This window comes from Nitratireductor sp. ZSWI3 (assembly GCF_024655565.1).
Taxonomy (GTDB): Bacteria; Pseudomonadota; Alphaproteobacteria; order Rhizobiales; family Rhizobiaceae; genus Nitratireductor.
This window is the reverse complement of record NZ_JANKOF010000032.1, coordinates 1-45,782: the sequence shown is the minus strand read 5'-3', so window position 1 is coordinate 45,782 and position 45,782 is coordinate 1. Positions and strand designations below refer to the sequence as shown.

The 45,782-nt window shown below is 66.8% G+C and carries 42 protein-coding genes and 1 pseudogene; 29 read left to right on the top strand and 14 right to left on the bottom strand.

Annotation, left to right across the window (positions count from 1 at the left end):
- Positions 1–180: 180 nt before the first annotated feature.
- Positions 181–2,187, bottom strand: coding sequence for a DUF4139 domain-containing protein (locus NUU27_RS12145; protein ID WP_257762367.1), 2,007 nt, complete (start codon positions 2,185–2,187; stop codon positions 181–183).
- A 745-nt stretch (positions 2,188–2,932) separates the two neighbouring features.
- On the opposite strand from NUU27_RS12145, the gene repA reads away from it, so the two are divergent.
- The 5 genes from repA to NUU27_RS12120 all read left to right on the top strand — a co-directional run bounded on the left by repA (position 2,933) and on the right by NUU27_RS12120 (position 7,799).
- The gene (repA, locus tag NUU27_RS12140; protein ID WP_257762373.1) at positions 2,933–4,183 is read left to right on the top strand and encodes a plasmid partitioning protein RepA; all 1,251 of its coding nucleotides are present in this window, start codon (positions 2,933–2,935) and stop codon (positions 4,181–4,183) included.
- Positions 4,180–5,259, top strand: a complete 1,080-nt coding sequence (repB, locus tag NUU27_RS12135; RefSeq protein ID WP_257762366.1) for a plasmid partitioning protein RepB — start codon at positions 4,180–4,182, stop codon at positions 5,257–5,259. Before repA ends, repB begins: the two co-directional genes overlap by 4 nt.
- A gap of 224 nt (positions 5,260–5,483) precedes the next feature.
- Positions 5,484–6,836: a plasmid replication protein RepC gene (repC, locus tag NUU27_RS12130; RefSeq protein ID WP_257762365.1), complete on the top strand. Its 1,353-nt coding sequence runs from the start codon at positions 5,484–5,486 to the stop codon at positions 6,834–6,836.
- Between the two features lie 86 nt (positions 6,837–6,922).
- The gene (locus tag NUU27_RS12125; protein ID WP_257762364.1) at positions 6,923–7,294 is read left to right on the top strand and encodes an MbcA/ParS/Xre antitoxin family protein; all 372 of its coding nucleotides are present in this window, start codon (positions 6,923–6,925) and stop codon (positions 7,292–7,294) included.
- Positions 7,287–7,799, top strand: a complete 513-nt coding sequence (locus NUU27_RS12120) for an RES family NAD+ phosphorylase (protein ID WP_257762363.1) — start codon at positions 7,287–7,289, stop codon at positions 7,797–7,799. Before NUU27_RS12125 ends, NUU27_RS12120 begins: the two co-directional genes overlap by 8 nt.
- Before the next feature lie 13 nt (positions 7,800–7,812).
- Here the strand turns inward: NUU27_RS12120 and NUU27_RS12115 are convergent, their stop codons facing one another.
- Together NUU27_RS12115 and NUU27_RS12110 are read right to left on the bottom strand one after the other, a co-directional pair.
- Complete coding sequence (locus tag NUU27_RS12115) at positions 7,813–8,055, bottom strand: WGR domain-containing protein (protein WP_257762362.1); 243 nt, start codon at positions 8,053–8,055, stop codon at positions 7,813–7,815.
- 114 nt (positions 8,056–8,169) lie between these two features.
- The gene (locus NUU27_RS12110; protein WP_257762361.1) at positions 8,170–9,558 is read right to left on the bottom strand and encodes a site-specific integrase; all 1,389 of its coding nucleotides are present in this window, start codon (positions 9,556–9,558) and stop codon (positions 8,170–8,172) included.
- 124 nt (positions 9,559–9,682) lie between these two features.
- Here NUU27_RS12110 and NUU27_RS12105 point away from each other — a divergent pair, with 124 nt between their 5' ends.
- Positions 9,683–10,636 carry a DUF1403 family protein gene (locus tag NUU27_RS12105; protein ID WP_257762360.1) on the top strand — a complete coding sequence of 318 codons (954 nt, stop codon included), beginning with the start codon at positions 9,683–9,685 and terminating at the stop codon, positions 10,634–10,636.
- A 2-nt stretch (positions 10,637–10,638) separates the two neighbouring features.
- Positions 10,639–11,328: an SMC-Scp complex subunit ScpB gene (locus NUU27_RS12100; RefSeq protein ID WP_374566630.1), complete on the top strand. Its 690-nt coding sequence runs from the start codon at positions 10,639–10,641 to the stop codon at positions 11,326–11,328.
- 202 nt (positions 11,329–11,530) lie between these two features.
- Here the strand turns inward: NUU27_RS12100 and NUU27_RS12095 are convergent, their stop codons facing one another.
- Both NUU27_RS12095 and NUU27_RS12090 read right to left on the bottom strand, forming a co-directional pair.
- Positions 11,531–12,988 (bottom strand): NAD-dependent succinate-semialdehyde dehydrogenase, encoded by a 1,458-nt coding sequence (locus NUU27_RS12095; RefSeq protein ID WP_374566627.1) that lies wholly within the window; start codon positions 12,986–12,988, stop codon positions 11,531–11,533.
- A 228-nt stretch (positions 12,989–13,216) separates the two neighbouring features.
- On the bottom strand, positions 13,217–13,522 hold the full coding sequence (locus NUU27_RS12090; protein WP_257762358.1) for an alkylphosphonate utilization protein: 306 nt from the start codon (positions 13,520–13,522) through the stop codon (positions 13,217–13,219).
- Between the two features lie 278 nt (positions 13,523–13,800).
- On the opposite strand from NUU27_RS12090, the gene NUU27_RS12085 reads away from it, so the two are divergent.
- The 7 genes from NUU27_RS12085 to NUU27_RS12055 all read left to right on the top strand — a co-directional run bounded on the left by NUU27_RS12085 (position 13,801) and on the right by NUU27_RS12055 (position 19,900).
- Positions 13,801–14,637, top strand: a complete 837-nt coding sequence (locus NUU27_RS12085; RefSeq protein WP_257762357.1) for an IclR family transcriptional regulator — start codon at positions 13,801–13,803, stop codon at positions 14,635–14,637.
- 7 nt (positions 14,638–14,644) lie between these two features.
- Entirely contained in the window at positions 14,645–15,406 is a 762-nt protein-coding gene (locus NUU27_RS12080; RefSeq protein ID WP_257762356.1) for an ABC transporter permease, read from the top strand.
- A 51-nt stretch (positions 15,407–15,457) separates the two neighbouring features.
- Entirely contained in the window at positions 15,458–16,459 is a 1,002-nt protein-coding gene (locus NUU27_RS12075; protein ID WP_257762355.1) for an ABC transporter substrate-binding protein, read from the top strand.
- A 129-nt stretch (positions 16,460–16,588) separates the two neighbouring features.
- A complete protein-coding gene (locus NUU27_RS12070) occupies positions 16,589–17,353 on the top strand; it encodes an ABC transporter permease (RefSeq protein ID WP_257762354.1) in 765 nt (254 codons plus the stop codon).
- Between the two features lie 16 nt (positions 17,354–17,369).
- The gene (locus NUU27_RS12065; RefSeq protein ID WP_257762353.1) at positions 17,370–18,215 is read left to right on the top strand and encodes an ABC transporter ATP-binding protein; all 846 of its coding nucleotides are present in this window, start codon (positions 17,370–17,372) and stop codon (positions 18,213–18,215) included.
- A gap of 9 nt (positions 18,216–18,224) precedes the next feature.
- Positions 18,225–19,079: a sugar phosphate isomerase/epimerase gene (locus NUU27_RS12060; protein WP_257762352.1), complete on the top strand. Its 855-nt coding sequence runs from the start codon at positions 18,225–18,227 to the stop codon at positions 19,077–19,079.
- Entirely contained in the window at positions 19,076–19,900 is an 825-nt protein-coding gene (locus NUU27_RS12055; protein WP_257762351.1) for a shikimate dehydrogenase, read from the top strand. The genes NUU27_RS12060 and NUU27_RS12055 overlap by 4 nt, the downstream gene beginning before the upstream one ends.
- 2 nt (positions 19,901–19,902) lie before the next feature.
- On the opposite strand, the gene NUU27_RS12050 is transcribed toward NUU27_RS12055, so the two are convergent.
- Positions 19,903–20,721 carry a shikimate dehydrogenase gene (locus tag NUU27_RS12050; protein WP_257762350.1) on the bottom strand — a complete coding sequence of 273 codons (819 nt, stop codon included), beginning with the start codon at positions 20,719–20,721 and terminating at the stop codon, positions 19,903–19,905.
- A complete protein-coding gene (locus NUU27_RS12045; protein ID WP_257762371.1) occupies positions 20,715–22,679 on the bottom strand; it encodes a VCBS repeat-containing protein in 1,965 nt (654 codons plus the stop codon). The genes NUU27_RS12050 and NUU27_RS12045 overlap by 7 nt, the downstream gene beginning before the upstream one ends.
- A gap of 93 nt (positions 22,680–22,772) precedes the next feature.
- Here NUU27_RS12045 and NUU27_RS12040 point away from each other — a divergent pair, with 93 nt between their 5' ends.
- Complete coding sequence (locus NUU27_RS12040) at positions 22,773–23,702, top strand: dihydrodipicolinate synthase family protein (RefSeq protein WP_257762349.1); 930 nt, start codon at positions 22,773–22,775, stop codon at positions 23,700–23,702.
- A gap of 29 nt (positions 23,703–23,731) precedes the next feature.
- Here NUU27_RS12040 and NUU27_RS12035 read toward each other — a convergent pair whose 3' ends face one another.
- Both NUU27_RS12035 and NUU27_RS12030 read right to left on the bottom strand, forming a co-directional pair.
- Positions 23,732–24,256: a hypothetical protein gene (locus NUU27_RS12035; RefSeq protein WP_257762348.1), complete on the bottom strand. Its 525-nt coding sequence runs from the start codon at positions 24,254–24,256 to the stop codon at positions 23,732–23,734.
- A 133-nt stretch (positions 24,257–24,389) separates the two neighbouring features.
- Entirely contained in the window at positions 24,390–24,761 is a 372-nt protein-coding gene (locus NUU27_RS12030) for a hypothetical protein (RefSeq protein ID WP_257762347.1), read from the bottom strand.
- Between the two features lie 325 nt (positions 24,762–25,086).
- Here NUU27_RS12030 and NUU27_RS12025 point away from each other — a divergent pair, with 325 nt between their 5' ends.
- The 7 genes from NUU27_RS12025 (at position 25,087) to NUU27_RS11995 (ending at position 33,347) form a co-directional block, all read left to right on the top strand.
- A complete protein-coding gene (locus NUU27_RS12025; protein WP_257762346.1) occupies positions 25,087–26,760 on the top strand; it encodes a LuxR family transcriptional regulator in 1,674 nt (557 codons plus the stop codon).
- 155 nt (positions 26,761–26,915) lie between these two features.
- Positions 26,916–27,725, top strand: coding sequence for a class I SAM-dependent methyltransferase (locus NUU27_RS12020; protein ID WP_257762345.1), 810 nt, complete (start codon positions 26,916–26,918; stop codon positions 27,723–27,725).
- A 209-nt stretch (positions 27,726–27,934) separates the two neighbouring features.
- The gene (gene ytfQ / locus NUU27_RS12015; RefSeq protein ID WP_374566610.1) at positions 27,935–28,897 is read left to right on the top strand and encodes a galactofuranose ABC transporter, galactofuranose-binding protein YtfQ; all 963 of its coding nucleotides are present in this window, start codon (positions 27,935–27,937) and stop codon (positions 28,895–28,897) included.
- Between the two features lie 178 nt (positions 28,898–29,075).
- On the top strand, positions 29,076–30,590 hold the full coding sequence (ytfR, locus tag NUU27_RS12010) for a galactofuranose ABC transporter, ATP-binding protein YtfR (protein ID WP_257762344.1): 1,515 nt from the start codon (positions 29,076–29,078) through the stop codon (positions 30,588–30,590).
- Positions 30,587–31,612, top strand: a complete 1,026-nt coding sequence (locus NUU27_RS12005) for an ABC transporter permease (protein WP_257762343.1) — start codon at positions 30,587–30,589, stop codon at positions 31,610–31,612. Before ytfR ends, NUU27_RS12005 begins: the two co-directional genes overlap by 4 nt.
- Complete coding sequence (gene yjfF / locus NUU27_RS12000) at positions 31,609–32,601, top strand: galactofuranose ABC transporter, permease protein YjfF (protein ID WP_257762342.1); 993 nt, start codon at positions 31,609–31,611, stop codon at positions 32,599–32,601. The genes NUU27_RS12005 and yjfF overlap by 4 nt, the downstream gene beginning before the upstream one ends.
- Before the next feature lie 5 nt (positions 32,602–32,606).
- Entirely contained in the window at positions 32,607–33,347 is a 741-nt protein-coding gene (locus NUU27_RS11995; RefSeq protein ID WP_257762341.1) for a FadR/GntR family transcriptional regulator, read from the top strand.
- 115 nt (positions 33,348–33,462) lie between these two features.
- Here NUU27_RS11995 and NUU27_RS11990 read toward each other — a convergent pair whose 3' ends face one another.
- From NUU27_RS11990 to NUU27_RS11980, 3 genes are all read right to left on the bottom strand, one after another.
- Positions 33,463–34,260, bottom strand: coding sequence for an ATP-binding cassette domain-containing protein (locus tag NUU27_RS11990; RefSeq protein WP_257762340.1), 798 nt, complete (start codon positions 34,258–34,260; stop codon positions 33,463–33,465).
- Positions 34,236–35,309: an ABC transporter permease gene (locus NUU27_RS11985; RefSeq protein ID WP_257762339.1), complete on the bottom strand. Its 1,074-nt coding sequence runs from the start codon at positions 35,307–35,309 to the stop codon at positions 34,236–34,238. Before NUU27_RS11985 ends, NUU27_RS11990 begins: the two co-directional genes overlap by 25 nt.
- Positions 35,310–35,420: 111 nt before the next feature.
- The gene (locus NUU27_RS11980; RefSeq protein WP_257762369.1) at positions 35,421–36,416 is read right to left on the bottom strand and encodes a sugar ABC transporter substrate-binding protein; all 996 of its coding nucleotides are present in this window, start codon (positions 36,414–36,416) and stop codon (positions 35,421–35,423) included.
- Between the two features lie 206 nt (positions 36,417–36,622).
- Here NUU27_RS11980 and NUU27_RS11975 point away from each other — a divergent pair, with 206 nt between their 5' ends.
- Positions 36,623–37,822, top strand: a complete 1,200-nt coding sequence (locus NUU27_RS11975) for an ROK family transcriptional regulator (RefSeq protein ID WP_257762338.1) — start codon at positions 36,623–36,625, stop codon at positions 37,820–37,822.
- 169 nt (positions 37,823–37,991) lie between these two features.
- On the opposite strand, the gene NUU27_RS11970 is transcribed toward NUU27_RS11975, so the two are convergent.
- Entirely contained in the window at positions 37,992–38,855 is an 864-nt protein-coding gene (locus NUU27_RS11970) for a LysR substrate-binding domain-containing protein (RefSeq protein WP_257762337.1), read from the bottom strand.
- A gap of 142 nt (positions 38,856–38,997) precedes the next feature.
- Here NUU27_RS11970 and NUU27_RS11965 point away from each other — a divergent pair, with 142 nt between their 5' ends.
- The 6 genes from NUU27_RS11965 to metC all read left to right on the top strand — a co-directional run bounded on the left by NUU27_RS11965 (position 38,998) and on the right by metC (position 45,490).
- The gene (locus NUU27_RS11965; RefSeq protein WP_257762336.1) at positions 38,998–39,948 is read left to right on the top strand and encodes a tripartite tricarboxylate transporter substrate binding protein; all 951 of its coding nucleotides are present in this window, start codon (positions 38,998–39,000) and stop codon (positions 39,946–39,948) included.
- Between the two features lie 92 nt (positions 39,949–40,040).
- A complete protein-coding gene (locus tag NUU27_RS11960) occupies positions 40,041–40,526 on the top strand; it encodes a tripartite tricarboxylate transporter TctB family protein (RefSeq protein ID WP_257762335.1) in 486 nt (161 codons plus the stop codon).
- Position 40,527: 1 nt separating this feature from the next.
- Positions 40,528–42,096, top strand: coding sequence for a tripartite tricarboxylate transporter permease (locus tag NUU27_RS11955; RefSeq protein ID WP_257762334.1), 1,569 nt, complete (start codon positions 40,528–40,530; stop codon positions 42,094–42,096).
- Positions 42,097–42,128: 32 nt separating this feature from the next.
- Positions 42,129–42,734: a cysteine dioxygenase family protein gene (locus tag NUU27_RS11950; protein ID WP_257762333.1), complete on the top strand. Its 606-nt coding sequence runs from the start codon at positions 42,129–42,131 to the stop codon at positions 42,732–42,734.
- A 13-nt stretch (positions 42,735–42,747) separates the two neighbouring features.
- On the top strand, positions 42,748–44,322 hold the full coding sequence (locus NUU27_RS11945; RefSeq protein WP_257762332.1) for a rhodanese-like domain-containing protein: 1,575 nt from the start codon (positions 42,748–42,750) through the stop codon (positions 44,320–44,322).
- Between the two features lies 1 nt (position 44,323).
- Entirely contained in the window at positions 44,324–45,490 is a 1,167-nt protein-coding gene (gene metC / locus NUU27_RS11940; RefSeq protein ID WP_257762331.1) for a cystathionine beta-lyase, read from the top strand.
- 81 nt (positions 45,491–45,571) lie between these two features.
- Here the strand turns inward: metC and NUU27_RS11935 are convergent.
- Positions 45,572–45,782, bottom strand: a pseudogene (locus NUU27_RS11935) (hypothetical protein); the annotation flags it as partial.

Genomic DNA, 45,782 nt, shown 5'->3' with positions numbered 1-45,782 from the left:
CCACCCTCGGTCCCTCCCCTCAAGGGGGAGGGAAGAAAGGTGGTGCGCTTCATCATCCCCCTCCCCCTTGAGGGGAGGGGTAAGGGGTGGGGGTACCGCGCCGCCAAACGCGATTGCCCTGCCGCCCACGGAGAGAAGGAGGAAAGATGCAGCGCCGGCGCCCAAACCCGGGACAAACATCTAGAAGCTGCGGATGAACTCCGCCACGTTCTCCTTCAGCGCCCTGAACCGCGCTTCCGCAGCATCCCTCCGGCCGTTGAGGGCGGCGATCTCGTCCTCCGTCTTTTCCAACATCGACAGATAGCGTTGCGCCAGGGCGCTGTCGCGCGGCGCGGCGGCAAGGTTGTCGCGGATGCGTGTCTGGTCGCCCGCCATGCGCGCGATCGCCTCCTCGATGTCGCTCATCTCCATCTCGGCCGCGGCGGACTGACGCCGCAGATCCGCAAGCTCGCCGAGCTTCGCCGCCATTTGCGGATCGGCTGCCGCGCCGGACCAGCCGAACAGCGCCTCTGCGTCGGCGTTGACGAGGGCGAAGCTGTCCATGCGGCTCCGTTCCGCGGTGACTCTGATTTCCGCCGCGCCGCCCGCCGCGACCGTGGCGCGCAGGCGGTGATGGGTCGGTGTCGATCCGGACAGCGCCTCGGAGGTGATGCGCCAGCCGTCGCGGCGCGGGTGCTCGACGACGATCGTGCGCCGTGCGTCGGCCGCCCCCTTGATGGAATAGGTGGTCGTCAGGCGCGAGATGGTGGTGGCGCGCAGCGTGCCGTCGACGACGGCGATCTGCCCGACGGTCTCCTGCGGCTCGCTCGTGGTGGTGATCTCGACCTTGCGGTCGGCGGCGAAGCTCACCATGCGGCTTTCGCCGGAGGGGATGCCGGCAAGCTGCGCATCGCCGACATAGCCGTCCTGCTCGTCATAGACGGTGAGGATGCCGGGCGGCAGGCTCGCCTCGGTCCCGTTTTCCAGAAGCAGGGCGACGACAGGGTGGATCTCCCGGCGCTCCGGCTGGAACACGGAAACCCGCTCGGCGGGCACCTCTGCGTCGATGAAGGGCAGCGACAGGGTCTGCCCGGCCTTGAGCGCCACGGGGAACGGCAGGCGGTAGGTGGCCGTCGTCTGCCCCTCCTGGCCGACCGTCTCGCCGTCGGGCGGCGCCATCATCGCTTCCATCGCCATGGCGGAAGGCGCCGGCGCGGCGACGAGCGCCTGGCGCTGCAGCCGTGCCGCACCGCCCGCATTGTCCTGCGCGAATTCCGCCTTGCGTTCGGCGGCATCGTCCGGCCGCGGGGGCGTGGTGCTGCCGGCGGTTACGGGAACCTCGGGCCTCTGGTGCCAATAACGCTGGTGCAGCCGCTGGGCGAGCGTTACCGGCGCGCCCGAAGACAGGATGACGGCGACATCGTTCCAGTCTTCCCCCGTCGCGTTCTCGATCACCGCCCAGGCCTGCAGGCGGGCATCGCCCTCTTCCCGGGAGACCAGCCGATACGCCGTCTTCCAGACCGGTGCCGGCACGACATAGGAGATGCCCACCGCGCGCGCCTCCTCGCCGGCCAGCGCGATGGCGATCCTGCGCATGTCGTCGGTGCGGCCGCGGCCGCTCACCTCGGCCGCCTCGCGCAGCTTGTCGCGCATCGAGGCGTCGAGGATCTCGAAGACGCTGTCCGTGCCGAGGCGCAGCGCCTCCACCTGGCCCGCGTCCGTCATCACCGAAAGCACCCGCACCTCGGCGATGTCGTCTCCCGTGCCGGTCCGCTCCCTGCCGACGCCGAGCACGGTCCCCTCGACCGTGCGCCCGCCCGAGGCGGCGCGGACGCGGACGCCCTGCAGCGCGGCCGCCAGATCGGGCAGGGAGCCCATCTCCTGCGGCCGGAACGGCAGGCGGCGGAACGTCTCTTCGACCGGCGACAGCCCGTCGAGGGTCAGCCCGCCGACCCTGCCCGAAGGATCGCGCACGACGAGGCTCTTCAGGATGTCGTCGACCTGTTCGAGAGGCACGTCGATCTCGAGCGCGCCGGCGCCTTCCACGCGGGCGCTGCGGCGGATCTCGGCAAGGCCCCCGGACGACAGGGTGATCGCCTCGACGCGGCTCTCGACCGCTTCCGCGGCACCTGCCGCGAGAGGCACGGCCACCGTGGCGCAGAGCATCGCCGTCCTCGACGCGAGAAACACCGTTGCGAACGTCTTCATGCCTGTCCTCCCGGGGCGGTTTGCGACGACGCTGAATGGACCGCAATCGGCCAGGCTTGGCAAGTGCGCTGGCTCCCCTCCCCTGCCCTACGAGGCGCGCGATGATTCTCGCGCCCGGGCGATCTTGTGCGTTCGAGCGATGTCGAAAGACCGGATCGGCGCGGTGATCGGGCCCCCGGTCCGGCTTTGTGGCGTGAGCGTCTGTTGGGTGCCTTTCGGTTCCCGTCAGGGCTAAAGCTGTGGAAACATTCCGGAATCGCGTGTGTGATTCGCCGCTGTTGGCGGCCGGGACGTTGCGGGTCGGCCCCGTTAACCCTTTGTTAACCAAAAACTTCTTGACGCCGGCATCGCCTTCCGTGCCAATAGTAACGGTGTTGGCTGCGATTGAGCCATTTCAGCGTAACCGTGGTGTGCGGATGTTACTAGCGGTTGCGAGCGATTGGCGGCGCTGTCGCGGCGTGTCCGCATAATGGGCGTATCTCGCGTCTGAGGCGTAGGCTACTCGCCGCCGCGCGGCGAATCGGTTTACCCTACGCCAAGGATATGCGGGTCCTTGCTTTCGGGCAGGACCGCCGCCGGGGTGCCGCGGGGTGCGCAGGCACCGCGCCGAGCCAACACGAGACGCGCCGCGTTGACAGGTGTCAACGGGCGCCGGGCGAGGTGTGGATGCAAGGAGCGGCGTGGCATGGATATTGCCGGCGAGCATGATGGAGAGCGGGACTTGGACAAGGCGGCGGAAGTGGTGATGGACGCAGCGGGCACACATCGTGCCCTCGCTGCCGACGAGGCCATTGCCGCCGATGCGGCCCAGCTTTCGCAGCAATTGCGCGTCATGCGCGACCGGTTGTTTCCGCCGGCGGCGCAGAAGACGCTGAGGACATTCTCGAGCGGCGAGGCGGCGCGGCTGATCGGCGTTTCCGATGGCTATCTGAGGCAGCTGTCGATCGCTGGCGAGGGGCCGCAGCCCGAGACGGGCGCCGGGGGCCGGCGCTTCTATTCGCTCGCCGACATCAACGCGTTGCGCCAGCACCTGGCGGCGCAGGCGCGCGCCAAGGGTAACACGGCCAAGGCGCGCTCCTATGTGAAATGGCGCGACCCCGCGCGCGAGCATCTGCAGGTGATTGCCGTCACCAACTTCAAGGGCGGCTCCGGCAAGACGACCACCAGCGCGCATATGGCGCAGCATCTGGCTCTGTCGGGCTACCGGGTGCTCGCCGTCGATCTCGACCCGCAGGCCTCGCTCTCGGCCCTGTTCGGATATCAGCCGGAGATCGATTTGTCCGGCAACGACACGCTCTACGGCGCGATCCGCTATGACGGTGAGCGCCGGCCGCTCGCCGACATCGTGCGCAAGACCTATTTCGACGGGCTCGACCTCGTGCCGGGAAATCTCGAGCTGCACGAGTTCGAGCACACCACGCCGCGCATGCTGGCCGAACGCGGGCCGGGCAGCAGCGCCGACGACTTCTTCTTCGCGCGCATCCAGACCGCCCTCGCCTCGGTGGCCGACGATTACGACGTGGTGGTGATCGATTGCCCGCCGCAGCTTGGCTTCCTGACGCTGTCGGCGCTGTGCGCCTCCACCTCGGTCATCGTCACCGTGCATCCGCAGATGCTGGACGTCGCCTCGATGAGCCAGTTCCTCTACATGACTGCCGACCTCCTGTCGGTGGTGCGGTCGGCGGGCGGCACGCTGAATTTCGATTTCCTGCGCTATCTGGTGACGCGTTATGAGCCCAATGACGGGCCGCAGACGCAGATCGTCGGTTTCCTGCGCTCGCAGTTCGGCGCCCGGGTGCTGACGGCGCCCATGGTGAAGTCAACGGCGATTTCCGACGCGGGGCTGACCAAGCAGACGCTCTACGAGGTCGGCCGCGACAACTTCACCCGCACCACCTACGACCGCGCCATGGAGGCGTTGACATCTGTCAACGGCGAGATCGAGACGCTGATCGAGGAGGCTTGGGGCCGCATTCCCGCCGGAGACGGGGCATGAGCAAGCGCAAGGATCATCTGAAGGCGCTGTTCGGCGGCGGCCCGGCGGAGGGTGACGCGGTCCCCTCCCCGCGCCCTGCGCCGCTGCAGGCCCAGCCGGCGCCCGAGATGAAATCGGCGCCGAAGCCCGGTGGCGGCGAGCCGCCGCGCAGCGCTTCGGGCGCCGTTAAGGCGATGGGGCTTTCACTTTCCTCGATGACGCGCGAGGTGGAAGACGCCCGCGCCTTGAAGGAGAGCCTCGCCAGGGGCGAACGCGTGGTCGAGATCGACCCAGGCCTGGTCGACCCATCGCTGGTGCGCGACCGGCTGAGCCGCGAGGATGAGGGCGACGAGGACTTTTCCGCACTGGTCGAGAGCATGCGCGAGAACGGCCAGCAGGTTCCGGTTCTGCTGCGCCCTCACCCGAGCGTCGGCGGCCGGTTCCAGGTGGCCTACGGGCATCGCCGGGTGCGCGCCGCCGCGCGCCTGTCACGGCCCGTCCAGGCCATCGTGCGCACGCTCGACGACGACCAGCTCGTCCTGGCGCAAGGCAAGGAGAACACCGAGCGCCGCAACCTCTCCTTCATCGAGCGGGCCTTCTTCGCCGCGGCGCTGATGCGCCATGGGTTCGATCGAGGCGTCGTGCAGCGCGCGCTGTCGCTGCACAAGGCCGAGATGACGCGGCTCTTGCAGGTGGCGGAGGCCGTGCCGGCGCACATCGCCAGCGCGATCGGCCCGGCGCCGAAGGCCGGACGCCCGCGCTGGATGGCTCTCGCCGATTTCCTGAAGAAGGAAGCGGCCGTCGTGATCGCCCAGGACGTCATCCATTCCGATGCCTTCAGGGCGGCCGATTCGGACAAGCGCTTCGCCATGCTGTTCGAGCGGCTGGCCAGGCGCCCGGCCGTAAGAGCGAGCGGCAAGGCAGGGCCGCGCGCCGTCGAAGACGGCCAGGGGCGGACGCTGGCGCGCATCACGTCCGGCGCAAAGCCGCGGCTGGATTTCGACGAGGTTGCGCTGCCGGGTTTTGCGGATTTCGTCGCTGAAAGATTGCCCGAGCTGGCCGAGCGCTTCGATGAGGAGCGTGCCGCGAAGGCATGACGGAGACGGCCGGCCGGGCGGGTCACACGAGATGCCGGCCGGGCGGCCGGAGAGAACGAGGACGAAAAGAGAGGAAAGCACGCAAGAAAAAAGGCCCCCAGAACGTCGCCATTCCGGAAGCCCCTTTCGATGTAGCAATCTGAAAGAATCACTTCCACCGTTCTTTGTCAAGCATCGGTTCGTTCCGGTGGGCGTCTTTTTCTTGCCTACTGAAAGGTAAGGCAATGACGGACAGGTTTGCGATCTCGCCCTTCGGCGGGAGAGGGTTGTCGCGCGCCCAATTCATCGTCAACGAGCAGGTTCGGCGGGCGCGGGAGGCGCTCGACGCGGGTGCCGAGGGGCGCAGGGAAGCAGCCGACGCGGCCGTCGACAAATGGCAGCTCCTGCGGGCGGTAACCGAGGCCCGGCTGGCGCTCGGCCTCTCCGACCGCGCCATCGTCGTCCTGGAAGCGCTGGTGAGCTTCGACAATGAGCGCCTGCTCGATCCGAGCGGCGAGCTGGTGGTGTTTCCCTCCAATGCCGAACTCTCGCTGCGGGCGCGCGGCATGGCGCCGGCGACGCTGCGCCGGCATCTGGCCGCTCTCGTGCAGGCAGGGCTGATCCTGCGCCGCGACAGCGCCAACGGAAAGCGTTACGCCAGACGCGGGGAGGACGGGCAGATCGAGGCCGCCTTCGGTTTCGATCTCGCGCCGCTGGTGATGCGCGCCGCCGAGATCGAGGCGCATGCGGCGGAGGCGCGCCGTCTGTCGCGGGCGCTGCGGGCGCTTCGCAGCGAGGTGACGATCCACCTGCGCGACATCGCCGCCATCATCCGCGTGGCCGGGGAAGAGGGCAGGGGAAGAGCGTTTGCAGCCTTTGCCGAGCGGCTGCAGATGCTTTCCGGCCGCCTCGGCCGCAACACGGACTGGGAGACGCTGAAAGCGCGTCGCGATGCCCTCGCCAGCCTTCGCCTGGAGGTCGAGAAGATCTACCTCGAAGGCCTTTCGGAAGCCGATCTGGCTGCCGGGGAGATGAAGGATGGAGAAGGGAAAACCAGTAATATGAGCGCCAATGCAGGTCAAAATGAGCGCCATATTCATAATTCAAACCCAGAATCCCATCTTGAAAAAAGCATGGAAACCATTGAAACGGAAGCGCCGGTTGCCAGCTCCCAACGGCGGAAGCAGGGAAATGCCGGGCAGGAGCACGGGATGCCGGATGGTGCCAGGCAGAAACGGGCGCCGGCGATGGAACTCGATCTGGTGACGTCCGCCTGCCCGCAGATCCGCGACTATGCGCCGGGCGGGCTGGCCGACTGGCGCGATTTCGTGAAGGCCGCGGAAACCGTTCGCTCGATGCTCGGTGTCTCGCCGGACGCCTGGGCGGAGGCCCGAACGCAGATGGGCGAGATCAACGCGGCCATCACCATCGCGGCGATCCTCGAACGCGCCGAGGCGATCCGTTCGCCAGGCGGTTATCTGCGGCGGCTGACGGAGCGCGCCAATGATGGAAGCTTCTCGGTGAAGCCGATGCTGAACGCGCTGCTCGCCGCGAAGCAGAAGGCCGTTGCGGGTATGCGAAAGCCGGACCTATCTTGAAATGCGCTGGATTTGCGCATAAATTGAACATCGAACGATCAAGATATGATTGTTTTAGGTTCAATCCCGAAAGAGAGGATGGCACGATGGTAGCGGCAAACATGGATTTCGCGGCGGCACATTTCGCCGACGAACGGGCGCCCTTCCTGTCGGCGCGCCGGGTTTCGGAGCTTCTGGGCGTGACGCTGGCCGAGCTCGCCCGCCTGATCGGGGTCGCGCGCAACACGCTGACGGCGAAATCGGGCCAGCGCAAGGTGGACCAGGCCCTGAGCCCGGTGGTGCGCATTCTGGCGATGGCGACCGAGATGGCCGGCGACGAGCATCGCGCCGTCATCTGGTTCAAGCATCAGCCGATACCGGGCTGGGCCGGCAAGACCGCTTATGACCTGGTCGGCGAGGGCAAGGCAGGCAAGGTGCTTGCGTATCTCGAGGCGGTGCGCGCCGGCGTTTATGCCTGACGTGACCACGTCGCAGACGCTATGGCGGGCCTATGTGCCGCGCTGGGCGCATGCGCCGCTCTCGGGGGAGGGGGCTTCGCGCTTCGGCGGCCGCTGGAACCCGGTCGGCGCGCCAACCATCTATGCGGCGCGTGAATTGTCGACCGCCTGGGCCGAGTACAATCAGGGTTTTGTCCAGCATCCGGCGCTGATTGCGCAACTGACGCTGGGCGGCGCACGGCTGGCGGATCTCACCGTGCCCGAGAAGCTCGAGGCGCTCGGCCTTTCCGCCGACCTCCACCGGTGCGAATGGCGCGCCGAGATGGATGCGGGACGTGTGCCCGAGACCCACCGGACACGCCACGACCTCATGCACGGAGGCTTTGACGGCGTGATCTACCCGTCCTTCATGTCGCCCGGTGGAAGCTGTGTCGCCCTGTGGCGCTGGAACGGCGAAGGCCTGCCCGAACTGCGCGTGGTCGACCCGGAGCACAGGCTGCCGAACAGCCCCGCCTCGTGGTTGTAGGGCGCCTTGCGCTTCAGTCCGACCGGTAGCCGCGGCGCAGTTTCCGTTCCGCGAGGCGGGCGAGGGCGGTTTCGGCGGCGCTTCTCGTGTCGAACAGGTTGATCTTCAACTGTCCCCGTGTCCCGATCCGGCCCCATTGGCGCACCAGCGCGGCATCGCCGAAAAGGGTCGGCTCCACGGACAGCGCATAAAAGCGCGCCATGTTGCGATCGGGATCGATGCGCTTCAGGAGGTGGCAGAACGTCTTTTCCGTCATGGCGCGATCTTCCCCGACAGCCGGCGGGCGCGTCCAACGCATTCGATGAATCGGTTTCGGACGACCGATTCATGTCGTTGATGGATAAGGCCCGGCGAAGGGAGGGGAGGGCGCCTACAATCCGCTCGCCTTGGTGAGATTGACCCGGAAGCGATCGCGGCGGCGCTGGTATTTGCGGGTCATCTCGGCTGATGCGTGACCGAGCTGCTTCTGGACGTGGCGCTCGTCGACCTCGGCCGAGGAGGCGAGGCCGGCGCGCAGGGAATGGCCGGCGAATTTTTGCACCCGTTCCTGCTCGGGCAGATCGCCGCGCACGCCGGCGGCGAGCGCCGTGCGCTTGACCAGACGCGCCACTTCCTGGTCGTTGAGGCGGTCGGCGCCGACCTTTTTGCCGTGGCCGGTGACCCTGCGAAACAGGGGGCCATGCGCGATCCGGGCGAATCTGAGCCAGGTCTGAAGGGCCGCGACCGGGCAGGTGGCTTCGGACGAGCCGCGGCCGATCTCCACCTCGCGCCAGCCGGTCTTGCCGCGCAGGGTGATGAGCAGGCCCTGGTCGAAGATCTCGATCCAGCCGCGCCCGTCCTCGGTCTGGTCGCGGCCGATGTCGAGCCCGACGACCTCGGAACGGCGCAAGGCCCCGGCGAAGGCGATCAGGAGCATGGCGCGGTCGCGCAGGCCGCGCAGCGTTCCCCGGTCGAGCGTTTCCAGCATGGCGATCAGATCCTCGGGCAGGATCGCCTCCTTCTGGCGCGGCGGGGCGGCATGCGTGTTGCGAATGCCGGCGAGCACGGTGGCGATGGCCCGGTCCTTCCTGTCGAGCGGCTGGCCGCGCTGGGCATAGTTCCAGGTCAGCGAGGAGAGCCGCCGTTCGATCGTCGACACCGATTTCTTGTCCCCCGAGGCCGTGCCGGAGGAGAGCGCGGTGATGTAGAGGCCGACGGCCTGCGGGTCGGGCGGGAGCGGGTCGAGGCCCTGCCGGCGGCACCAGCTCGCAAAATGCCGCCAGTCGGACGCATAGGCGCGGCGCGTGTTGGCCGAGCTCGCCGCCTCGACATAGCCGCGCGCCCTGTGGGCAAGGCCCTCGAGATGGCCGGGAAGGCGTTCCGGCGGCTGCGCCTGCGATTGTGGGGGCAGGGGAGGGGGTGAGGAGTGGTCGGCTTCGCCGGCGGAAAGCCAATGATTTGGCTTTCCGAACTCCGAACGGTGAGCCTCCGGTACGCCCTCAGGCGTATCGGAAGGTCCAGTGGACCTTTCGAAGGATGGCGAACGCCCGAAGGGCTGGGAGCCATAGCGGAGGGCATTCGCTTCGGCCGGCGGCTCCTCCGGTGCTCTCCCCATCTCCATCACCACATCGATGATGTCCGGAAGATCGTCGGCGACCGGTTCGTCAGGTCCGGCCGGGGCAGACGGCGCGGTTTCACTGACAGCCGCGGAGGTTTCCTGCGATTGAGGGGAGCCGTCCCGAGGACGGTTTTCGGGCGTTTGATCGATGGCAGAGGCCATTTCGCACGGATCTCACAGAACGAACGATAATGCAAGATTATCGATCGTAATTTGTGAGCGACAGGCTGTGCGCTTTGGCGCAAAAATAATGGCGTAAACTGCACGTCCGGTGTAGGCTCCCGGCATGGATTCGCTTGCTGCAGCATTGCCCTTGCCCGCCGTGCCGCCGGCCGCCCTGCCGCGCTGGGCGCTGCCGCGCGGCCGCGACCCAAGCCAGGCGGATGCCGCCTTCGCCGCCGGCATCGCCCTGAAATCCCTTGATGATCTGGTGTGCGGCCGCCCCGCCTGGGCCGGCTGCTGGCGGGCCCGGCAGGCGCTGAGATGCGCGGCGGGGGCCAATCGGCTGATGGGCCGCGGCGAGGATGAGGCGGGCCTGCGCGACGCCGTTTATCTGACCGCGCCGGGCGATGATCCGGGCCCTGCCGGCAAGGTGCTTCTGGCCTATAGAGGGGTTGCGGCGCGAAGACCCGGCTTGTCCTCGAAGGCGGTGGCCGAGGTTGCCGATCTCCTTGGCCTTGCCTGGGACGAGCGCCTTGCCGCAGCCGTCGATCATGCCGACGCGGCGCTGCAGTCGGACCGGCCGGTGCCGTTCGCGGCGGCGGCGCTGGTGACGGCGATTATCGGCGTGCGGCCGGATGCCGAACCGCTGGCCTGGGCGCTGGCCGACACGCTGATCGCCACGACCCTGAAATGGGACCGTCCCGTCCCGCTGCTGATGGGCGAGCGTTTCGGACCGGCCTTCCGCATCGCTGGAGAACGGGGGCGCGTGCGGCCTGGGGAGCCGGCCTTTCCGGGCGCCGTCTGTCTTGCCCTGGTGGACGCGACGGGCGCTGCCCTGCACTCGGCGGGCGCGATCGCCCGGCATGCGCAGACGCTTCTTGCCGTCGCCCCCAAGCTGCGCACCAGGGGCGCGGAAGCGGTCATTCAGAAGCTGCTCGAGGAGGATGCGGTTCCCGCCTCGGCCCCCGGTGGCAATCTCTCGCGCTGGGCGGCGATGCGGCTGTTCGACCGGTTGCAGGGGTTCGGCGCGGTGCGCGAATTGTCCGGCCGCGCCTCGTTCCGGATCTTCGGGCTGTGACCATGGACGTCGCACCGCGTGGGGACGCGACCCGGGATGAGGCGACGAACGGCGCCGGCGCGCCGCTGTTCGACCGCGACCTCGAGGGTCTGCCGCCGGAGCTGCGCTGGCGCGAGTGGATGTTGCGGGTCGAGGCGGTGATCTTTGCCTCGGCCGAGCCGGTTACCCGCGAGACGCTGGCGCGCGTTGTGGGCCGCGACTGCAGCCTCGACCTTCTGATCGACGACCTGCAGGAAGAGCTGCGCGGGCGGCCCTACGAACTGGTCGCGGTCGCCGGCGGCTGGCAGCACCGCACCCGGGCGCGTTTCGCCGACACCATCCGCGCGGCCGCGCCGCCGACCCGCGGCCCGGCCTCGGCGCTGTCGGAATTCGAGGCGATGGTGCTGATGGCGGTCGCCTATTTCCAGCCGATCACCCGCGGCGACCTGTCGAAGATCTTCGGCCGGGAGGTTTCGCGCGACACGATCGGCACCCTGCGGGGTGCCGGCTTCCTCGCCTCCGGTCCGCGCAGCCCGACGCCGGGCGCGCCCTACAGCTATGTGACGACGAAGCAGTTCCTCGCCGCCTTCGGCCTGCAGTCGCTGCGCGACCTGCCGGACATCGAGGCGCTCGAGGATGCGGGGCTGTTGTCGAAGGCTTATGGCGAGGCGGACGCGCCAGAGGGCGAAACGGTCGAGGATCGTTTTCCCTGACCCTGCCGTTCGGCCGCACAATGGACGCTGCAAATGTGCACCATGATTTCCGAAAATCGGAACTGATTTGCGGGCCGATCCGCTAGAATGTGGAGATGAGCGCGCCGGCCCCCAGGAGAAGGGCTCCGTAGGTTCCGAGCATGCCCTGGACCTCTCGGGGTGTGCGCATGAGGACGCATGGCCCCGGGCCGGGGACTTCCCGTCAGATCCCGCCCATGCAGAGATATTTCATCTCAAGGTAATCCTCGAGCCCGTGGCGGGAGCCCTCGCGCCCGATGCCGGACTGCTTGATGCCGCCGAATGGCGCGGCTTCCGACGACATGCGTCCCGTGTTGATCCCCACCATGCCGTATTCGAGGGCCTCGGCCACGTGCCAAACGCGCTTCAGGTTCGAGGCATAGAAATAGGCCGCGAGGCCGTAGATCGTGTCGTTGGCCTCGTGCACGACCTGGTCCGCATCCTCGAAGCGGATGATCGGGGCCACCGGCCCGAACGTCTCCTCCTGCGCCACCGTCATGTCGTGGGAGATCCGGGTGAGGACCGTGGGCTGGAAAAACGTGCCCTTTTCACCGATGCGGTTGCCCCCGCAGCGAACCACGCCGCCCTTGGCGACAACGTCGGCGATGTGGAGTTCGATCTTGGCCAGCGCGTGGCTGTCGATCAGAGGGCCGATCGCCACGTCTGAATCGAAGCCGTCGCCAACCGGGAGGTGGCGGACCTTCTCCACGAATTTCTCGACGAATGCATCATGAACCGCCGACTGGACGTAGAGGCGATTGGCCGAAACGCAGGTCTGGCCGGCATTGCGGAACTTCGCCTGGATCGCGCCGTCCACGGCCGCGTCTATGTCGGCATCGTCGAAGACGATGAACGGCGCATTGCCGCCGAGCTCGAGGCTGACCTTCTTGATCTGGTCCGAGCACTGGCGCATGAGCAGCCGGCCCACCTCGGTCGAGCCGGTGAAGCTGATCTTGCGGACCTTCGGATTGGAACAGAGCTCGCGGCCGATCGCATCGCCTTCAGAGGCGTAGATCAGGTTGACGACGCCCTCCGGAAAACCGGCTTCCGCGGCGAGCGCGAACATCGCCCCCGCCACCAGAGGCGTCTGTTCGGCAGGCTTGAGCACGATCGTGCAGCCGGCCGCCAGGGCCGGCGAGATCTTGCGCGCGACCATCGAGGCCGGGAAGTTCCAGGGCGTGATCGTGCCGACCACGCCGATCGGCTGCTTGATGACCAGCATGCGGCGGTCCGTCGAGGGAGCGGAGATCGTCTCGCCATAGATACGGTTGGCCTCTTCGGCGTACCATTGCAGATAGGCCGCCGCGTGGGCCACCTCCGATTTCGCCTCGGCTAGCGGCTTGCCCATCTCGGCCGTGAGGATGGCGGCGAGGTCGTCCGTGTGGTCGACGATCAGCTGATGCCAGCGCCAGAGCACGTCGCTGCGCTCGCGGGCGGTCAGGGCCGCCCATCCGGCCTGCGCAGCAAAGGCCCTGTCGATCGCGGCCCTTGTCTCGTCGACGCCCATGTCGGGAAGTCTCGCCAGCAATTCGCCGGTCGACGGGTTGAAGACCTCGAACACACGCTCGCCGGCACGCGTGCCAGGTGCCGGAACACGGTCGATCGCGGCAAACAGCCCGGGGGATTTCAGGTGGCGGATCATCGGCTGGTACAAGGGCAATACCGGTTCCTCCTCGACGCGGAGACTGTGTCTGCTGGCGAAGGTGGATATCTACCGCCATGGTCCGGATCGCGCATAGGGCCTCGGACGAGCGGCGCGTAGACCCAAACCGGGGTGTCTCCCTCGGGCAGCCGCAGACCGGGCCGGCAGGCTTGCCGGCCTCATCAGGAGCGTTGCGGCAGCGAGGCCGAGCCTCGCCGCGACGGCTGATCAGCGCTTGCGCACGAACTCCGTGCGCAGGACGAGGCCCTTGATGGCGTCGTGCCGGCAGTCGATCTCTTCCGGATTGTCGGTGAGGCGGATGGAGCGGATGACCGTTCCCTGCTTGAGCGTCTGGCCGGCACCTTTCACCTTGAGGTCCTTGATCAGGACCACGGAGTCGCCGTCGGCAAGGAGGTTGCCGGAGGCATCGCGGACCTCGGCGGCCTTGGCCTTCTCCGCGGCCATCTCGGAAGCCGGGCGCCACTCGCCGATGGTTTCGTCATACACGTAATCGTCGTCGCCCTGATCGCTCATCTGCCTGTGCCTGCCTCATCCTGTGCGACGCCGCGGGAGCGGCGCTCATATCCTCTGTGCCCTCTATCGTGGAATGCGTCCGAGATCAAACGGGCACCGATCCGCATGGCGAACGGCACAGACCCTTGTGGCCATACCCACGGGTCAAAACTCATCTCCCTTGGTATAAGCTGCTCGTTCGGATCGAGCAGTGAAGGACAGTTCTTCGTAAAAATGGAATCCTATTCCAATTTGGAATTACCCATTGTATATTCTTGTTCTGACCAGGGAGGAAATGGTTGACCGTTGCCGCCATAGACCGCTGTCTGACGATGCTGGAGGCGCTCGCGGGGGAGCGCGAGCCCATCGAACTGACGGATCTCGCAAACCGCCTGGGCATGCCCGCAAGTGCGGTTCACCGCACGCTGACCACGCTCGTCGCGCGGGGATGGGTGCTGCAGCACAGCGGAACGCAGCGCTATGCGCTCTCGCTCCGCATGAGCACCCTTGCCTTCCGCAATCTCGATGTGCGCGCGGTGCCCGACGTGGTTCAATCCGTGCTCGACAAGCTGGCGCGCGAGACGCGGGAATATTGCCGCCTGGCGATCGTGGAGGGCGAGGATCTCGTCTGGGTCGCCCGCGCGCAGGGCGCCGTCACGGGTCTGCGCTACGACCCCGAGATGGGGCAGGAGATCGTCCTGCACGCCACGGCCAACGGCAAGGCATGGCTTTCCACGCTGCCGGAATCCGAGGCGTTGCGCATCGTCTGCGCCCGCGGCTTCGGGGCGCGGCGGCCGCTCGGCCCCAACAGCGCGACCAATGTCGACGAGCTTCGCGCAAGGCTCGTCGAAACACGCCAGCAGGGCTACGCGACCTCCGTCGAGGAAGCGGAGGCCGGCACGGGCGCCGTCGCCGTCCCGTTCTTCAACGGTGTCGGGCCGGATGCACCGGTCGCCGGCACGATGAGCGTTGCCGGCCCCCTGGTGCGGATCACGCCGGAACGCTACGAGGAGCTTGCCGCCGCGCTGAAGAAGGCCGCTGTGGAGGTTGCCGAAATCTGGTCGCTGCGAAGCCGCCAGCGCGGCTATCAGCCCGCCGTTGCGGTGGCGCGGGCGCAGACGGCAGTGGAGGCGTGAGAGACGGATGACGGCCCCCAACCTCACCGTGCAGCGCATCTTCGAGCCGGTCCTGTGGTTCGCCGGCCTGATCTTGATGTGGGAGGTGCTGGTCAGGGCCCTGGATGTGCCGATCTACGTGCTGCCCGCGCCGTCGCAGTTCCTGTCGCGCATCGTCGAGGATTACCAGAGGCTCGGCTACCACGCCCTCGTGACGACGCGGCTGATCGTCTACGGGTTCATCGCCGGAGCCATTCCCGGCGTCGTGCTCGGCTATCTGATCGCCAGGTTCCGCCTTGCGGAGCAGGTGCTCTATCCGCTTGTCGTCTTCATCCAGGGCCTGCCGAAGATCACGCTGGCGCCCTTGATGCTGGTCTGGTTCGGCTTTGCGGATTTCCCGAAAATCCTGCTCACCGCGCTGATCACCTTCTTTCCGATCCTGGTCGACAGCGTCACGGGCTTCAAGTCGATCGACCCCCGGCAGTATTATCTCAGCCGTTCCGTCGGCGCGTCGTGGTGGCAGACATTCCGCCTGTTCGAGCTGCCGTCCGCCGCGCCCAGCATCTTTTCCGGCTTCAAGATCACCGTCGTCATCGCGGTCACCGTGGTGATCGTCGTCGAGTGGATGAATTCGCAGAACGGGCTCGGCTACCTGGTTCTCCGGGGGATGGACGATTCCGACACGTCGCTGATCTTCGCCGTGCTCGTGGTCGGCTCGATGATCGGGGTCGTGCTCAGCTGGGGGATGGAACTGGCGGAAAGGACATTGCTGCCCTGGCGGCGGCGCTGACAGGTTCGTGATCGGCGATCGGGCATCACGATAAAACAAAGGGAGGAAGGAATGCAGTTCAAATCGAGGCATCTCGCGGCGGGGGCAATGTTCGCATTGCTTGCAGGAGGCGCTCCCGCGCTGGCGCAGGACAAGATCCAGATGCAGATGAACTGGACGGCCGATTCCGCGCATCTCGGCTTCGCGGTCGCCCAGGCCAAGGGCATCTACAAGGACCACGATCTCGACGTCACCCTGACGGAGGGCCGCGGTTCCGCCGTGGCGGCGCAATTGGTGGCGACCGGGCAGACGGAGCTCGGCTATGCCGATACCGGCGCGACGCTCAATGTCGCCGCGCAGGGCGCGCCGATCCGCATCATCGCGACCATCTGGAAATCCGGCCAGTTCGGCATCCAGTCTCTGGCCGATTCCGGCATCAAGGAGCCGAAGGATCTCATCGGCAAGAAGCTGGCGGTGTCTCCGGGATCGGCCATGCTGCCCCTCATTCCGGTGTTCCTGCGCGCCAACGGCATCGAGGAATCGCAGGTGGAGATCGTCTCGGCGGCGGAAAGCGCCTTCATCGGCCTTCTGACCTCCAAGCAGGTCGACGCGGTGTCGCAGACGCCGGAGAACATCGTCGTGCCGCTGGCAGCCCAGGGCATCGAGGCCGGCAACATGTATTTCTACAACAACGGCGTTCCCATCGCGAGCCTCGCCCTCGTGGCGCGCGAAGACAAGCTGCAGGCCAATCCGGACGTCTACAAGCGCTTCGTCGAGGCGACGGCAATGGGCTGGCAGGAAGCGATGAAGGACCCGGAAGCGGCGGTCGATGCTCTGCTCGAGATCTTCCCGGAAACGGCCCATTCGAAGGAAAACCTCCTTCAGTCGGCCAAGTTCAGCTTCGCGTCGGTTTGCCCCGGCGGCTCGGGCGACGCGATCGGCGTGACTGACGCCGAGACCTGGGAGAAGATGTACGGCGTCATGACCTCGGCGATGAACCTTCCCGGCACCAAGCCGGTGACGGACTACTACACGCTCGATTATCTGCCGCAGACGCCGGTGACCTGCCCCTGAGGCCGGCCGATCGCAAAAACGGCCCGGGCGCCAGGGGCGGCCGGGCATCACCCTCACGCGGAAAGTCTCGTAGTGTCGCAAACAGCTTCTGCCATGGCACCGGCACCATCCGGCATACGTGCGCGCCTCATGGCGGGGTTCGGTGGCTCGTACCTTTCCTCCATTCTCATCGGAGCGGCGGCGGTGCTGCTGCTGCTCGGCCTGTGGGAGGTGGCGCTTCGCCTCTTCGACGTGCCCGTGTGGCTGGCGCCCAAGCCCTCGGATTTCCTGGTCCGGCTTTACACCGACAGGGCATTGATCGCCGGCCATGCGCTGTGGACCTCGCTCACCATCGTGGAGGGCTTTGCCCTTGGCGTGCTGGTGGCGATCCCGCTGGCGCTGGCGATCGTCTCGGTGGGGGCGCTGGAGCGGGGGCTCTACCCGGTCATCGTGTTTCTCAACATCATGCCCAAGACGGTGATCGGGCCGATCCTGATCATCTGGTTCGGCATAGGCCCGCTGGTCGCCGCGCTGATCGTTTTCCTGATGAGCTTCTTTCCCGTGCTGGTCGATTCCATGTCCGGTTTCCGGCTGGTCGACCGCAGGCTCTTCTACATCTCGCGGTCCATGGGGGCGGACCCGTGGCAGACCTTCTGGAAGGTCAGGCTGCCGGCGGCGATGCCGCACATCTTCTCGGGCATGAAGATCGGTGTGGTGAAGGCGGTCGAGGGCGTCATCATCGCCGAGTTCATCGCCTCCAACAAGGGATTGGGCTTCATGATCGTGCGGGCCTCGGCATTCATGGACATGACGCTGATGTTCTCCGGGCTGGTGGCTGCGGCGATCGTCGCGCTGATCTTCAACGGCGCGATGAGCGTCATCGGACAATGGCTGATGCCGTGGTCCAGACACTGAACCTGGACGAGCGACAATGACGGACACGACGATGGCAGAGATGAAAACCCCTTCCGGCCCGGCGCGCTCGAGCGGTGGCGCGCCCGCCGCGGGCGCCTCGATCAGCGCGCGCGGACTGACCAAGGTGTTCGGCAGTGGAGACAATGCCTTCCACGCGCTTGGCCCCATCGATCTCGACATCAAGCCGGGAGAGTTCGTTTCCATCATCGGGCCCTCGGGCTGCGGCAAGAGCACGACCATGCTCCTGGTGACCGGGCTGGAGCCGCCGAGCGCCGGCACGGTGGAGATCGACGGGAAGCCGCTGACCGCGCCGATCTCGGAGATCGGCATCGTCTTCCAGGACCATCTGCTTCTGGATTTCCGCACTGCCATCAAGAACGTCATGCTGCAGCAGGAGATCCGTGGGCTGGACAAGACGGCGCTCCGGGACCGCGCCGACGCCCTGTTCGAGCGGCTCGGCCTCAAGGGAGCGGAGAACCGCTATCCGTGGCAGCTCTCCGGCGGCATGCGCCAGCGCGTGTCGATCGCCCGCGCTCTGGTTCACGACCCCTCGATGCTGCTGATGGACGAGCCCTTCGGCGCGCTCGACGCGATCACGCGCACGCAGATCCGGCACGATCTGGAGATGCTCTGGCTGGACACGCGCAAGACGGTGTTGTTCATCACCCATTCCATCGAGGAGGCCGTCGGCCTTTCGGATCGTGTGCTGGTGATGTCGAAGAGCCCCGGCACGATCGTCGAGGAGATCGTCATCGACCTGCCGCGCCCGCGCCCGGCCCATCTGGGCGAGTATCCCGAGTTCTCGAAATACGCCGAAAGGATCTATCGGATTTTCGAGAAGCTCGGCGTCTACAAGTTCTAGAGCGGCATCATGGTCGAAGCCCTGCAACCGCCCGAATACGTGTTCAATCAGGCGACCATCCGCGAGCGATGGGGGCTGGAACCGTTCCTCGAGGGATGCGCCGCGCGCGGGCTGGCGCGCGCTTCCCTGTGGGGCGACGAGATCGACAAGGTCGGCCTCGCGGAGGCCCGCCGGATGCTGGCCCGCACCGGCATCTCCACATTCGGCTTCAACCGGGCGGGGCCGCTGCTGGCCGCCGGGGCGGCCGGTCGTGCCGCGTATCTGGACCGGGCGCGGCGAACCGTGGACATGGCCGCGGAACTGGCCGCGGACCACGTTCTGGTCTTCTCCGGCGGGCTGGCGGACGGCAGCCGCGACCTCGCCGGTGCGCGGGCGCAGACCGAGGATGCCATCGGCCAGCTTCTCGACCATGCGCGCTCCGTCGGCACGACGCTGGCGCTGGAGCCGCTGCATCCGATGGTCGCCGGCGACCGCGCGGTGATCGTGAGCCTCAGCCACGCCAATGCCATCTGCGAGCGGCTGGGCGAAGGGATCGGCATCGTCGCCGACGCCTATCACATCTGGTGGGACGAGCGGCTCGCGGCCGAGCTCGCCTACGCCGGCGCCGCCGGCAGGATCCTGGGTTTCCACGTCAGCGACTGGCTGGTGCCGACAAGGCATGTCCTGCGTGATCGCGGCATGATGGGAGACGGCATCATCGATCTGGCCGGCATGTGGCGCCAGGTGCGGGCCGCCGGCTACACCGGACCGATCGAGGTCGAGATCTTTTCCGATCGGTGGTGGGCGGAAGATCCCGACCTCGTCCTCGACACGGCCCTTCAGCGCTGCCGTGGCATCTTTTCGGGAGGTTCGGCCATATCATGAGCGACACCATTCCCAATCTCGGCGGCGCCTCGCGCATCTATGCGGTGTTCGGCGACCCGGTGGCGCAGGTGCAGACCCCGACGCTCATCAATCCGATATTCGCGGCAAAGGGCGTCGATCTCTATGCCGTCCCTTTCCATGTGACCCGTGAGAATTTCGAAGCTGCCTGGCACGTTTTCGCGGCGATGGACAATGTGGCGGGCATCGGCGTGACGGTGCCGCACAAGATCGCCGCCGCTCGCCTATGCGACGAGCTGACTCCGGCCGCCGCTGCTGTCGGCGCCGTGAACTCCATCCAGCGCCGGAACGACGGTTCCATGCATGGCGCGCTCTTCGACGGGCTGGGTTTCGTGCGCGGACTGGCCGGCAACCGCGAACGTCTCGCGGGAGCCTCGGTGCTGCTCGTCGGCGCCGGCGGCGCGGGCCGCGCCATCGCCCACGCGCTGGCCGGCGAACGGATCGGCCGGCTGTCGGTGATCGATATCGACGATGCGGCGCTGGATTTCACCATCGGCATGGTCGATCGCGCGATCGGCAGGCCGGTTGCGCAGCGCGGCTCCGGCGATCTCGCCGGCATCGACGTGCTGATCAACGCGACGCCGATCGGATTGAAATCGGCAGAGGCCTTTCCGGTCGATCTTGATGGCGTGGGGCCGGAGATGCTGGTCGCCGACATCGCGGCGCTGGCGCGCGACACGGAGCTTTTGAAGCTGGCCCGCCGGCGGGGTGCGGTAACAAGCGACGGCCGTGACATGCTCGAGGCACAGATCGCCCTGATCGCCGGCTTCGCGGCCGGGCGGGAGGCGGGAACGCCGCTCTGATCTCAGCTTCCTGTCTGCGCCTCGGCCATGTGGGCGGCAATGAGGTCGACCTGCCCGCGGATCATGTGAATGCCCGGATGGATGCGCGCGCCGCGGGCGCGGGCGGCTTCCAGCAGCGGCGTTACCTCCGGCTTGGCGATCACCTCCGCGACCAGCATCGTTTCGTCGACGAGGGTCGCATCGAAGGGCAGGGGGTCGCTCGCGGAAAGACCGAGCGAGGTCGCGTTGATGAGGATCTGCCCGGGCTCGGGCCGGGGCCCGCCGGCGCGCGCGAAGGACCGACCCACAGCGCGGTTCACGGCCTCCGCGAGCTCTTCCGCCTTTGCGCGCGTGCGGTTGGCGATGGTCAGCGATGCCGCGCCTTCCTCGGCAAGGGCGAAGGCGATGGCGATCGCGGCACCGCCGGCACCGACCATGAGGCAATGGCGGCCGGCGATCGCGTGGCCTTGTCCCTTCAGCCCGCGAACGAAGCCCTTGCCGTCGAACTGGTAGCCCCTGAAGGACCCGTCGGCCTCGCGTCGCACGAGATTGACCGCCCCGACCCGCTCGGCGAGCGGGTCGAGACCGTCGCACAGCGTCAGCGCCGCCTGCTTGTGCGGCAGGGTGATGCCGAAGCCGATCAGGTTCCTGAGCGCCCTGAGGCCCGCCCAGGCGGTGTCGAGCTCATGCGCGCCTATGTGCAGCGGCACGCAGACGATGTTGGCGCCGCGGGCCGCGAAGATCGGGTTGATCGCCGTCGGCGTCATGACCTGCGCGATGGGATCGCCGATGACGCCCATGATCTTCGTCGAGCCGTCGACGGACACGGCCGGGGCTACCATGAGAGATCCTCCCGCTTCAGCCACACCAGGCTGCCGTCTTCCACGCCGACCACGAGGCCGAGCGCGCCGCTGCCGTCCCAGTCGACGGCTTCGGGCGAGGCGACGTGCATGGCCATCCGGATCGTCTCGCCGCGAAATCTGAACGCCTTCGGGAAGGCGAAGACCGGCTCGGCATTGGAGCCGATGTTCTCGAGCAGGAAGATGCCCGCCTGGCCGGTCGTGTTGCGCGGCTGGCCGGTCGGCCCGGGGGGCACGGATGCGCGTGCATGCGTGCCGATGACGAGGTCGATCCGGCCGTTGCCGGTCCAGTCCACGGCGCACAGCTTCACCCGTCCGCGGCCGCCGCCGACATCCTGTGTGAAGCGCACTTCCGAGCCGTCCTCCCACCGCAGGTGCCGCTTGTCGGCAAGCTCGGTGTCGGAGGCGCGGCGGAAATCCGACAACACGCCGTCCTCGTCGAGCGCGAGATAGTGAAGCTGGCCGTCGCCCAGCCAGTCGACCACGGCCGGCCGGACCCGCCAGACCGTCTTCAGCGGCTTGCCCTGCCATGTCAGCGGGCGCGGCGCCTCGAAACGCGGCGGCACCGCGCCCCCGTCATTGCGGTAGAAGCTGTGATGGCCAGTGACGTCGCTGACGAGCAGGTCGGGAAGGCCGTCGCCGTCCCAATCGGCGATCGTCGGGCAGGAATAGCCGAACATCTTTTCCGACGGCCCCTGGATCGAGCCGGTCAGGCCGGCGGCGATGCGCACCGGTTTCCCACCCACCTCGATCATCACCTCGCGGGCGAGCCTCGGCGCCTCGCGCGGGCCGAGATTCTCATAAAAAAGAAGCTCGCCCGTGCTGTTGCCGACGACGAGGTCGGGCAGGCCGTTGCCGGAGAAATCGTAAGCGGCCGGCGAGGGCAGGACGCCGGCATGGATGGACGGCTCGGTGCCCTCGACGCGCCCGATCTTCTCGAAGGCCGGTCGCCCGTCGGGGCCGGTCCCGGTGTTGCGGAGGAACGTCACATAGCCATCCTCGGCGCCGACCAGGATGTCGAGCCGCCCGTCGCCGTCCCAGTCGACGGCGCAGGGCAGGTGAATGCACTGATCCAGAAGCACGGGATCGCCGGCGGCATCGGCAACCAGCGCCGGTTGTTCGAAGGCGAAGGGCCCCCTCTGGCGCGCGAAGTGAAGGATGTTCCAGAATTCGCCGCACACGACGGCATTCTTCCCGTCGCCGGCAAAATCTCCGAAGGCTGGCGCGCACTGGCCGTAGACCTCGAGCGGGGTCTCGCCCGCGAGGATGGTCTCGCCGCGGCCGAGCACCGGCGCGCTCGGCGTCCCCGTGTTCTTGAAGGCATAGAGGAAACCGCGCAGCGGCCCGCCCAGCCAGCGCCCCGCCGCATCATAGGCGCGATAGCCGACATCGTTCCATTCGAGGCCGCTCGGCCAGTAATCGTCCCAGCAATCGGTGCCCACGACGAGCTCGGGAACGCCGTCGCCGTCGATGTCGTGGAAGCGGGCCATGTGGAAATATTCGTTGCCCCTGACCCAGTCGGCTTGAAGGTCGAGCGCGACCGGCTCGCCGAAACGCGGCTCGCGCGCAGTGCCGATGTTGGGGAACAGGTAGATCTGCCGGCGCATCCGCGAGACGGAGAGGAGATGGAAGCGGTCGCCGTCGCGCACGGCGGTGACATAGCCGCGCACGCCCTCGACGATCCGTTCGCCGCCGAGGAGCGGCGTGCCGTCGGGCCGGGTCCCGATCTGGGGATAGAGAAAGACGCGCCCCTCGTAGCAGGTGTCCCAGCTCGACAAGAGAAGATCGCGGCCGCCGTCGCCGTCCCAGTCGACCACGTCGACGCAGGTGATGATGCGGCCGGCCACCGGGGCCGACCGCACATCGGGATGATAGCCGATCGCTCGATCCGCATAGGACGGGCCGGTCCAGACCGATGCGTCATCCTCCCACCGGGTCACGCTCAAGATGCTGCTCCTCCATTTTTGGAATCCTATTCCAATTTCACTTCGTATCATATAGCCTGGCAAATGAAACCTGCAGACGGACGCGAAATGAAGATCAGGATTGACGGCCTCGTGCCGGTGATGCTCACGCCGTTCACGCCGGCTGACCGCATCGACGAGGATGGGCTCGCGCGGCTGACCGACTGGTATGTGGAAGGCGGCGCGCAGACATTGTTCGCCGTGTGCCAGTCGAGCGAGATGCAGAGGCTGAGCCTCGACGAGCGCGTTCTCCTGGCGCGCCGAACCCTTGAATTCGCACGGGGGCGGCTGCCCGTCATCGCCTCGGGTCACTTATCCGAAGCGCTGGAGGACCAGCTCGCCGAGCTGAAGGCGATGGGCGAAACCGGCGTCGATGCGCTGGTCCTGGTCACCAACAGGCTGGACCCGCAAAACGCCGGCTTCGAGGCTTTCCGGCATGCGCTCGACGCGATCATGCGAGTGTTGCCGGCCGACCTGCCGCTCGGGCTCTACGAGTGCCCGGCGCCCTATCGCCGCCTGCTCAGCGACGACGAGCTCAAGCTGTGCCTCGACACCGGCCGCTTCGCCGTCCTGAAGGATGTCAGTTGCGACCTGCCGACGGTCGCCCGCCGCGCCGCGATGACGGCGGGCACGCCCTTCGCCATCGTCAACGCCAATGCGGCGATCGCGCTGGCGGCCATGCGCGCGGGCTCGCGCGGCTTCGGCGGCGTGTTCGGCAATTTCCATCCCGACCTTTATGCCTGGCTTTACGAGCACAGGGACGAGGACACCGAGCTGGTGCGGGATCTGGCGGTTTTCCTTGCCCTTGCCGCGATGGCGGAAGGCATGGGCTATCCCAAGCTCGCCAAGATCTGGCACGTGTGGCTCGGAACCTTCGCGAACGCTCATTCGCGGGTGGTTGACTACAACCCCTTCGAGCGCCACTGGGCGGCGGCCGATCTGCTCGATCACATCGAGCGTGGCACCGAACGCTTCCGCGCCAGGATCGCCGACGCCTGAAGCGACCGGGAAAATTACCTTCAGGCCACCTATTCCGGCACCTTGACCAGCCGAAGCTGGTAATAGGTGTCTTCGTTCGGCGGCTCGAAGGTCAGATAGTAGGTGAAGAGATCATCCTTGAACGCGTAGACATCCACGGGCCACGCCTCGTAGTTCGGTCCTGAGAAGCCCAGGGTGGACTGGTCGACTTTCGTCATGCCCGAAACGTCCATCTTCCAGGCGAAGTACAGACGCTGCAATGGCAACGTGTCGAAGCGGTTCCGATAAGCGATGGCGCATTCATACCCTCCATCGTCTCGCGCTCGGCCTTTCGCCCAAAGCGATCCGGAAGCATTGCTGCGCATCTCCGGTACCCCGGATGCTTCATGCGTCAGACCGAGTTCTTGAAGGGCTTCCCCGCGGCCGGCGCCCTCCGGCTCCAGCTTGTAGACCATGGTTTCGATACAGATCTTTCGGAACGCATCTATCGTCTCTCCCAAGGGGGCACTGCCAGGCACCCTGCCGCCATACCAGACGGATCCTGCGAGCAGTGCGAGCGCAACAAGCGCGAGCATCGCCAATCTCTTGAACCATGTCATCCGACGGTGCGGCTTTCCGTCCCTGCTCATATGCCCTCGCTGCATTCTTTCACCGCCGCGCCACAGGGATCGCTGCAACGTCGGGGCAGGATGGAGTGCGAAAAGACGGTTAGGCTCCCGCGCGCTTCTTTCCGCGAATGGCTGAAGCGCATGCAGCACCGATCGCACCGATACCGCCGCCGATCAACGCGTAGCTGATCAAGTCGCTGAGAATGCTGCCGCGATTGGCGGATCCGATCGATTGAGCGGCTTCCTCGGCGCCCATACCGTTCGCTCTCGCCTCCATCATGGCAATCACGCCGGGTTCGCCGCATCTGGAAAGAAACAGGTTTCTCGCCTCTTCGCTGTCTGCATAGACGTTTCGGACGGTCTCCTCACAACGCAGCTTCTGTGCGGCAGTGACACTGGATCCAGCGAACTGCATGTAGAACCCGAAAGCCAAAAGGGCGATGCCAAGAATAGTAAAGATGATGAGACGCATGGTGCTGGATCCTGCTTGATTGACTGCAGAATCAAAAAGCAACGCAGCTTGCCGACGTCAATCCGAGACCGGGGGAAACAGATGTCTTTCCAGAACATTATTCAAGTGAATCCGACAGGTGATCGACTGATGCATCGGGATCTTTCGTGCAGAAGGATCGAAGGCTATCCAGCCGCCGCGAGCTGATCGGGGGAGCGCGAACCCAGGGGTTGGTCCGCCTCCCGGCCATCCTCTTTCCAGCATGCTATACTGCCTGTCGACGCCAACACGGCCCCAACACGGCTAATGATGCGGGGAGGTTCCGTTCTTCGCCGGAGCACTGCGGATGGGCAGAGCAGATCGACAGCGGTTCGGCAGCGGCGCCCCGGAGGCGGCGGATCAGCTCATGCGCGGTCGCCAGGCTTATGAGGAAAGGGCGTGGGACGACGCCTACGCGTTCCTCTCGCATGCCCACGAGGCTGCTTCGCTCGCGGTGGACGATCTCGAACGGCTGGCGATGGCCGCCTATCTGACCGGACGCGACGAGGCGTATCTGCGGACCCTGGAGCGGGCCCACCATGCGTGTCTTGACGCCGGCGAGCGTCATCGGGCCGCGCGCTGCGCCTTCTGGCTGGGCCTGCGCCTCGCCTTTCGCGGGGAAATGGGCCCGGCGAGCGGCTGGTTCGGGCGGGCGCATCGGCTGCTTGAGGGCGCGCCGGACGATTGTGCCGAACGGGGCTATCTCATGCTGCCCCTGGTCGAACGGCATCTTGCCGCGGGCGATCTCGACGCGGCTCACGCCGCGGCCAGCCGCGCGGCCGAGATCGGCCAACGTTTCGCGGATGCCGATCTGACGGCTTGCGCCCGGCATCTGCAGGGCCGTGTCCTGTTGCGACAGCGACGGAGCTCGGAAGGCCTGGCGCTTCTGGACGAGGCGATGGTCTCGGTCGTGGCCGGCGAATTGTCGCCGCTGCTCACCGGCTTGATCTACTGCAGCGTGATCGAAGCCTGCCAGCAGATCCATGTGCTGGACCGCGCACGCGAATGGACGTCCGCTCTGGGGCGATGGTGCTCGGACCAGCCGCAACTGGTCAGCTTCAGCGGCACCTGCCTGATGCACCGGGCCGAGATCAAGCGGCTCTGCGGCGCATGGCAGGATGCGCTCGAGGAAGCACAACAGGCGGTGGAGCGCTTGACGCGGTCGAACAACCGCAAGGACGCGGCTGGAGCGTGGTACCAGATGGCGGAGGTCCACCGTCTGCGGGGAGATTTCGGCGCTGCCGAGCAGGCCTACCGGAATACCAGCGAGTGTGGTCTCGAGCCGCAGCCGGGCCTTGCCCTGCTGCGCTTGGCCGAAAGCCGGATTGACGCGGCCGTGGCCGCGATCCGGCGCGTCATGGATGCGACGACCGACGAGATGCGGCGTATCCGGCTGCTGCCGGCCCATATCGAGATCATGCTGGCGGCCAGCGAGATCGACGAGGCGCGACGCGCCTGCGGCGAACTGGAGGACATGGCGCAAGGCTATGGAACCGAGTTGCTCGACATTCTTGCGGCCGAGGCGCGGGGGGCGACGGAGTTGGCTGAAGGTGAAGCGCAGGCGGCGGCGGTCTGGCTGCGCCGGGCCATCGAAGGCTGGCTGCGGGTCGACGCCCCGCATGACGCGGCGCGCGCACGCGTCGCGATGGGCCTCGCCTGCCGCACCCTCGGCGATGACGACGGTGCGTTGCTGGAGTGGCAGGCGGCCCGCGCGGTGTTCCAGCAGCTCGGGGCGGTGCCCGATCTCTCACGCGTCGACACCCTGCTGGGCGCGCGGCCGCACGAGGCAGGGGGCCTGTCTCCCCGCGAGTTGCAGGTTCTCCGCCTGGTCGCGGCCGGCAAGACCAACCGGCAGATCGCCGACGAATTGCAACTGAGCGGAAAGACGGTGGACAGGCACGTCAGCAACATCTTCAACAAGCTCGACGTTCCCACGCGCGCTGCCGCCACCGCCTGGGCCTACGAGCACCGCCTGGTCTGAAGGGGCGGGCTTGGGTGGAATCACCCATGCTTCATCTTCCTCGATTGGGTGGTTTGCCCGAAGCGCCGGCCCGGATGTCCGACATATGCTCCTTCCGAATAGCGTCCTTTGCGCATCCAGAAGGACGCACGGCGCTGTAGGAAATGGAGGACGCGATGACTCAGCAAATCTACGGGAAATCCTATGAAGGAACCGCCGCTGAAAACTATCAGCGCTTCTTTGTCCCTTCCATCGGCGCGCCGGTGGCCGACGACCTGATCGGCGTTGCGGGTCTCCAGCCGGGAGAGCGCGTGCTCGATGTCGCATGCGGCACCGGGGTCGTGACGCGGCGCGCGGCGGACCGCGTCGGTGCCGACGGCAGGGTTGCGGGCCTCGACGTGAACCCCGGCATGCTGGCGGTGGCTCGTTCGCAGACGCCGCCCGACATGTCGATCGAGTGGTACGAGGCGCGTGCGGAGGCGATGCCGATCCCGGACGAGGCGTTCGATGTGGTTCTCTGCCAGATGGGGCTCCAGTTTGTCGCCGACAGGCACGCCGCATTGCAGGAGATGCGGCGGGTCCTGGTTGCCGGCGGACGCGCCATCCTCGCCGTGCCCGGGCCAACGCCGCAGATCTTTGCGATCATGAGGGATGCCCTGGCCGGTCACATAGGCCCGAAAGCCGCCCTCTTCGTCGACCTCGTGTTCTCGATGCACGATGTCGGCGAACTCCGCGAGCTCATGCGCAGCGCCGGCTTCGAGAAAGTCGACGTTCAGGCGAAGCCGAAGGCCTTTCGCCTCCCGGCACCCGCCGATTTCCTGTGGCAATACATCCAAAGCACGCCGCTCGCCGAAGCGGTCAATCAGGCCGATCCGGCAAGACGCCATGCACTGGAAGAGGATGTCTGCGCGCAGTGGCAGCGGTTCGCGGTGGACGGCGGCCTGGCGCTTCAGGTGAACATGACGACGGCGACAGCGCGGAAATGACGCCAGTGACCGAGCACGCGCCGCCTTCAAAGACATAACGACCGCGTCTCACAGGATGTAGCGGTTCCAGTCGCCATAGTGCTCCCTGCTGCGCGTGCCGCGTGGCAGGCTGAGACCGATCAGAAGGAGCACGGTGTCTGTTTACAAAAGTAATATAGTATGATTTTTTGAGTCCCGGGTGAGGAGCCCACATCGTTAGGGAGGAAATGATGCTTTCGAAAAAGGCATGGATGGGCGCGTGCGCGCTCGCGGTACTGGCATTCACCACATCGGGCGCCCTGGCGCAGACGATCGGCTTCTCGCAGATCGGCTCGGAATCGGGCTGGCGGGCCGCCGAAACCACGTTGACGCGCCAGGAGGCCGAGAAGCGCGGCATCGACCTGAAATTCGCCGATGCGCAGCAGAAGCAGGAAAACCAGATCAAGGCGCTCCGGTCCTTCATCGCCCAGGGCGTCGATGCGATTCTTATCGCACCCGTCGTGGCGACCGGCTGGGACTCGGTGCTTGAAGAGGCCAAGGAGGCGGAAATCCCTGTCGTCCTGCTCGATCGCCAGGTGGATTCGTCCGACGATCTCTACCTGACGGCCGTCGGTTCGGACCTTCATCATGAGGGCAAGGTGGCCGGCGACTGGCTGGTCGGCGCGGTGGGCGACAAGCCGTGCAACGTCGTCGAACTGCAGGGCACGACCGGCTCCTCGCCGGCGATCAAGCGCAAGGCCGGTTTCGAGGAGGGCATCGCCGGCCACGACAACATCAAGATCGTCCGCAGCCAGACCGGCGACTTCACCCGCACCAAGGGCAAGGAAGTCATGGAGAGCTTCCTGAAGGCCGAGAACGGCGGCAAGAGCATCTGCGCGCTCTACGCCCACAACGACGATATGGCCGTCGGCGCCATCCAGGCGATCAAGGAGGCCGGCCTGAAGCCGGGCGAGGACATCCTGATCGTGTCGATCGACGCCGTGCCGGACATTTTCCAGGCCATGGCGGCAGGCGAGGCGAACGCCACGGTGGAGCTGACGCCCAACATGGCGGGGCCCGCCTTCGACGCGCTCGCGGCCTATCTCAAGGACGGCACCGAGCCGCCGAAATTCATCCAGACGGAATCGAAGCTCTACACCCAGGCTGACGATCCGCAGGCCGTCTACGAGGCCAAGAAGGATCTCGGTTACTGAGGCCGACGCCCGCCTCTTACCCTTGCCAGTAGTAGGCAAGGGGCGTGCCGCATTCCTTCTCCCCGTCCCGCGCCAGCCGCAGGGGCGGGGAGAAGATGGCCCGAAAGGGACAGGCGGGATGAACGGGGCACCGGAGGTCCGCACTTGAGATCCGCATCATAAATCCAGGGAGGACAGGGTGCCCGAAAACAGGCCTCTGCTTCACGCCACCGCCGTGACGAAGACCTTTCCGGGCACCGTCGCGCTCGACGGCGTGGACTTCACCCTTCATTCGGGAGAGGTCCACGCGCTTCTCGGTGAGAACGGCGCCGGCAAGTCGACGCTCATCAAATGCCTGACCGGCGCCTATCGCCGCGACGGCGGCGAGATACTGCTCGACGGGCGGCCGATCGACCCGCGGGACACGCTGGAAGCGCAGACCCTCGGCATCGGCACCGTCTATCAGGAGGTCAACCTCCTGCCCAATCTCTCCGTGGCTGAGAACCTGTGCCTCGGTCACCAGCCGACCCGTTTCGGCATGATCTCCAGCCGGGCCATGAGCCGCTCGGCGCGGCAGACGCTGGCGCAATACGGGCTCGAGATCGACGTCACGCGCAATCTCGACACCTATTCGGTGGCCGTTCAGCAAGTCGTCGCCATCGCCCGCGCGGTGTCCCTGTCCGGCAAGGTCCTGATCCTCGACGAGCCGACGGCGAGCCTCGATGCGCTGGAGGTGCGCATGCTGTTCGACGTCGTGCGCGCCTTGAAGGAACGAGGGCTCGGCATCGTTTTCATCTCCCATTTCCTCGATCAGGTGTTCGAGATCAGCGACCGCATAACCGTCCTGCGCAACGGCAAGCTGGTCGGCACCCAGGCGATCGCCGAGATCGACCGCACCCGGCTCGTCAACCTGATGCTGGGCCGGGAGCTGGAACAGGAAACGCGCGAAAGCGGCAGGACCGACCGGCCGGAGGGCGAGGCCATGATCCGCTTCCGGGATTTCGGGCGCGGCGGGCGCATCGCCCCCTTCGATCTCGACATCCATGCGGGCGAGGTGGTCGGCGTCGCGGGGCTGCTTGGCTCGGGCCGGACGGAAACCGCCGAGACGCTGTTCGGCGTCACCCCGCATGACAGCGGAGCCGCGTCGGACGCCGGCAAGCCTCTGCATCTCGGCTCGCCGCGCGATGCCATCGCCGGCGGGTTCGGCTTCTGTCCCGAAGATCGCAAGAGCGACGGCATCATCGGCGACCTGAGCGTGCGCGAGAACATCGTCCTGGCGCTGCAGGCGCGGCGCGGCTGGACCAAGCCGGTGCCGGCCCGCGAGCAGGCGGCCATGGCCGACGAATTCATCCGCCGCCTCGACATCCGCACCCCGGATGCGGAAAAGCCGGTGGGGCTCCTGTCCGGCGGCAATCAGCAGAAGGTGATGCTGGCGCGCTGGCTGGCCACCAACCCGCGCTTCCTCATCCTCGACGAGCCGACGCGCGGCATCGACGTCGGCGCGCATGCGGAGATCATCCGCCTGATCGAAGAGCTCTGCGCCAGGGGCATGGCGCTGCTCGTCATCTCGTCGGAGCTCGACGAACTGGTCGCCTACAGCCACCGCGTCATCGTGGTGCGCGATCGCCACCATGTGGCGGAGCTGGTGGGCGCCGAGATCACCACAAACAACATGGTTGCGGCGATCGCCGCCGACCGGGAGGCAGCCCTATGACCGCGGCCAAGGCCATTCTGCGCCGCGTCGCGCCGCAACTTCTGACGCTGGCGGCGGTCCTCGGGCTGATCGCCCTCGTTCATCCCGGCTTCTTCGATGTCAGCATCGCCAACGGCCGGCTCTACGGCAGCGCCATCGACATCCTCAACCGGGGCGCGCCGGTCGCCCTGCTCGCCATCGGCATGACGCTGGTGATCGCCACCAGGGGCATCGACCTGTCGGTGGGTGCGGTGATGGCCATCAGCGGCGCGGTCGCGGCCGCCGCCATCACCAGCGGTATCGGTCTTGTGCCGACGCTGGCGCTGGCGCTCGTCACGGGGATCGCCTGCGGGCTCTGGAACGGCCTGCTGGTGGCCGTGCTCGGCATTCAGCCGATCGTCGCGACGCTGATCCTCATGGTGGCCGGGCGCGGCATCGCGCAGCTCATCACCGAGGGCGCCATCCTCACCTTCAATCACAAGGGCCTGATCTTCTTCGGTTCCGGAGCCTTTCTCGGCATTCCCATGCCGGTGCTGATCTGGCTCGCCGCGGGCCTTCTCGTCACGCTGGTGGTGCGCCGCAGCGCGCTCGGCATGCTGATCGAGGCGATCGGCGTCAACCTGCGCGCCAGCACGCTCGCCGGCATCAATGCGCGCGTCCTCCTCATCGCGGTCTACATGACGTCGGGCCTGTGCGCGGCGCTGGCCGGCGTCATCGCCGCCGCCGACATCAAGGGAGCCGACGCCAACAATGCCGGTCTCTGGCTGGAGCTCGACGCCATCCTCGCCGTCGTCGTCGGCGGCACGTCGCTGCTCGGCGGCCGCTTCTCCATCATCGCCTCGCTGATCGGCGCGATGATCATCCAGGCCGTCAACACCGGCATCCTCCTGTCGGGCTTCCCGCCGGAGTTCAATCTCATCATCAAGGCGGCGATCATCCTCGTCATTCTCGTCCTGCAGTCGCCGACCGTGCGGACGACACTGGCCTTCTTCCGGCGCGACAAGGCGTCGGCCGAGGCGAAAGCGGAGACCGTCATCCAATGAATGCGCGCACGCTTCCGCTCCTGGCCACCATGGTCATCTTCCTGGCCGCCTATGCCGTCTGCTACGTGCAGTTCCCGGCCATGCTGTCGACGCGGGTGATCGGCAATCTCCTCACCGACAACGCGTTTCTCGGCATCGTCGCGGTGGGCATGACCTTCGTCATCCTGTCCGGCGGCATCGATCTGTCGGTCGGGTCCGTCATCGCCTTCTCCGGCGTCTTCATCGCCGTCCTGCTGCGCGACACGGGGCTCCATCCCCTGGTGGTCTTCGCCATGCTGCTGGTGCTCACCACGCTGTTCGGTGCCGCCATGGGAGCCATCATCCACCATCTGGAGATGCCGCCTTTCATCGTCACCCTGGCCGGCATGTTCCTCGCCCGCGGCATGGCCTATGTGCTGTCGATTGATTCCGTGCCGATCACGCATGCGTTCTACGATCAGCTCCAGGGCCTCTATTACGTGATGCCGGGCAAGGGGCGCCTGACGCTGATCGGCGCGATCATGCTCGCGGTGTTCGTGGCGGGAATGCTCGTTGCTCACCGCACGCGCTTCGGCACCAATGTCTATGCGCTCGGCGGCGGCGTGCAGACGGCGCGCCTGATGGGCGTGCCCGTGCAGCGCACGACGATCCGGATCTATGCGCTGTCGGGTTTTCTCGCCGGGCTTTCGGGCATCGTCTTTTCGATATACACCTCGGCGGGATACTCGCTCGCCACGGTCGGGGTGGAGCTCGATGCGATCGCTGCGGTCGTCATCGGCGGCACGCTCCTGACGGGCGGCAGCGGGTTCGTGGCGGGCACGCTGATCGGGGTGCTGATCATGGGGTTGATCCAGACCTACATCATCTTCGACGGGACGCTGTCGAGCTGGTGGACCAAGATCGTCATCGGCATCCTCCTTTTCGCGTTCATCGTCTTGCAAAAGGGTCTCGTCTGGCTCACGTCGCAGCGTGGACTTGCGATGCGCGGGGGTCCGGGGGGGACGCGATAAAGGATATGGATTTGCTCAGAACGGCGATCTCCGGCAACTACGCCCGCAACAACCACGCCTTCGTCGTCAACGAGATCGGCAAGGCCGTCGTCGCGGGCGACTACGCGGTTGGGAGCCTGCTTCCGGGCGATGTGGAGCTTGCCAGGCGTTTCGAGGTCTCGCGCACCGTCCTGCGCGAAGCCATGAAGACGCTGACCGCCAAGGGCCTCGTGTTTCCCCGGGCGCGCATCGGCACGCGCGTGACGGAAAAGGAGAAGTGGAACCTGCTCGACGCCGACGTGCTGACATGGCATTTCGAGGCGGGAATCACCGAGGAGTTCCTGCAGCACCTGTCGGAGATGCGCCTGTCGTTCGAGCCTTTTGCCGCGCGGCTGGCGGCCCGGAACGCCACGCCGGAAGACATCGCCAGGCTCTACGACCTGGCCGACAGGATGGCAGAGGCGAACTCCAAGGAGAGCTTCGCGCTCGCCGATCTCGACTTCCACATGGCGCTGCTCGGCGCCTCGAAGAACCCGTTCATGCATTCGGTGGGCAATCTGATCGAGGCTGCCCTCGTCTCGGCCTTCAAGCTCAGCTCGCCGGTGGAGGACGAGACACAGCTCGCCTCCGTCGCCGATCACCGCCAGATCGTCACGGCGGTCGAGGCCGGCGACGGCGACGCGGCGGCGGCCGGCATGGAGCGCGTCATCGCCGTCGGGCGCGACCGCGTCAGCGGCCGGATCAGCCGCGGCCGGCAATCGACGTAGATTGTCTTCTGTCTTGACGGAAGCGTGCGTGACTTCGGTCCGGCCTCGCCGGCACGCGGCACGCCCCCTCTGGCCTGCCGGGCATCTCCCGTATCGGTCCTGGCGCTCGTCCCGGTCAGGCCGCCTGGGACTGGCCGGGCTGCATGGCCCCGGTCATCAGGGCGACGGCGTCGGACATGGAGTGCTCGCCGGGATTGATCACGCAAAGCCGCTTGCCGAGCCGGTGCACATGGATGCGGTCGGCGACTTCGAAGACATGCGGCATGTTGTGCGAGATCAGGACGATCGGAATGCCGCGCGACTTCACGTCCTGGATGAGCTCCAGCACCTTGCGGCTTTCCTTGACGCCCAGGGCGGCCGTCGGCTCGTCCAGGATGATGACCTTGGATCCGAAGGCGGCAGCCCGTGCGACGGCGACACCCTGGCGCTGGCCGCCCGAAAGCGTCTCCACCACCTGGCGGATGTTCTGGATCGTCGTCAGGCCGAGATCGTTCAGTTTCTCGCGGGCAAAGCGCTCCATCTCGGCGCGGTCGAGCTGACGGAACAAGCGGCCCATGATGCCGGGCTTGCGCAGCTCACGCCCCATGAACATGTTGTCGATGATCGACAGGGCCGGCGACATGGCGAGCTGCTGATAGACGGTTTCTATCCCATGCTCGCGGGCGGCGAGAGGCGACGCGAAATGCACCTGTCTGCCCTCGAGCCACACCTCTCCCTCGTCGGGAACCACCGCACCGGAGATCGCCTTGATGAGCGTCGACTTGCCAGCACCGTTGTCGCCGATCACGGCGAGGATCTCGCCGGGGAAGAGCTCGAAATCGCAGTGATCGAGGGCCGTCACGCGGCCATACCGCTTGACCAGGTTCCTGGCCTGCAAAACAGGTTTCATCAGACCGATACCTTTCTGATCCATTGATCGACGGCCACGGCGGCGATGATGAGCATGCCGATGAGCAGATAGGTCCATTGCGCATCCGCACCGAGCAGCCTGAGGCCGAGCGTGAAGACGCCGACGATGAGCGCCCCGAAGAGCGAGCCGATGATCGATCCGCGCCCGCCGAAGAGCGAAATGCCGCCGATCACCACCGCGGTGATCGATTCGATGTTGCCGAGCTGGCCCGACGTCGGCGAAACCGACCCGATACGGCCGATCAGGGCCCATCCGGCGAAGGCGCAGATGAGGCCCGACAGCATATAGACCGAGATCAGCACCCGGTCCGTGCGCACGCCGGAAAGCTCGGCCGCTTCCTTGTCGTCGCCGACCGCATAGACATGGCGGCCCCAGGCTGTGTGGCGCAGCGCATAGGCGAGCACGAAGACCAGAACCACCATGAAGACGACGCCCACGGTGAAGACGGCACCGCCGATGGTGAACTTGGTGCCGAAGAAGTGCAGCAGCGGCGCGCCGGCTTCGATTTCCTGGGCGCGGATGGTCTCGTTGGCGGAATAGAGAAAGTTCGTCGCCAGCACGATCTGCCACATCCCCAGCGTGACGATGAAGGGCGGCAGCTTGACCTTTGCCACGAGGAATCCGTTTACGAAGCCGCAGAAGGTCCCGACGCCGAGCCCGCAGGCGATCGCCAGCGCCGGCGGCAGGCCGTAGCGAAAGGCGAACTGCCCCATCACCACCGAGGACAGGACCATGATCGCACCGACGGAAAGGTCGATTCCCGCCGTCAGGATGACGAGGCTCTGTGCGGCGGCGAGAATGCCGACGATCTGCACCTGCTGAAGGATCAGCGTCAGCGCGAAAGGCGAGAAGAACTTGGCGCCGAGCAGGGCCCCGAACACGAGGACCGACACGACAAGAACGATCAGGGGCACCAGGGACGGTGTCTGATGCAGCAGGTTCTGAGCCCTGTATACCAGGCCGGTGCGATGGTCCTCGAAATCGGCGATGCTCGTGCTGGCTTGCGAGAGCGAGGTTTCGTATTCCTGCCCCTTCACGGCAGACGCTGCCATGACATACCTCCCATTGTGTCGGTCACTTTGGCGACCGTCTCGACACGACCGGCCTTCCGCGTGCCGGCAGCAGGGGGAGGCCATGCCTCACCCCGCCGCGTTCCAACAAATTCAACCCCAGCAGAGGTTCTGGCCCTCTTCGACGGAGATGGATTCGACCCCGTCGACAGGCTGATCCGTCACCAGGGCGACGCCGGTGTCGAAGAACTCCTTGCCTTCGGTCGGCTCGGGCTTCACGCCCTCGTCGGCCCATTTCTTGATCGCCTCGATGCCGAGCGACGCCATTTTCAGCGGATATTGCTGCGCGGTGGCGCCGATAACCCCGTCGGCAACGTTCTTGACGCCGGGGCAACCGCCATCGACGGAGACGATCAGCACGTCCTTCTCGCGGCCGATGGCCTTCAGCGCCTCATATGCCCCGGCGGCGGCCGGTTCGTTGATCGTGTAGACGACGTTGATCATCGGGTCGGAGGCGAGCAGATTTTCCATGGCGGTGCGCCCGCCCTCTTCATTGCCGGCCGTCACGTCGTGGCCGACGATGCGCTCGTCGCTCTCGTCGCCCCATTTGTTGGGGTCGCCGAGCTCGATGCCGAAGCCCTGGAGGAAGCCCTGGTCGCGCAGCACGCCCACGGTGGGCTGCGACACGGCGAGATCGAGCATGGCGATCTTCGCATCGGCCGCTTCATCGCCCAGCTTGGCGCGGGCCCATTGCCCGATCAGCTCGCCGGCCAGGAAATTGTCGGTGGCGAAGGTGGCATCGGCGGCATCGGTTGGATCGAGCGGCGTGTCGAGCGCGATCACCAGCAGCCCGGCATCGCGGGCCTGCTGCACCGCGGAGACGATCGACGAGGTGTCCGAAGCGGTGATCAGGATGCCCTTGGCGCCATCGGCGATGCAGGTCTCGATCGCCTGCACCTGTGTCTCGTGATCGCCATCGATCTTGCCGGCGAACGTCTTGAGCTCGACGCCCAGTTCCTTCGCCTTCGCGCTGGCGCCTTCCTTCATCTTGACGAAGAAGGGGTTGGTGTCGGTCTTCGTAATGAGACAGGCGCTGGTGTTCGTCTGGCTCTGGGCGTGCGCGGCGGTGGCCAGCGCGCTCAACGCCAGAACGGAGGCGCCCAAAAATGTTCTCTTGGCAAGAGTCACGATATTTCCTCCCAATCGCAAATAATGACATCCATTCCTCAGGACAGGAATAGCCTGCACGGACTCAATCGGCCCGTCAATAGATAAATCACATTGATTTAAATATTGACCCGAGTGGACGGCTCGGCCAAGATGACCGTAAGGGAGGCAGGGGGAAGGGGTCGAGAATGGATGAGCTGACCGCAGGAGACGAAGCGCGCCGATCCGAAAGGTCGGCCATGCTGGGCGCCAACCAGTTGCTGATGCGCGAGCGCAACGAAAGGCTGGTGTTGTCCCTGGTCCGCAAGCACGGCCCGCTGTCCAAATCCGAGATCGCGCGGATGACCGGGCTTTCCGCGCAAGCCGGCTCGGTGATCATGCGCGGGCTCGAGCACGAGGGCCTGCTGGAGAAGCAGGCGCCGGTGCGCGGCAAGGTGGGGCAGCCGCTGGTGCCGATGAACCTTGCCGCCGACGGCGCCTTCTTCCTCGGGCTGAAGGTGGGGCGGCGGCGCACGGAGCTGATGCTGATCGACTTCCGGGGCTCCGTGCTGGGCAGCGAGGTGCAGCGGCACGACTATCCGACGCCCGATGCGACCGTCGCGTTCGCCCGGTCGGCGACGGCATCCCTTCTGACCCGCCTCGATGCATCGCAACGCAAGCGGATCGCCGGTTTCGGCATCGGGCTGCCGTTCCAGCTCTGGAATTGGGCGGGAGCCCTCCAGGTGCCGCAGCACGCCATGGCCGACTGGCGTCACCGCGACATTCGAGCCGAGCTTGCCGAAGAGATGGCCTGGCCCGTCGTCCTGGAGAACGACGCGACCGCCGCGTGCAATGCCGAGCTGGTTTTCGGAACTTCCGACCTGCCGCGCAATTTTCTCTACGCGTTTCTTGGCTTCTTCATTGGCGGCGGGTTGGTTCTCAACGGCACGCTGTTCACGGGCAGCTTCGGCAATGCCGGGGCCCTGGCCTCGATGCTTGTTCCGGACGGCACCGGCAAGGTGCGGCAACTGGTCAGCGTCGCGTCCCTCTCCGAGCTCGAAAGGCAGCTCGAAACCGGCAGCGCGCGTCTTTGGGAAAGTGCGGACACATGGGATGTCGACGAGGCGGTCCTCGACGCCTGGATGGACCAGGCGGCGGCCGGCCTCGCCCATGCCGCCATTGCCGCCGTTGCGGTCTGCGATCTCGAAGCGTTGGTGATCGACGGCTGGCTTCCCGAGCCTCTGCGCCAGCGCCTCGTCGCCAAGACCGAGATCGCCTTCACCGGGTTGGACCTTGCCGGCATCCGCTGCCCACAGGTGCTCTCGGGGACCGTCGGCCCGATGGCGCGCGTTCTCGGCGCCGCCTCGTTGCCGCTGTCCATGCGCTTCCTCGTCGATCTCGGCGCCTGATCCACCGCCTGCTTCCGCCCATCTCGGGGCAAAGCCCCGAGACGGAGTAGGGGCAGGCCAAATCCATAAGCGATTGCCCTGCTCTTGAGGGAAAGATGCCCAGCAGGGCAGAGGGTGCCGCGGGGTCGAAGCCACACGATCGTCCGTCGAGACGGGAGGCGATCTGCCGTCAGGAAAGGCTGGTCTGCCCCTCCTCGACGATGCGTTCGAAGAGCGCGGTCACATGGGCGGAGTGATCGCGATTGGCGAGATAGGCGTAGTAGCTGACCATCGGCAGCGGCGGCAGGCCCTGTTCAGGTCCGAGCACCCTGGTTTCCGAAAAGAACGAGCTCTCGGTGCGTGCGGTGATCCCGATGCCCGAATAGACCGACAGCCGCACACCCGCGAGCGAGGGCGAGGTGACCCGCTCGACATAGGACAGCCCGTGCACGTCGAGCGCCGCCAGCGCGATCTGCCGGAACATGCTGGGTTCGTCGGCGAGGATCAACGGCACCGGCATATGCGTGTCCCATTCGAAGCCGGGGGCGGCGATCCAGCGGGCGGGGATGCTGGCGATGAGCGCGCCGTTCAGCGTCTCGGCGCGCCGGGTGCTCAGCGTCATGTCCAGCCGCCCCTCCTGGAGCATGGTCATCAGGTCGGGGCTGCGCCCCACCTGGATCATCACCCGCACCGAGGGCCATTTTCGCGTGAAGTCGGCCAGCAGCGAGGGCAGCAGCCGCTCGGCGATCTCCTGCGGCGCTCCCACCCGCACGACGCCTTGCTCGTCCGCCTGTTCGAGCGCCGCCACCGCATAGCGCGACATGGACAGGATTTCGCGCGCATAGCTGACGAGCGTGTGCCCGGCCGGGGTGAGCTCGCGCCGCCGGCCCTCCTGGCGGAAGAGCTTCGCCCCGGTCAGCGTCTCGAGCTTCTGCATCTGCTGGGTGACGGCGGATTGCGTCCGGCCGACCCGTCGCGCCGCCGCCTCGAAACTGCCTGCATCCGAGATGGCCAGAAGGGTGCGTAGCTGTGCCAGATGGAAGTCGAACCGCATGATTCTGCTATCAAATAAGAGATTCTTATGGGAATGCAAGCATTTCTAAATATACCTAATGTTTTTGGTTCCCTAGGCTTGCCCCACCAATCAAAACCCGTGCGGGCTTCCGCGCGATAAAAATCAAATAGGAGGTACCCTCATGATGAAATCCCTCGGCCTCGCCCTGGTTCTCGGCGGCGCGCTTGCCACGTCGGCATTGGCGCAGGACTATCCGGTGCGCGATATCGACCTCGTCGTGCCCTTTGCGCCCGGCGGCGCCGTCGACGTGACCTCGCGCCTGATCGCGGAGGCGGCCAACGGCTTTCTCGACGGTGCCGAAGTGGTGGTGTCCAACCGCGCGGGCGGCGGCGGTGTTGTCGGCCAGAGCTTCGTGGCCAATGCCGAGCCGGACGGCTACACCCTTCTGGCGATGACCAGTTCGGTCGTCACCAATCCGCAGCTCAAGGGCGCGCCCTACGAGGTCGCCGATTTCACGCCCGTGGCGGCCTACAACCTCGACCCCGAGGTGATCGCCGTGCCCGCCGATTCCCGCTTCGCGACCATCGAGGATTTCATCAATGCCGCACGGGAAGCGCCGCTGACCATGACCATCGCCGGCATCGGCACCTCGCACCACATGGCCGGACTGGCGCTGACATCCACCGCCAAGGCGCAATTCACCTATGTGCCGGCGAAGGGTTTCGGCGAGCAGCTGCAGGCGGTGATCGGCGGTCATGCCGACGGCGCCTTCTGGCCGATGGGCGAGGCGATGAGCCACGCCAAGAGCGGAACGGTGCGCATCCTGGCCGTCGCCTCCGACATGCGCGACGCCAACTTTCCCGACGTGCCGACATTCGAGGAAGCCGGTCTCGGCATTCCGATCTGGGCCACCTTCCGCGGCTGGGCCGTGCCTGCCGGCACGCCCGAGCCGGTGGTGGCCTTCCTCTCCGAGCTGATGGAAAAGATCGCCAAGGACGAGACCTACCAGAAGAAGATGGCTGACGGCGGGTTCGATGCGACCTACCGCAATGCGGATGATTTCCAGAAGATCATTACCTCTTATGCCGAGCAGGCCTCGGTCATCATCAAAGAGAACAACCTGTCCGAATAACCGGAACCCTCCGACTTTGGACGATCGGGCGCCCTGGAACCTTCCGGCCCGGGGCGCCCGGCGATCTCTCCTCCCGGATGCCTGGACCCGTCATGCTCCCATCCTCCAAACCTTCCGCGATCGACGGCGCAGTCACCCGCGACGCGGATTTCTGGGTCGGCCTGATCCTGATCTGCGTCGGCGGTTTCGCCCTCTACAAGGCCACCGGCTTCGACGCCTCCTCGCGCGTCTTCCCGGCGGTCGTCTCCGGCCTGCTCGCCCTGTCCGGCCTGGCATTGCTGCTGCGCTGCCTCCATGCGGGCCTGGCAAGACCGCTCCCGACCCGTGAGCTCAGCGCCATCGCGCTTTGCGTCGTCCTCATGGGCGGCTGGGCCGCCGCCCTTGGTGCCGGCGTCGGCTTCGCCGTCGCCACCTTCGTCCTGCAGGCAGGGTTGCTGTGGCTCTCCGGCCAGCGTGATCCGGTAAGGCTCGGGCTCTTCGCAGCGCTCGTCACCGCGGTCACCTATCTGCTCTTCGTGATGGTGCTCGACGTCCGCCTGCCGCGGTCCTATCTCAGCTTCATCGCGCCGGGGCTCTGAGATGGACCAGATTCTCCTCGGTTTCACCCAACTGCTGCAGCCCACCGTGCTGTCGATGGTGATGCTCGGCGTCCTGGCGGGGCTGATCGTCGGCTCGATCCCGGGCATCAACGACAACATCGCCTTTGCCGTTTTCATCCCCTTTTCCTTCAGCCTTCCCGCCGATCAGGCGCTGGCGCTGATGGTCGGCGTCTACTGCGCCGCCGCCGCCGGAGGGGCGATCCCGGCGATCATGCTGAAGGTGCCGGGCACCGCCTCGGCGCTGATCACGACGATCGACGGCAACGCGATGGCGCGCAAGGGACAGGCGGGCAGGGCGCTTTCCATCGCCATGACCTCCTCGGTGGTCGGCGGCCTGCTGAGCTCGCTGGTGCTCCTGGTCTGCGCGCCGGCGCTCGCCGAGGTGGCGCTGCGTTTCGGCTATGTCGAGAACGCGGCCCTGACGATCCTCGGCCTGTCGAGCGTGGTGGGCCTGCTGTCGGGCAACATCCTGAAGGGCATCATCTCGGCCGCGCTCGGCCTGCTCGTCGCCACCATCGGCTACAGCCAGGTGACGGGTTTTCCGCGCTACACCTTCGGCAGCGTCAACCTGATCGAGGGCATCCCCTTCGTGCCGATGCTGGTCGGGCTCTTCGGCGTGGCGGCCGCGTTCGACCTGCTCAGGGACATCGTCGACGAGCGCAGCCGCGGCGGAGCATCCGCCAGCCTGCCGGTCATCGGCTCGATGAAGCTCGACAGCGGTCTGATCCGCCGCCTGCTGCCGGTCTGGGGCACCAGCTCGGCGATCGGCAACTTCATCGGCGTGCTGCCGGGAGCGGGAATGCTGATGGCGATCTACCTCGCCTACGACCAGGCCGGCCGCCGGTTCCGCCGTCGCTTTGCCGGCCGTGACGACGAGGCCGCATGGGGCGAAGGCGCGCCGGAAGGCATCGCCGCGCCAGAGGCAGCCAACAACGCCGTGACGGCCAGTTCCATGGTGCCGCTGCTGTCGCTGGGCATTCCCGGCAACTCCACCTCGGCGCTGTTCATCGGCGCGATGGCCCTGCACGGGCTGGTGCCGGGGCCGCTGCTGTTCGCGCAGCATGGCGATATCGCCTGGATGATCATCGTTGCCTTCCTCGTCTGCAACATCGTGATGTGGCCAATGGCCTTCCTGGTCATCCGCGTCGTCTCGCGCACGATCTTCTCCATTCCGAAGTCGGTGATGGTGGGCATCATCCTGCTGCTGTGCGTGCTGGGGGCCTATTCGGACGGGAACAACCAGTTCAACGTCTGGGTGGCGCTGGGCGCCGGCATCGTCGCCTTCGCCATGAACCTCTCCGGCATCCCGCTCGGGCCGGCCATCCTCGGGCTGGTGCTGGGGGCGCAGATGGAAGCCTCGATCTCCAACTCGCTGGCCATCTCGCAGGGCAACTGGCTGGTCTTCGTGGACCCCGTCGGCCACCCGATCGCCGCGGCGATGATGGCGCTTTCGGCGATCATGTGGATCGCCCCGGCGCTCGGCGCGCTGCGCCGCCGCCGCGCCGACCGCACCGGATCCGGGCAGCCCGCCCGGGTTTCCGACACCTGAGTCAATCTTTACGCTTCAAGGAGACGACGATCATGGCCAATCCTGATCAGACCGACATCGCCCGCAGCCGCGAGGAGAAGGTGAAGAACCTGATCTCCGGCACCCGAGCCATGCTTGACGGCGCAGCGCTCGACCGACCGCTGCTCGACCGGATACGCGGCAACCTGCAGGCGCTGGCCGATCAGCCGTCGCTGTGGAGCGAGGCCGATTTTCCCCCGCCGGAGGGCGAGGAGAAACAGGCGCGCTACCTGATCGGGTCGGAAGGCCCGCAGGGCATCACCCTCTATCTCAACGTGATGCGCGCCGGAAAGAAGATCCCGCCCCACAACCACACGGTCTGGGCCTGCATCGCCGCGGTCGAGGGCAGCGAGCACAACACGCTCTACACCCGCGAGGACGACGGTTCCGTCGACGGCCATGCGAAGCTTTCGGTTCGCGAGGTGTTCGAGATCGCGCCCGGCCAGTCCCTGGCCATGATGCCCGACGACATCCACAGCGTGGAGATTCGCGGCGACCAGATCATCCGCCACCTGCATTTCTACGACCGTCCGCTCGAGACCCTGGTGTCGCGCGTGACCTTCGACCTCGATAACGACACCTGCAAGATCATGTCGGTCGGCGTGAAAACCCGGACGTAAGCGGAACCGATCCATGAAGACGATAACGGCAACCGCGCTCAAGCCGATGCTGGGCGCGGAACGGGAATTTGCGTTCCTCGACATCCGCGAACACGGCCAGTATGGCGAAGGCCATCCCTTCTTCTGCGTCAGCGCCCCTTACAGCGTGATCGAGGCGCGGGCGCCGGTGCTGGTGCCCCGCAAGAAGACGCTCTGCGTGCTGATGGACGACGGCGACGGCGTGTCGGCCCTCGCCCATGAGCGGCTGGCGGCGCTCGGCTATGAGAACCTGCTGGGGCTCGAGGGCGGCGCGCCGGCCTGGGCGGCGGCGGGATACACGCTCTTCAAGGGGGTCAATGTGCTCTCCAAGACCTTTGGCGAGTTGGTCGAGCATGCGTGCGGCACGCCGTCGATCTCGGCCGAGGAACTGCGCGAGCGCCAGGCCAGAAGTGCGCCCATGATCGTGCTCGACGGCCGCTCGCCCTCGGAATTCCGCAAGATGTCGCTGCCCGGCGCGCGCTCCTGCCCCAACGCCGAGCTGGGCTATCGCCTGCCGGAACTGGTGGCGGACGAGAGCACACCGGTGATCGTCAATTGCGCCGGGCGCACCCGCTCCATCATCGGCGCCCAGTCGCTGCGCAATCTGGGGCTGAAGAATCCGGTCTTCGCGCTGCGCAACGGCACACAGGGCTGGCGCCTTGCCGGCTTCGAGCTCGACCATGGCCGCACCCCCGATGCCCCGCCCGCGTTGAGCCCCGCTTCCGCCGCCCTGGCGCGGGCGCGGGCGGGCCGGCTGGTGCGCGGTTTCGGCCTCAGCCGTGTTTCGCCCGGCACTGTCGCGGCCTGGATGGCGGACGAGAGCCGCACCACCTACCTGTTCGATGTGCGCACCGAAGAGGAATATCTCGCGGCCCATTGCGAGCATGCGCGCCACGCGCCCGGCGGGCAGCTGGTGCAGGCCACCGACGAGTTCCTTGCCGTGCGCAACGCCCGCATCGTGCTGAGCGACGACCTCGGCCTGCGGGCGGCCTCCACCGCGATCTGGCTGCGCGGCATGGGCCACGAGGTGCATCTGCTCGATGCCGATGCGAGCGCCGGCCCTGCTTCAGGCCCCGAGCCGCAGCCGGTGATCGAGGCCGCGTCCGTGCCGAGGCTGGGCGAGATCGCCAACCGTCCGGGCCTGCGCCTGCTCGACGCCTCGCGCGGGATGGAGTATCGCGCCGGCCATGTGGAAGGGGCGGAATGGGTCACCCGCGCGCGGCTCGATGCCCGGATCGCGCAGGGACCGATCCTCGTCCTCGGCCGCAGCGCAGCTCTGGTCGCCGGCGTGATGCAGCGCCTGACCGAACTCGGTGCGAACGAGGTCGAAGGCCATGTCGGCGGTCCGGAACAATGGCGCGCCGCGGGACTCGCAGTGGTCGCCACGCCTGACCTGCCGGCGCAGGACGACTGCATCGATTACCTGTTCTTCGTTCACGACCGCCATGACGACAATCTCGAAGCGGCCCGCCAGTACCTGGCCTGGGAATGCGGGTTGCTCAAACAGCTCGACGCGCAGGAGCGCGGTGCGTTAAATCCGGCCCACGCCACCCCTTTGGAGACGGTCTGACATGCGCCGCGAAACCAGGCTCTGCCACTACGGCCAGCCCAATCGCCCCGGCCCGGCGAATCCGCCGGTCGTGCGGGCCTCGACCATCCTGCACGACACGGTGGAAAGCTATCGCGACACCAAGCGCCGGCGCGAGCACGACGACAGCGTGCTTTCCTACGGCCGCCGCGGCACCACCACGGCCCATGCGCTGATGGAGGCCATCGCCGATCTGGAAGGTGCCGAGGGCGCCTGGCTCCTCCCCTCCGGCGTGGCGGCGATCTCGTCGGCGCTCCTGGCGCTGCTGCGCCCCGGCGACCACGTGCTGCTGGTGGACACGATCTTCGGCGCCACCCGGACCTTTTGCGAGGAGGTGCTCTCCGAGTTCGGCGTGAGCATCGGTCTCTTCCCCTGCGGGACCACGGATCTCGCCCCTTATCTGCGCCCGCAAACCAGGCTCGTCTTCGTCGAGTCTCCCGGCTCGCAAACCTTCGAGGTGATGGATCTGCCGGCGCTCTGCGCCTGCGCCCACGCGGCCGGGGTCGTGGTGATGGCGGACAACACCTACGGCTCGGGCTGGCTGTACCGGCCGATCGCGCTCGGCTGCGACGTGTCGATCATCGCCGGGACGAAATATCTCGGCGGCCATGCGGACGTGATGATGGGCGCGGTCAGCGCTTCCGGCGAAGCCGCGGCGCGGTTGCGCAAGGCGGTTCACGCCAGCGGCCAGGGGCTGGCGCCCGACGAGGCCTATGCCACGCTGCGCGGCATGCGCACCCTGTCGCTGCGGCTGGAGCGGCACGAGCACAACGCAATGGCGCTCGCCGCATGGTTCGCCGAGCGGCCTGAGGTGCTGGGCGTGCTGCACCCCGCGCTGCCCTCCCATCCGGGCCAGGCGATCTGGAAGCGCGATGCCTCGGGCAGCAACGGTCTCCTCTCGGTGGTCTTCGCCCCCGGCTTCGATACCGAGGCGCTGCTCGACCGCCTGAGGCTGTTCGGCGTGGGCAGCAGCTGGGGCGGGTTCGAAAGCCTCGCCATGCCGATCGCGCCGGACCGCAGCCGGCCATCGCTTCAGGACTTCCCGCAGACGAGCGAGATCGTCCGCTTCCATGCCGGCCTCGAGCACGTCGACGACCTGATCGCCGATCTCGACGCCGCGCTCGCCGTTCAAGGTCCGCTGGAACGCTGAGACACCCGGCGCTGCCCACGGCCGGCCGATCTGCGATCGATGGTCATGGGCAGCGCGCGCGGCTTGACTGAACGCGGCCTGCTATTTGTTGTGTCCCGGCGCGTTGTCACGGTTGCCGCGACCGCCGCCATTTCCTTTGGCGTCGCCTTTGCCGAAGCTGCCGGTCGGGCCGAAGTCGCTCGCTGAATGGGGTCCAGGCCCTTCGCCGGCCGAACCGACGCTCTTCTCGTTGCCGGGGTTGCCGCCACCGCCACCGCCGCCGCCACCGCCGCCGCCGTTGCCGCCGCCGTTG

What these genes read in the sequence shown, in the direction of transcription:
- NUU27_RS12100 (WP_374566630.1), top strand. Translation starts at nt 10,639, where the DNA reads ATGGACGTCGCACCGCGTGGGGACGCGACCCGGGATGAGGCGACGAAC.
- ytfQ (WP_374566610.1), top strand. Translation starts at nt 27,935, where the DNA reads ATGCTTTCGAAAAAGGCATGGATGGGCGCGTGCGCGCTCGCGGTACTG.
- NUU27_RS11970 (WP_257762337.1), bottom strand. Translation starts at nt 38,855, where the DNA reads ATGCGGTTCGACTTCCATCTGGCACAGCTACGCACCCTTCTGGCCATC.
- NUU27_RS12065 (WP_257762353.1), top strand. Translation starts at nt 17,370, where the DNA reads ATGACGGACACGACGATGGCAGAGATGAAAACCCCTTCCGGCCCGGCG.
- NUU27_RS12025 (WP_257762346.1), top strand. Translation starts at nt 25,087, where the DNA reads ATGGGCAGAGCAGATCGACAGCGGTTCGGCAGCGGCGCCCCGGAGGCG.
- NUU27_RS12105 (WP_257762360.1), top strand. Translation starts at nt 9,683, where the DNA reads ATGGATTCGCTTGCTGCAGCATTGCCCTTGCCCGCCGTGCCGCCGGCC.
- metC (WP_257762331.1), top strand. Translation starts at nt 44,324, where the DNA reads ATGCGCCGCGAAACCAGGCTCTGCCACTACGGCCAGCCCAATCGCCCC.
- NUU27_RS11950 (WP_257762333.1), top strand. Translation starts at nt 42,129, where the DNA reads ATGGCCAATCCTGATCAGACCGACATCGCCCGCAGCCGCGAGGAGAAG.
- NUU27_RS12090 (WP_257762358.1), bottom strand. Translation starts at nt 13,522, where the DNA reads ATGAGCGATCAGGGCGACGACGATTACGTGTATGACGAAACCATCGGC.
- NUU27_RS12115 (WP_257762362.1), bottom strand. Translation starts at nt 8,055, where the DNA reads ATGACGGAAAAGACGTTCTGCCACCTCCTGAAGCGCATCGATCCCGAT.
- NUU27_RS12075 (WP_257762355.1), top strand. Translation starts at nt 15,458, where the DNA reads ATGCAGTTCAAATCGAGGCATCTCGCGGCGGGGGCAATGTTCGCATTG.
- NUU27_RS12145 (WP_257762367.1), bottom strand. Translation starts at nt 2,187, where the DNA reads ATGAAGACGTTCGCAACGGTGTTTCTCGCGTCGAGGACGGCGATGCTC.
- NUU27_RS12035 (WP_257762348.1), bottom strand. Translation starts at nt 24,256, where the DNA reads ATGCTCGCGCTTGTTGCGCTCGCACTGCTCGCAGGATCCGTCTGGTAT.
- NUU27_RS12110 (WP_257762361.1), bottom strand. Translation starts at nt 9,558, where the DNA reads ATGGCCTCTGCCATCGATCAAACGCCCGAAAACCGTCCTCGGGACGGC.
- NUU27_RS12095 (WP_374566627.1), bottom strand. Translation starts at nt 12,988, where the DNA reads ATGATCCGCCACCTGAAATCCCCCGGGCTGTTTGCCGCGATCGACCGT.
- NUU27_RS11995 (WP_257762341.1), top strand. Translation starts at nt 32,607, where the DNA reads ATGGATTTGCTCAGAACGGCGATCTCCGGCAACTACGCCCGCAACAAC.
- NUU27_RS12055 (WP_257762351.1), top strand. Translation starts at nt 19,076, where the DNA reads ATGAGCGACACCATTCCCAATCTCGGCGGCGCCTCGCGCATCTATGCG.
- NUU27_RS11955 (WP_257762334.1), top strand. Translation starts at nt 40,528, where the DNA reads ATGGACCAGATTCTCCTCGGTTTCACCCAACTGCTGCAGCCCACCGTG.
- NUU27_RS12120 (WP_257762363.1), top strand. Translation starts at nt 7,287, where the DNA reads ATGCCTGACGTGACCACGTCGCAGACGCTATGGCGGGCCTATGTGCCG.
- NUU27_RS12060 (WP_257762352.1), top strand. Translation starts at nt 18,225, where the DNA reads ATGGTCGAAGCCCTGCAACCGCCCGAATACGTGTTCAATCAGGCGACC.
- NUU27_RS11975 (WP_257762338.1), top strand. Translation starts at nt 36,623, where the DNA reads ATGGATGAGCTGACCGCAGGAGACGAAGCGCGCCGATCCGAAAGGTCG.
- NUU27_RS12125 (WP_257762364.1), top strand. Translation starts at nt 6,923, where the DNA reads ATGGTAGCGGCAAACATGGATTTCGCGGCGGCACATTTCGCCGACGAA.
- repA (WP_257762373.1), top strand. Translation starts at nt 2,933, where the DNA reads ATGGACGCAGCGGGCACACATCGTGCCCTCGCTGCCGACGAGGCCATT.
- NUU27_RS11990 (WP_257762340.1), bottom strand. Translation starts at nt 34,260, where the DNA reads ATGGATCAGAAAGGTATCGGTCTGATGAAACCTGTTTTGCAGGCCAGG.
- NUU27_RS12020 (WP_257762345.1), top strand. Translation starts at nt 26,916, where the DNA reads ATGACTCAGCAAATCTACGGGAAATCCTATGAAGGAACCGCCGCTGAA.
- NUU27_RS12005 (WP_257762343.1), top strand. Translation starts at nt 30,587, where the DNA reads ATGACCGCGGCCAAGGCCATTCTGCGCCGCGTCGCGCCGCAACTTCTG.
- yjfF (WP_257762342.1), top strand. Translation starts at nt 31,609, where the DNA reads ATGAATGCGCGCACGCTTCCGCTCCTGGCCACCATGGTCATCTTCCTG.
- NUU27_RS12070 (WP_257762354.1), top strand. Translation starts at nt 16,589, where the DNA reads ATGGCGGGGTTCGGTGGCTCGTACCTTTCCTCCATTCTCATCGGAGCG.
- NUU27_RS12050 (WP_257762350.1), bottom strand. Translation starts at nt 20,721, where the DNA reads ATGGTAGCCCCGGCCGTGTCCGTCGACGGCTCGACGAAGATCATGGGC.
- NUU27_RS12040 (WP_257762349.1), top strand. Translation starts at nt 22,773, where the DNA reads ATGAAGATCAGGATTGACGGCCTCGTGCCGGTGATGCTCACGCCGTTC.
- NUU27_RS12080 (WP_257762356.1), top strand. Translation starts at nt 14,645, where the DNA reads ATGACGGCCCCCAACCTCACCGTGCAGCGCATCTTCGAGCCGGTCCTG.
- NUU27_RS11985 (WP_257762339.1), bottom strand. Translation starts at nt 35,309, where the DNA reads ATGGCAGCGTCTGCCGTGAAGGGGCAGGAATACGAAACCTCGCTCTCG.
- NUU27_RS11945 (WP_257762332.1), top strand. Translation starts at nt 42,748, where the DNA reads ATGAAGACGATAACGGCAACCGCGCTCAAGCCGATGCTGGGCGCGGAA.
- NUU27_RS11960 (WP_257762335.1), top strand. Translation starts at nt 40,041, where the DNA reads ATGCTCCCATCCTCCAAACCTTCCGCGATCGACGGCGCAGTCACCCGC.
- NUU27_RS11965 (WP_257762336.1), top strand. Translation starts at nt 38,998, where the DNA reads ATGATGAAATCCCTCGGCCTCGCCCTGGTTCTCGGCGGCGCGCTTGCC.
- repC (WP_257762365.1), top strand. Translation starts at nt 5,484, where the DNA reads ATGACGGACAGGTTTGCGATCTCGCCCTTCGGCGGGAGAGGGTTGTCG.
- NUU27_RS12030 (WP_257762347.1), bottom strand. Translation starts at nt 24,761, where the DNA reads ATGCGTCTCATCATCTTTACTATTCTTGGCATCGCCCTTTTGGCTTTC.
- repB (WP_257762366.1), top strand. Translation starts at nt 4,180, where the DNA reads ATGAGCAAGCGCAAGGATCATCTGAAGGCGCTGTTCGGCGGCGGCCCG.